This is a genomic window from Pedobacter agri PB92 (assembly GCF_000258495.1).
In the GTDB taxonomy this organism is placed as follows: Bacteria; Bacteroidota; Bacteroidia; order Sphingobacteriales; family Sphingobacteriaceae; genus Pedobacter; species Pedobacter agri.
The window spans coordinates 1-53087 of the sequence record NZ_AJLG01000008.1 but is presented as its reverse complement, the minus strand read 5'-3'; the positions used below and the strand labels follow the sequence as shown (position 1 = coordinate 53087).

The 53087-nt window shown below is 38.3% G+C and carries 47 protein-coding genes and 1 tRNA gene; 26 read left to right on the top strand and 22 right to left on the bottom strand.

Going from position 1 to position 53087, the window contains the following annotated elements; all coding sequences use genetic code 11:
* Window positions 1-14: 14 nt before the first annotated feature.
* The 8 genes from ON09_RS02345 to ON09_RS02310 form a co-directional block, all read right to left on the bottom strand.
* The gene (locus ON09_RS02345) at window positions 15-1025 is read right to left on the bottom strand and encodes a bestrophin family protein (protein ID WP_010599454.1); all 1011 of its coding nucleotides are present in this window, start codon (window positions 1023-1025) and stop codon (window positions 15-17) included.
* A gap of 367 nt (window positions 1026-1392) precedes the next feature.
* On the bottom strand, window positions 1393-2643 hold the full coding sequence (locus ON09_RS02340; protein ID WP_010599453.1) for a sulfate adenylyltransferase subunit 1: 1251 nt from the start codon (window positions 2641-2643) through the stop codon (window positions 1393-1395).
* Between the two features lie 136 nt (window positions 2644-2779).
* Complete coding sequence (gene cysD / locus ON09_RS02335; RefSeq protein WP_010599452.1) at window positions 2780-3685, bottom strand: sulfate adenylyltransferase subunit CysD; 906 nt, start codon at window positions 3683-3685, stop codon at window positions 2780-2782.
* 191 nt (window positions 3686-3876) lie between these two features.
* Window positions 3877-4581 carry a phosphoadenylyl-sulfate reductase gene (locus ON09_RS02330; protein ID WP_010599451.1) on the bottom strand — a complete coding sequence of 235 codons (705 nt, stop codon included), beginning with the start codon at window positions 4579-4581 and terminating at the stop codon, window positions 3877-3879.
* A gap of 2 nt (window positions 4582-4583) precedes the next feature.
* On the bottom strand, window positions 4584-6095 hold the full coding sequence (locus ON09_RS02325; RefSeq protein ID WP_010599450.1) for a TSUP family transporter: 1512 nt from the start codon (window positions 6093-6095) through the stop codon (window positions 4584-4586).
* The gene (gene cobA, locus ON09_RS02320; protein ID WP_010599449.1) at window positions 6079-6849 is read right to left on the bottom strand and encodes a uroporphyrinogen-III C-methyltransferase; all 771 of its coding nucleotides are present in this window, start codon (window positions 6847-6849) and stop codon (window positions 6079-6081) included. Before cobA ends, ON09_RS02325 begins: the two co-directional genes overlap by 17 nt.
* Window positions 6850-6931: 82 nt before the next feature.
* Complete coding sequence (locus tag ON09_RS02315) at window positions 6932-9028, bottom strand: HEPN domain-containing protein (RefSeq protein WP_010599448.1); 2097 nt, start codon at window positions 9026-9028, stop codon at window positions 6932-6934.
* 246 nt (window positions 9029-9274) lie between these two features.
* On the bottom strand, window positions 9275-9721 hold the full coding sequence (locus ON09_RS02310; RefSeq protein ID WP_010599447.1) for an RrF2 family transcriptional regulator: 447 nt from the start codon (window positions 9719-9721) through the stop codon (window positions 9275-9277).
* Window positions 9722-9836: 115 nt separating this feature from the next.
* Here ON09_RS02310 and ON09_RS02305 point away from each other — a divergent pair, with 115 nt between their 5' ends.
* The 5 genes from ON09_RS02305 (at window position 9837) to ON09_RS02285 (ending at window position 17296) form a co-directional block, all read left to right on the top strand.
* Window positions 9837-11603 (top strand): ATP-binding protein, encoded by a 1767-nt coding sequence (locus ON09_RS02305; RefSeq protein WP_010599446.1) that lies wholly within the window; start codon window positions 9837-9839, stop codon window positions 11601-11603.
* A 290-nt stretch (window positions 11604-11893) separates the two neighbouring features.
* Entirely contained in the window at window positions 11894-12928 is a 1035-nt protein-coding gene (locus ON09_RS02300) for a metallophosphoesterase (RefSeq protein WP_010599445.1), read from the top strand.
* A gap of 75 nt (window positions 12929-13003) precedes the next feature.
* Complete coding sequence (locus tag ON09_RS02295) at window positions 13004-13630, top strand: M23 family metallopeptidase (RefSeq protein WP_010599444.1); 627 nt, start codon at window positions 13004-13006, stop codon at window positions 13628-13630.
* Between the two features lie 644 nt (window positions 13631-14274).
* Window positions 14275-15861: a membrane dipeptidase gene (locus ON09_RS02290; protein ID WP_010599443.1), complete on the top strand. Its 1587-nt coding sequence runs from the start codon at window positions 14275-14277 to the stop codon at window positions 15859-15861.
* Window positions 15862-16096: 235 nt separating this feature from the next.
* On the top strand, window positions 16097-17296 hold the full coding sequence (locus ON09_RS02285) for a GAF domain-containing sensor histidine kinase (RefSeq protein ID WP_010599442.1): 1200 nt from the start codon (window positions 16097-16099) through the stop codon (window positions 17294-17296).
* Between the two features lie 45 nt (window positions 17297-17341).
* On the opposite strand, the gene ON09_RS02280 is transcribed toward ON09_RS02285, so the two are convergent.
* The 5 genes from ON09_RS02280 to ON09_RS02265 form a co-directional block, all read right to left on the bottom strand.
* Entirely contained in the window at window positions 17342-20230 is a 2889-nt protein-coding gene (locus ON09_RS02280; RefSeq protein WP_202947105.1) for a TIM-barrel domain-containing protein, read from the bottom strand.
* The gene (locus ON09_RS25580; RefSeq protein ID WP_202947104.1) at window positions 20214-21188 is read right to left on the bottom strand and encodes an alpha-glucosidase domain-containing protein; all 975 of its coding nucleotides are present in this window, start codon (window positions 21186-21188) and stop codon (window positions 20214-20216) included. Before ON09_RS25580 ends, ON09_RS02280 begins: the two co-directional genes overlap by 17 nt.
* A gap of 157 nt (window positions 21189-21345) precedes the next feature.
* Window positions 21346-23217 (bottom strand): RagB/SusD family nutrient uptake outer membrane protein, encoded by a 1872-nt coding sequence (locus ON09_RS02275; protein ID WP_010599441.1) that lies wholly within the window; start codon window positions 23215-23217, stop codon window positions 21346-21348.
* Window positions 23218-23234: 17 nt separating this feature from the next.
* The gene (locus ON09_RS02270; RefSeq protein WP_010599440.1) at window positions 23235-26375 is read right to left on the bottom strand and encodes a SusC/RagA family TonB-linked outer membrane protein; all 3141 of its coding nucleotides are present in this window, start codon (window positions 26373-26375) and stop codon (window positions 23235-23237) included.
* Between the two features lie 250 nt (window positions 26376-26625).
* Window positions 26626-28110, bottom strand: coding sequence for an aminotransferase-like domain-containing protein (locus tag ON09_RS02265; protein WP_010599439.1), 1485 nt, complete (start codon window positions 28108-28110; stop codon window positions 26626-26628).
* Between the two features lie 63 nt (window positions 28111-28173).
* Here ON09_RS02265 and ON09_RS02260 point away from each other — a divergent pair, with 63 nt between their 5' ends.
* The 4 genes from ON09_RS02260 (at window position 28174) to ON09_RS02245 (ending at window position 31960) form a co-directional block, all read left to right on the top strand.
* Window positions 28174-30039: a TonB-dependent receptor plug domain-containing protein gene (locus ON09_RS02260; RefSeq protein ID WP_010599438.1), complete on the top strand. Its 1866-nt coding sequence runs from the start codon at window positions 28174-28176 to the stop codon at window positions 30037-30039.
* A 42-nt stretch (window positions 30040-30081) separates the two neighbouring features.
* A complete protein-coding gene (map, locus tag ON09_RS02255) occupies window positions 30082-30879 on the top strand; it encodes a type I methionyl aminopeptidase (protein WP_010599437.1) in 798 nt (265 codons plus the stop codon).
* 228 nt (window positions 30880-31107) lie between these two features.
* Entirely contained in the window at window positions 31108-31485 is a 378-nt protein-coding gene (locus tag ON09_RS02250) for a VOC family protein (RefSeq protein ID WP_010599436.1), read from the top strand.
* Between the two features lie 34 nt (window positions 31486-31519).
* Window positions 31520-31960 carry a VOC family protein gene (locus ON09_RS02245; protein ID WP_010599435.1) on the top strand — a complete coding sequence of 147 codons (441 nt, stop codon included), beginning with the start codon at window positions 31520-31522 and terminating at the stop codon, window positions 31958-31960.
* 353 nt (window positions 31961-32313) lie between these two features.
* Here the strand turns inward: ON09_RS02245 and ON09_RS02240 are convergent, their stop codons facing one another.
* The gene (locus tag ON09_RS02240; RefSeq protein ID WP_238533587.1) at window positions 32314-33414 is read right to left on the bottom strand and encodes an NAD(P)/FAD-dependent oxidoreductase; all 1101 of its coding nucleotides are present in this window, start codon (window positions 33412-33414) and stop codon (window positions 32314-32316) included.
* 303 nt (window positions 33415-33717) lie between these two features.
* Here ON09_RS02240 and ON09_RS02235 point away from each other — a divergent pair, with 303 nt between their 5' ends.
* From ON09_RS02235 to ON09_RS02225, 4 genes are all read left to right on the top strand, one after another.
* On the top strand, window positions 33718-33900 hold the full coding sequence (locus ON09_RS02235; RefSeq protein ID WP_010599434.1) for a hypothetical protein: 183 nt from the start codon (window positions 33718-33720) through the stop codon (window positions 33898-33900).
* 82 nt (window positions 33901-33982) lie between these two features.
* Entirely contained in the window at window positions 33983-34228 is a 246-nt protein-coding gene (locus tag ON09_RS02230) for a DUF3253 domain-containing protein (protein ID WP_010599433.1), read from the top strand.
* Window positions 34229-34339: 111 nt separating this feature from the next.
* On the top strand, window positions 34340-34504 hold the full coding sequence (locus ON09_RS25060) for a hypothetical protein (RefSeq protein ID WP_157258809.1): 165 nt from the start codon (window positions 34340-34342) through the stop codon (window positions 34502-34504).
* 1 nt (window position 34505) lies between these two features.
* Window positions 34506-35195, top strand: a complete 690-nt coding sequence (locus ON09_RS02225; RefSeq protein ID WP_010599432.1) for a type 1 glutamine amidotransferase domain-containing protein — start codon at window positions 34506-34508, stop codon at window positions 35193-35195.
* A 270-nt stretch (window positions 35196-35465) separates the two neighbouring features.
* Here the strand turns inward: ON09_RS02225 and ON09_RS02220 are convergent, their stop codons facing one another.
* Entirely contained in the window at window positions 35466-36359 is an 894-nt protein-coding gene (locus ON09_RS02220) for a helix-turn-helix domain-containing protein (protein ID WP_010599431.1), read from the bottom strand.
* A 158-nt stretch (window positions 36360-36517) separates the two neighbouring features.
* Here ON09_RS02220 and ON09_RS02215 point away from each other — a divergent pair, with 158 nt between their 5' ends.
* Genes ON09_RS02215 through ON09_RS02195 form a run of 5 tightly spaced genes read left to right on the top strand, consistent with a single transcriptional unit; the run spans window position 36518 to window position 39761 of the window.
* Window positions 36518-36973, top strand: a complete 456-nt coding sequence (locus tag ON09_RS02215) for a cupin domain-containing protein (protein WP_010599430.1) — start codon at window positions 36518-36520, stop codon at window positions 36971-36973.
* 19 nt (window positions 36974-36992) lie between these two features.
* Window positions 36993-37457, top strand: coding sequence for a nuclear transport factor 2 family protein (locus ON09_RS02210; protein WP_010599429.1), 465 nt, complete (start codon window positions 36993-36995; stop codon window positions 37455-37457).
* 10 nt (window positions 37458-37467) lie between these two features.
* A complete protein-coding gene (locus tag ON09_RS02205) occupies window positions 37468-38541 on the top strand; it encodes an alpha/beta hydrolase (protein WP_010599428.1) in 1074 nt (357 codons plus the stop codon).
* Window positions 38538-39272: a carboxymuconolactone decarboxylase family protein gene (locus ON09_RS02200; RefSeq protein ID WP_010599427.1), complete on the top strand. Its 735-nt coding sequence runs from the start codon at window positions 38538-38540 to the stop codon at window positions 39270-39272. Before ON09_RS02205 ends, ON09_RS02200 begins: the two co-directional genes overlap by 4 nt.
* 18 nt (window positions 39273-39290) lie before the next feature.
* Window positions 39291-39761, top strand: coding sequence for a cupin domain-containing protein (locus ON09_RS02195; RefSeq protein WP_010599426.1), 471 nt, complete (start codon window positions 39291-39293; stop codon window positions 39759-39761).
* A gap of 56 nt (window positions 39762-39817) precedes the next feature.
* Here the strand turns inward: ON09_RS02195 and ON09_RS02190 are convergent, their stop codons facing one another.
* From ON09_RS02190 to ON09_RS02180, 3 genes are read right to left on the bottom strand one after another with little or no spacing between them, the layout of a single operon-like run.
* Window positions 39818-40654, bottom strand: a complete 837-nt coding sequence (locus ON09_RS02190; protein ID WP_238533586.1) for a phosphatase PAP2 family protein — start codon at window positions 40652-40654, stop codon at window positions 39818-39820.
* 59 nt (window positions 40655-40713) lie between these two features.
* Window positions 40714-41961, bottom strand: a complete 1248-nt coding sequence (locus ON09_RS02185) for a sensor histidine kinase (protein WP_010599424.1) — start codon at window positions 41959-41961, stop codon at window positions 40714-40716.
* Window positions 41958-42635 (bottom strand): response regulator transcription factor, encoded by a 678-nt coding sequence (locus ON09_RS02180; RefSeq protein ID WP_010599423.1) that lies wholly within the window; start codon window positions 42633-42635, stop codon window positions 41958-41960. The genes ON09_RS02185 and ON09_RS02180 overlap by 4 nt, the downstream gene beginning before the upstream one ends.
* A 162-nt stretch (window positions 42636-42797) precedes the next feature.
* Here ON09_RS02180 and ON09_RS26445 point away from each other — a divergent pair, with 162 nt between their 5' ends.
* The 8 genes from ON09_RS26445 (at window position 42798) to ON09_RS02160 (ending at window position 48425) form a co-directional block, all read left to right on the top strand.
* Complete coding sequence (locus tag ON09_RS26445; protein ID WP_051010154.1) at window positions 42798-43973, top strand: LTA synthase family protein; 1176 nt, start codon at window positions 42798-42800, stop codon at window positions 43971-43973.
* The gene (locus tag ON09_RS25570; RefSeq protein ID WP_051010153.1) at window positions 43924-44721 is read left to right on the top strand and encodes an LTA synthase family protein; all 798 of its coding nucleotides are present in this window, start codon (window positions 43924-43926) and stop codon (window positions 44719-44721) included. Before ON09_RS26445 ends, ON09_RS25570 begins: the two co-directional genes overlap by 50 nt.
* A gap of 175 nt (window positions 44722-44896) precedes the next feature.
* Entirely contained in the window at window positions 44897-45475 is a 579-nt protein-coding gene (locus tag ON09_RS25820; RefSeq protein WP_238533585.1) for a carboxypeptidase-like regulatory domain-containing protein, read from the top strand.
* 282 nt (window positions 45476-45757) lie between these two features.
* A complete protein-coding gene (locus ON09_RS25815; RefSeq protein ID WP_238533584.1) occupies window positions 45758-47194 on the top strand; it encodes an outer membrane beta-barrel family protein in 1437 nt (478 codons plus the stop codon).
* A 206-nt stretch (window positions 47195-47400) separates the two neighbouring features.
* On the top strand, window positions 47401-47709 hold the full coding sequence (locus ON09_RS26745) for an amidohydrolase family protein (RefSeq protein ID WP_083837934.1): 309 nt from the start codon (window positions 47401-47403) through the stop codon (window positions 47707-47709).
* Window positions 47688-47846, top strand: a complete 159-nt coding sequence (locus ON09_RS25565) for a hypothetical protein (protein ID WP_010599422.1) — start codon at window positions 47688-47690, stop codon at window positions 47844-47846. The genes ON09_RS26745 and ON09_RS25565 overlap by 22 nt, the downstream gene beginning before the upstream one ends.
* A gap of 113 nt (window positions 47847-47959) precedes the next feature.
* Window positions 47960-48265 carry a DUF3817 domain-containing protein gene (locus tag ON09_RS02165; RefSeq protein ID WP_010599421.1) on the top strand — a complete coding sequence of 102 codons (306 nt, stop codon included), beginning with the start codon at window positions 47960-47962 and terminating at the stop codon, window positions 48263-48265.
* A gap of 80 nt (window positions 48266-48345) precedes the next feature.
* Window positions 48346-48425: transfer RNA gene (locus ON09_RS02160), tRNA-Leu, on the top strand.
* 211 nt (window positions 48426-48636) lie between these two features.
* Here ON09_RS02160 and hscB read toward each other — a convergent pair.
* The 4 genes from hscB to ON09_RS02140 all read right to left on the bottom strand — a co-directional run.
* Window positions 48637-49173, bottom strand: coding sequence for a Fe-S protein assembly co-chaperone HscB (hscB, locus tag ON09_RS02155; protein ID WP_010599420.1), 537 nt, complete (start codon window positions 49171-49173; stop codon window positions 48637-48639).
* Window positions 49174-49255: 82 nt separating this feature from the next.
* Window positions 49256-50644: an RIP metalloprotease RseP gene (gene rseP, locus ON09_RS02150; RefSeq protein ID WP_010599419.1), complete on the bottom strand. Its 1389-nt coding sequence runs from the start codon at window positions 50642-50644 to the stop codon at window positions 49256-49258.
* Between the two features lie 29 nt (window positions 50645-50673).
* On the bottom strand, window positions 50674-51861 hold the full coding sequence (locus tag ON09_RS02145; RefSeq protein WP_238533583.1) for a 1-deoxy-D-xylulose-5-phosphate reductoisomerase: 1188 nt from the start codon (window positions 51859-51861) through the stop codon (window positions 50674-50676).
* A 197-nt stretch (window positions 51862-52058) separates the two neighbouring features.
* On the bottom strand, window positions 52059-53087 hold a 1029-nt coding region (locus tag ON09_RS02140), incomplete at its 5' end, for a GH3 family domain-containing protein (protein WP_029204055.1).

Here is a 53087-nt window from a genome sequence, read left to right as displayed (position 1 = left end):
ATAATAGAAATAGATTACATTAAAATATTATTTTCTGGCGTAAGGGCTGGTGGTAAATTAGTTTCATCTAACATATCCCTCATATCAATTTCCATTGTTCTGGAAATATTGGTAATCGGAACGTCGTTTGCGCTGCCTTCGAATGGATTGGTAGAACTCTCCCCTACTACATCTAAGGTGTTGAAAACCCAGGTTAATAAGATAGCGAAAGGAATATTTAGCCAAATCGAATAGCCCTCTATTAAAGTTCCGCTACCCAATTTATTAAAATCGTTTAATAAACCATAAGGCACCAGAAAAACAAAAAGATTAAGCATAATACTCGCTATTGATGAAAAATGGCGAGGATAGGGAAAGTTTTTGATTCGTTCGGCTTTGCCCTGATTATCGTAGAAAGCAGCAATGCCGGCCTGCAAAGATTGTAGCTGCAAATCAGAAAAGCTTCCTGCAGTTGCCAGTTTATTAATATGATTAGATTGCAAAGCCATGATTTGCGTTGCTTTATTTTTCTTCGTTAAAATGTAGGCCAATTCTTCTGCTGAAAGGTATTGAGCCAAAACATCTTCCAGCTTATTTGTTTTTTCTGCAGTGTGATAATTTTGGGCATATTCAATATTTCTTAGATCATTCATATTTTCCCAAACGCGATTTTCCCTCAATTGAAAACGGAGTGCAGTTAACCAGGCAAAGTGACGGTAAAATATGATCTGCACATCTTGCTGTTTGTTTTTTGACCGTAAGAGATCTCTTACCATTACACCGAAAGAACGACTTACATTGATGATTCCACCATAAATTTGGCGGGCTTCCCATAACCTGGCGTAGCTGGCGTTATTTTTAAAACCAATAATAAATGAAACCGCAGTACCCAATAATGCCACCGGAACCCATGAAATGGAGAGAAACGTAAATCCACAAAAGTGATAAAGTACAGTAGGGATTACAGCAAGTATTGTTAAGCGATAAATATCGCGACGAGTCCAAAGGATAAACTCTTTTAAAGAATATTTCTTTCCGGCATGCATAAAAGTAGGTTTTAGTTTGGGATATTATCTGAGGGATGGGCGAAGATAGAGAAATTTGTAAAATTCGATTGGGAGTTTCTGGAGAAACTTTAATCGCACCGTTAACCTGCGTAAAATAAACCCGGTTGAAGTGGAAATACTTTTTGTTGCAGCAACATCAATCAAAGCTATATTGCTGAGGCACAAAGTAGATGCGTTGTTTCTTAGGACGACAAAAGTTTACAAAAAGATTGAAACGAAAAACGGGGCTGTCGTAACCGATGCCCCGCTGAAATTGCTTTCCTCTAAATTTAAAATCTAGAGTTTCCATATAATATTTGGTTATGGTTCTATTGGATAATAAAAATCTCCATCACGAATCTTAATGCTATTCTACCGCTGCTCTAAACATTAAAGCACCCACCGTTAAATTTGTACGACTATCAATCAAAATAGCTGAACCATTTGCCCGGTTATCATCGTATAAATCGAAAGCCAAAGCATCAGCTGTTTTCACAATGACACGGCCAATATCATTCAGTTTGAACTCATCAGCAGCATGTTTCTCTAAAGTATTGATATCAACTTTATGCAGAATCTCGCTGATTTTACATTTCGTTACTTTGCTATTATGCTGAATTAAATACATTATCGAAGTATCCAAAGCTCGGCCGTCCATCCAGCACAAATCGGCCTCAATTAATTTAGATTCTTGCGGCAAAGCTGTTGCATTAACAATCGTATCGCCCCGGCTAATGTCCACATCATCTTTTAAATGAATAGTTACTGACTGACCTGCATGTGCTGCATCAGGCGCTTGGTCGAAAAATTCGATTCTCTCAATGGTAGAACTTGCGCCTGAGGGTAAAATCGTAACCTTATCATTCAGGTTAAAAGTGCCGCTTAACACGCGACCAGCATAACCACGGTAGTCATGTAATTCATCTGTTTGCGGACGAATAACCCACTGAACCGGCATACGGGCCAATTGAGATTTATCAAGATTATCGGTATCAACTTTCTCCAAAAAGTGCAATAAGCTTTCTCCATCGTACCACTCCATACGGTCAGAATTTTGAACGATATTATCGCCTTTTAATGCACTTACCGGAATATAATTTACATCCTTAAGCTTAAGCTGTTGCGCCAAAACTTTGTATTTATCGATAATTGACTGGTAAACAGCTTCGCTATAATCAACCATATCCATTTTATTGATACAAACCACAATATGTTTGATGCCCAATAAAGAAACCAGATATGAATGGCGAATGGTTTGTTCTACCACACCGTTTCTAGCGTCGATTAAAATGATGGCTAAATTAGCCGTTGAAGCGCCTGTAACCATGTTTCTGGTGTACTGTATATGTCCTGGTGTATCAGCGATAATGAATTTTCGTTTATCGGTTTGGAAATATTTGTAAGCCACATCAATGGTAATTCCCTGCTCACGCTCTGCTCTTAAACCATCTGTTAAAATGGCTAAATCTATTGTTCCATCATCGTTTTTGCGGTTTGAGCTCTGTAAAGCTTCTAACTGGTCGGCTAAAATGGAATCTGTATCGTATAACAAACGGCCGATTAAGGTGCTTTTACCATCATCTACGCTGCCTGCTGTGAAAAATTTTAATATGTTCATGTTTTTAGTATTAAGCTATTAGTATCAAGAATAATAGCAGTCTACAATTTCGATACTCGTACTTAGTTATTTAAAGGTTAAGTTTTTTTTATTTTGTATCCAATGATGATTCTTGATACATACTACTTGCTCTCCCTTAAAAATATCCACCCTTTTTCCTGTCTTCCATGGCTGCTTCGGAAACTTTATCGTCCATACGGGCGCCACGTTCTGAAATTTTTGAGGAACTGATTTCGGAAATAATATCATCAATTAAAACCGCTTCTGATTCTACCGCAGCTGTGCAAGACATATCGCCCACTGTACGGAAACGTACTTGTTTGCGAAAAACGATATCTTCATCATCCATATTTAAAAATGGTGAGGCAGCCATTAACTGGCCATTTCTGGTAATAACTTCACGTTCGTGAGCGAAATAAATACTCGGCAATTCAATATTTTCTCTGCGGATGTAATTCCAAACGTCTAACTCCGTCCAGTTACTGATGGGGAAAACACGGACGTTTTCTCCTTTGTGGATTTTACCGTTATAAATGTTCCAAAGCTCCGGGCGTTGGCGTTTTGGGTCCCATTGTCCAAACTCATCGCGAACAGAAAAAATACGTTCTTTTGCTCTGGCTTTTTCTTCATCTCTACGGGCTCCGCCAATACACGCATCAAACTGGTATTTAGCAATGGTATCTAACAAGGTAACGGTTTGTAAAGCATTTCTACTGGCATTTTTACCAGTTTGTTCTACCACCTTACCCTGGTCGATAGATTCCTGAACTGAGCCAACGATTAATCTTTCACCAATCCTTTCAATCATTTTATCGCGATAATCTATCGTTTCCTGAAAGTTATGCCCCGTATCAATATGCACTAAAGGAAATGGAAATTTTCCCGGACGAAAAGCTTTTTCTGCCAAACGAACTAAAGTAATGGAATCTTTTCCGCCAGAAAATAATAAGGCAGGTTTCTCAAATTGCCCTGCAACTTCACGTAAAATGTGAATCGCCTCGGCCTCCAGTTCATCTAAGTAATCGAAATTATATGTACTCATTTGTTAATGTTGTAAAGTTTGGTTGCTGAATGTTGGAATGTTCCTTATTCAAATTATTTGTTGTTGATGTCGTTAATGTGAATAATTAAATCCTCCCCCTGCCCCCTCCAAAGGGGGAACCCCTCATAGCTTGCTATTCACGTTGCAAAGCTTAGTCTCACGGCTTTAATCTTTTCACTTTAATCTTAGCTCTAAGCTTTCTCTGTTGCATGCAAACCACATTCCTTTTTACTTTGGTCTTCCCACCACCATCTTCCGGCTCTAAAATCTTCGCCGGGTTGTACTGCTCGTGTACATGGTGCGCAGCCGATGCTTGGAAAACCTTTATCGTGTAAGGTATTGTAGACGATGTTATTTTCCTTGATGTAGCTTTTCACATTCTCTAAAGTCCAATCGAAAATAGGGTGAAATTTTATCAATTGATTGCCCTCATCCCACTCTAAATCATGCATATCTTCACGGTTAGCGCTCTGCTCAGCCCTGATTCCCGTAACCCAAATTTCATTGCCTGTTAATGCTCTTTTTAAGGGTTCAATTTTACGGATATAGCAACACTCTTTTCTGTTTTCAACCGATTCATAAAAGCTGTTTGGGCCTTTAGTGTTTACCATATCCTGCAAAAGTTCATTCTTTGGATAATAAGCGTAAATTGGCTTGTTGTAAACTTCTAACGTACGGTTCCAAACGTAATAGGTTTCAGGAAATAATCGTCCGGTTTCTAAAGTGAAAACTTTTATTGGAATATTATTCGCGAAAATTAAATGCGTTATGGCTTGGTCTTCCCAACCAAAACTGGTGGAAAAAATAATTCTATCTGCATACTTTTTTGCCAGATAGTTTAATTTATCTATTGTATTTAATCCCTGAAGTTCTGTTTTTAACTCCTCTACGCTCATCACTAAATTAATTTTAAAAAAAATAGTATCACGCTACGCAAGCTTACCAGCATGACAATAATTCCTACAGCCACCATGATGGTTTTTGCTGAAATCTTGTTTGATACTCTTGCTGCTATTGGAGATGCAATGGCGCTACCAATAATTAAACCAACCACAGCTTCCCAGTATTTACCGCCTAACATCGTAAAAAAAGTTAGGGAACTCAAAGTAGCGATGAAAAATCTGCTGATTTTTACCGTTCCAAGAGAAAATAAAGGATGACGACCGCCTGCAATTAAACTTGAAAGCACAATTGAACCCCAGCCGCCACCAAAGGCCGCATCGATAAACCCGCCAACGAAACCTAAAAACCCGATTTTCTTAATCTTTTTGTCGCCTCTTTTTCTTTTGATATTAAAGGCTTTCATTAAAATTATCCCGCCCAAAATTAAAGTATAAACACCAACTACAGGCTTAACATAAGCACTATAATGCTCTAGCGATGATAAAATGTATGCACCCAAAACGGCACCAATCACAGCTGGAATAATGAGTATTTTAAACAGTTTCCAGTTAACGTTTCCCATCCTATAGTGCATCCAGCCGGCAATGCCGTTACTTAACACTTCAGAAATGTGGATGGCCATACTGGCTGAGGCTGGTGGCAAACCCATAGCCAACGAGAATGAGGCTGTAGTGACGCCATACGACATTCCGATGGCGCCATCAATTAAGGCGAAAACAAATCCTGCCCCCAAAAACCAATAAAATAAAGGGTCGATATTAATTAAGAAAGTTTGAAATTCTGGCTCCGTATTCCAAAGGGTAAAACCAATTGAACCGATTAACAAAATTGCAGCAGCCCAAATTAGCCACTTTATATTTCTTTCTGCGAAGCTTTTGCGTGGGTTAATTAAACTCTGTGTAACCTTATTTAGCTTTTTAACTTTTGCAGAAAAATCGCCATTTAAGGTTTGGCGCAAGGCACTCATATTTTGTAAAGTTTCATCCAGCTCTGCTGGAATCCCCTCATTTAAAATCTGTTTTAATCGCTTTGCGATAGTTGGCGATTTGCCGTTTGTAGAGATGGCAATTTTTAAATCACCTTTTTGAACAATAGAACCTAAGTAGAAATCGCATAAATCGGGTTTATCGGCTACATTGATGAGCAAACCTTTTTCATGCGTTACGGCTCTAATTTCTTCGTTTAAAATATTATTATTTGTGGCCGCGAAAACGATATCAATGTTTTCCAAATCAGAAACATCGAAACTTTTCTGTTTCACTTTTATTTGCGGATAATCTGCAATAAGTGCGTAAACCTCGGGTGAGACCATTTCTGCTACAATCGTAATCTTGGCATGATGACTATTGTTTACAATTGCTGTTAATTTTTCAAGACCAATATTTCCTGCACCAATTAATAATGTACGCAGTTTGTTCAGCTTAATAAAAACCGGGAAAAGCTGATTTCCTTTCTCTTCTTCAGAGAAAACCGCTGCATTATCGGGTTGATTAGGCAATACTTGCATATTGTTTTACTAAGGTTTTGAACGATGGATGTAGCGAAACCACTTCGCCGAAAATTAATAGTGCAGGCGCTTTAACATTTTCTTGTTTGGCCAAATTTTCGATGGTTTCTACCACACCAACAACTAACTTTTCATCTGCTGCTGAACCATTTTGTACTACAGCTGCCGGCAAGTTATGTCTTCCTGCGGCTTTGAAAATTTCGACAATTTTAGCTAGTTTTTTTAGTCCCATTAAAACCAAAACAGTGGCATTTGATTCCGCAGCCTGATAAATATCATTAGAAACCTCACCTGAAGTGGTAGTTCCCGTAATTACCCAAAAGCTTTCGCTTAATCCGCGGTGCGTAACTGGAATTTGTTGCAAACCCGGAACACCAATAGAACTCGAAATACCTGGAATTACATCAACCGGAATGCTGTAAGATGCAGCGTAATCCAACTCCTCATATCCTCTGCCAAAAACAAACGGGTCGCCGCCTTTTAAGCGTACCACATGACCATAATTTAAGGCATAATCAATCATTAATTTATTGATGGTTTCTTGCGGATATGAATGTTCTCCAGAACGTTTACCCACATAAACTTTTATGGCTTCAGCTGGAGCGTGTTCTAGTAATGCCTCATTTGTTAAAGCATCATATAATACCACATCAGCAGTTTGTAAAGCTTTTACCCCTTTTAAAGTTAATAAATCCGGGTCACCCGGACCAGCACCTAAAAGCGTAATTTTTGATTCTTTATATTGATTAACCATATCCTTTTAATTATTGAATGGGAGAATTTTGAATGAGTGATTGTTTATACTAGCGATTTCACAACTCGCAGATTCAATCAGTCTACACTTCAATAATTCTCTCATTTCTTTTCACCTTAATTTGATTTAAAAATGCTTCAGCTTCGCTAAAATACTTCGCTGCGAATTCAGCTGTTGGTTCATTTTTGTTGATTTGTAAAACTAAATCTGAAAAATTGGTCGATAAATTAAATTCGCCTGTTTCCACATAGTGATTATCAAACTCTCTGATGACGCCAACCTGAGTACTGCTGTTGATGCCCTTATCTAAAAGCAATGATTTTGCAGCGCTAACGAAAGTGCTGTAGGTATGATAAATCGCATCAGCGTAAGCGCCTTTATCTAAATTTTGTTTAGCCCAGCCAAATTTCTCATCAGCCTCTAAAAGTAAAGTGGCGACCAAATCGATAACAACGCCAGCACATTCTCCAACCCCAATAGCGGTCACAAACTGCTCTACATTCCCCCAGTCTACAAATTCTTCCTGCTGAAGATTGGTTAAATCGGCCAGTGGTTTCAATAACTGATAAAAATGGTCTTTGCCTCTTCTATCATAATATTGATGGAAATTTTCTTCTGCTTCGTTATTGGCCTTAAAATCATTTAAAATGAAATGTAAAACACTGGTTGCTCTTTTAGATGGCACCTTAATTACGCGTTCAGCCACCCGGCCAACGCCGTTGCCAACCGTTCCTCCACCCAACATGACCTGAACAGCCGGAACAACTTTTCCTTCTGCCTTAACCGAACTGCCATGGAAACCAATTTCGGCCAAACCATGCTGCCCGCAAGAATTCATGCAGCCACTGATTTTAATTTTGATGTTCTTCTCATAAATAAATTCAGGGAAATCAGTGTAAATTACTTCTTCCAGCACTTCTGCCAATGTCATGGAGTTTGAAATCCCCAGGTTGCAAGTATCTGTACCCGGACAAGTCGTGATATCAGCCAAACTATCAAAACCAGCAGTGGTAAAACCAATTTTATTTAAGGCAGTGTATAATGATGGCAATGCCTCTTTACGAACAAATTTCAATAACAAGCCCTGATTTTGGGTTACTCTGATTTCATCTGCCACATAAGGCTTAATGGCATCAACGAAAGCACGGGCTTTATCCGTTTTGATATCTCCAACCTGAACTTTCACATAAACAGCATAAAAACCATCCTGCTTTTGCTCCACTACATTTGTTGCCGACCAATGTTTATAATGTGCCTCATTCAGAATTTCGACTGCGGCGTATTCTTGTTCCAGTGGCAAAGCCGGTTGAGGAACAGCATCTCGATCAATTGCGAAAGTTTTTACTTTGTTTGCAATTCGTTCTTCAGCAACCAAGCGTAAAACTTCTTCCAAACCTAACTTTTGAACTAAATATTTCAAACGGGCTTTATTTCTATTGCTGCGCTCTCCGTAGCGGTCGAAAACACGAAGAACCGATTCTGTGAAAGGAATTAATTGGTCTTCAGGTAAAAACTCATGAACAGCACTTGCCAAAAACGGCTGTGCACCTAAACCACCAGCAAATAAAACCTTGAAGCCACGTTCGCCATCTTTGTTAATTTTTGGAATAAAACCTAAATCGTGGATATAGCTGAAAGCTGTATCCTTATCGCTCGATGAGAAAGAGATTTTAATCTTCCTACCCATTTCCTGGCAAATCGGATTACGTAAAAAATATTTGAAAACCGCATGTGCATATGGAGAAACATCAAACGGTTCATCTTTATCAATCCCGGAATTTGGCGATGCGGTAACATTTCTAACCGTATTTCCGCAAGCCTCACGAAGCGTGATATCATTTTGTTCGAGTTTCGCCCAAAGCTCTGGTGTTTTATCCAAACTCACGTAGTGCAATTGAATATCCTGACGCGTGGTTAAGTGTAAATTTCCACTGCCATACTCATCAGCGATATCAGCAATACGCAATAACTGCTTAAAAGTTACTTTCCCAAACGGCAGTTTAATGCGAATCATCTGTACGCCTGGCTGCCTTTGTCCGTAAACACCGCGGGCTAAGCGTAAACTTCTAAACTTTTCATCATGGATGGTTCCATCGCGAAAAGCCTTGATTTTATTCTCTAAATCTATGATGTCCTGCTCGACGATAGGATTTTCGAGTTCTGTTCTGAAACTTTGCATAGTGTGTTGTTAGCTTTATTCAAAAAATGCCTCTCTTGTACTGAGAAGCATCTTCATATTTTATACTTAATAAATTATTCGTATAGCCTCTGTTACAATGCTTTACAACAACAGCGCATCATTTTGAATGATATCGAATTCAGTATAAAATTAATGTTCATCTGTCAAATATATAAAGTATATAGGAATAGTCGTAATTTTTCTTAAAAAAATTGCTTATCCTTTGAGAAATAAGCAAATAAATCTTTAAATATTGTCTATACCAAGCTTTAAGGTATCTTCTCTTCCGATAACGTCAGCAATGCTGGTTTCACTTAAAACCTTAAGTGTAGCATCTCTAACATCGATAAATGCACTTCTAATACCGCAGGTTTTTTCATCTACGCATTCATCGCATTTATGATAGAAATTCAAACTGGCACACGGAACCATCGCAATCGGACCATCGGTTACCCTCATCACCTGAACTAACAGAATTTCTTCAGGTTTCTTGTTTAAACTGTAACCGCCGCCAGCACCCTTCTTACTATACAAAAAGCCGGCGTTGCGTAAATCTAACAGGATTTGTTCTAAAAACTTTTTAGGGATATGCTCCTCCTCAGCAATCTTTGAGATTTGCATAGGTGGTTTTTCTACATTTTTGCCAAGTGCAACTAGTGCTTTTATGGCGTATTTAGTCTTTTTTGATAGCATATTTGTACAAAGCTAATAAAAGAAAGTAAAATATGAAACATCGGGTATTGATCCAATAAACCATTTATCATCATTTACCAAAAAAGTTTATCTTTGCGCACATACATTATAGTTAATGCTGAAAAACATTGATTTTTTAAACATCAGAGATCGCAAAATAAGCATTGAATCTAAATTGTTTGCTGTATTGTGTTTATGTCTTATTATCGTTTCGATAATCAGTATCATCTCAAATTTTATTATTGGATTATCCTGGACAGTAAATCTTTCCATCACGTTTAATCTCATTATCCATTTTTCATTTTACTACTACGCGTTAAAAGATAGGGTTTCAGAAAGCGGCCGCTTCTGGTATTTTATGTTTAACTGTGCTACCATGTTCCCCGCCTGGTTCTTAAACGGTGGATCGCTGGGTTCTACACCGGTATTCTTAATATTTTACCTCAGCGTGGGCATTCTTTCATTGTCGAAAAGATATACAGGTTGGTTTATTTTGATATTTTCTGCGACAGCAATGCTTTGTCTGGTTTTCGAAAATATTTTTCCTTCGCTCATTACACCCTACCCTAATGAAGCAACAAGAAGTTTCGATTTAATCTGTGCGTTTTTCAATATCTCATTTATGATGATTCTGATGCTTGTTTTTTATAGAAAAGTGGCAGAGTTTGATCAGTTTTTGCTTCTAAAAAACAAAGAACGATTAGAAGCTTCCCAACAAAACTTAATTCTTGCCAAAGAAGCGGCTGAGTCAGCAACAATTGCCAAGTCAACTTTTTTGACCAACATGAGCCATGAAATCAGAACACCACTTAACGGAATCATCGGGGCTTCCGAACTTTTAAAATTAACCAAGCTGGATGACGAACAATCAGAGCTGCTTAATACATTGCAGGCCAGTAATAGCATCATGATTGATATTGTGAATGATTTGCTTGACATTTCGAAAATTGAAGCCAATAAAATGGAAATCCATAACCATCCCTTTAACTTTCGAAATTGTATAAAGGACGCAGAAAATATCATCAGGCCATTATTCAATAGCAAAAACGTACAATTATTAATCGAAGTAGCTAAAGATGTACCTGATATTGTTATCGCTGATGAAATTCGATACAAACAAATCATCATCAACCTGCTTAGCAATGCGATAAAGTTCACAGAGGTTGGCTACGTGAGGTTGAACGTCATATTTTCTTCAGAAAGTAATACGCTGATTTCATCTATTAAAGATACAGGAATAGGAATTGATCAGGAAGACATGGAAAAGCTTTTTCGACCATTTTCTCAGATTAATCCATCGCTTACCAGAAAATTTGGTGGAGCTGGCTTAGGCCTGGCCATTTGCAGAAAACTTGCAGAAATGATGGGTGGCAATATTTCAGCGGTCAGCGAACCTGGCATGGGTTCAGAATTTACATTCAAAGCCTTGATTGAGCAGCATTACAACAATAAAATATCAAAACCGCATCATCCAAAAACGAATAACAATTCGTTACCGATTGCTGGCATACACATCCTCATCGCGGAAGACAACATTTTTAACCAGATGATTACCTCAAAAATGCTCGAAAAAGCTGGCTATAAATTTAGTATTGCCAGTGATGGTGTTCAGGCCTTAGAGATGGCGAAAGATGTTCACTACAACATTGTTTTGATGGATATGCAAATGCCACACATGGATGGCGTAGCCGCAACAATTGAAATTCTAGAACTTTACAAAAACAAAGATATTACCCCACCGGTAATAATTGGGTGCAGCGCCAATGCCATGCAGGAAGATAAATACAAATGCCTGAATGCTGGAATGAAAGATTTCCTACCTAAACCATTTACTTTAGATGATATTCGTTCCGTAATGATTAAATGGACAAAAGTTGATTAGTAACTTAATCAAACTATCGTAAAAATATTTTAACGGATTAGTTTTGATCGAATTAATCGTAGTTTAAAATCTATTTTTACGGCCATTTAGCTTATTATTTATGAAAAGAAAGATTAACATCTTCCCTATACTCGTCATTATTTTAGTTTTTTTTTGCCCTGAATGCCTACGTGCTTTCGGGTTTTGGCACCTTTAGCCCGTCTGCTTCTTTCGCTCCGTTTTTTTGGGTATTTGTGATATCATTAACAGTAGCGCTGTTTTTTGCAATTAGCCAGATGCGGGCGCACGGCATGAGTAAATTTTTTCAAATCATTACACATGTATTTTTAATTATGCTCACTGCCGAGGTGGTTTTCGCATTTTTTCTGCTCGTTGGCGATGTATTTGGCTTTTTATTATCGATACCTTCCAGCTTCGAACCGCAAGGTTATCAGGCTTTAGGCAGAAATGTTTACTGGGTAGATTTTGCCTTCACCATGTTCTGCTTAACAGTGGTGTTATTTATCTTCGGAATAATAAGAGGTAAATACGCCTACAGAGTTATCAAACACACTTTATATTTCGATGACTTGCCTAAAAGTTTTGACGGTTTTACCATCACTCAAATTTCTGATGTGCATGCAGGAAGCTTTACCAAGCCCAAACAAGTTCAGAAGGGAATAGATCTTATTAATGCACAAAAAAGCGATTTATTTGTATTTACCGGAGATCTTGTTAATAATGCCGCATCTGAAATTGTTCCCTACATTGGCCACTTTTCTCAAATTGAAGCACCTTTCGGTCAGTTTTCAGTTTTAGGAAATCACGATTATGGCGACTACGTGAAATGGCCATCAGAAACTGATAAAACAAATAATTTGCAGCAGTTAAAAGCTCACCATGCAGCACTTGGATTTAGACTTTTACTTGATGAACATGTTGAATTGACCAAAGATGGAGAGAAAATAATCCTGGCTGGAATTGAAAACTGGGGACTTGGGTTTGGGGAACGTGGTGATTTGCAAAGGGCATTGGCAGGCACTTCGGCAACAGATTTTAAAGTATTACTGTCTCACGATCCTTCTCACTGGGAAGCACAGGTAAAGAATAATCCTTCTAAAATTCAACTGGCTTTGGCTGGGCATACCCATGGCATGCAATTTGGCATTGAAGCTTTTGGCATAAAATGGAGTCCGGTTAAATACCGCTATAAGCATTGGGCGGGAATTAAATCTGAAAATGGTCGATATCTAAATGTAAACAGGGGTTTTGGTTTCATTGGCTTTTCGGGCAGAGTTGGTATCTGGCCAGAAATTACGGTGATAGAATTGAAAAGAAAAGTTTAATTACCACAGCTGTAACTAAAAGTATAGTAGATAATTTGATTGATAAATGGTATCTTGCTCTGAAATTATGACCATATGAAATTTGTTTTACTTCTTCTATGCTCACTATCAGTTTCAGAGGCACCAAGCATTGAAAAGGACCGGGATCGTTGGAAACCTTATTATTCGGATGTTGCGCCACAGAAAACTGCCGATAAATGGTTTCTTCCATTTGATATAGCTGACCGCAGCAACATACGAAATATCAGCATCATTAGTATTTTTGGCGATCATAGAGATAGCTACTACAAGGGTCATATCCATACCGCTATAGATATTAACCCTGTAAAACCAAAGGCTAAATTAATACCAGTTTATGCGATGGCGAATGGAGTGGTTTGTTCGGTTCACCTGGGCGAAAACCAAAAAACGGTCGTTGTTCGTCATACTATGAAAGACGCCAAAACTATGTTTACCAGCTACAAACACTTAAAAGAAGTTTATGTAAGTAATGGAAAACAAGTTGACAAGAACACTAAACTAGCCCGTTTATTTACCAAAGAAGAAAGCAAGAAATATGGGGGCGATTATCATCATCTCCATCTGGAAATCAGGAAAAAATTTGATGATTATGGCTGTGCCAGTTGGTTAACCTTTAACAATGCTCAGCTCAATGAACGATTTTATAATCCTCAGGATTTTCTAAAACAAAATATCAAATGAATTAATGAGTTGGTAACATTTACATCAACTTAAAACCTTTTACACACAAAAAATTTATAATGGAAATTGCTACAGGCATAAACCTAATCAACCAATTTCCATGTTTTACTCAGAATTTGCGGGTAAATGAAATAGATATATATTCGTTTAAGAAGCGTTAATTTAGAATCGGGGAATAACCTAAGGGTTAGTCCCTGTTCTTGTTTTGGCCCTTTTTTGTCCTCCGTTTGCTTATCACCTTGCCAGCTGGGGATAATCATTTACCGTAACAGCTATAAATATTTTTGTTTCATAAGATTGGCCGAGGTTCACATTTTATTGGTACAATTTATACAGTTGTGGCGCATAAATCGCTGATTAAAGTAAAATGTAAAAACTATTTAAATAATCTCGAGACATCAAAACCAGATAGATTCGATTTCGCACAAAGGGAACACGCATAAACATCAGGAGCGTTATTATTTAGACAGACAAATAAAATCAGACATAAATACTTAAAAACCAGTATTGTAATAAAATTTATTTGTAGATAAATTAGTGCGTTTTTTTAAAATCCTTGAGGGGAAAATAACATTTTCGGAACGAACTAATGAAATGGAATAAGGATTAACCGATGGTTTAATTATTGACGGATTGATTTAATTATGGCCTTTTTTGATCTACACAGCCACCCAGGATTGAAAACATTGTTTCTTCCTCAAAATGGAAATCAGCTTTCAGCATGGCGAACACTTTCTCCAAAAGATGGAATTCTCGGCAATATTTTAGAATCTCAGGCATCACTTAAATTATTGTTTGAGAAAGGGAATATCAATTTGATTTGTTTAACGCTCCATCCGCCCGAAATTGGAATGATAGATCAGGTACTCCTAAAAATTGCTGCAAAATTTTTGTTTCCAACGCTAATTAACGCTGATCGTCTGAGAGAGATGTACACATTAACTGCTTCCTATCAGGAAACTTTTCATCAGGAATTTTTGAATATTACTGCTGCCCCACGAGCGGAGGATGATATCAGCCCAGCTAAAAAATTAAAATTGCTAACAAGCATACACGATTATAACCCAGAAGATTTCGATACCCTTCACATTGTTTTAAACATAGAAGGCGGACATACGTTTTATGATTTAAATAACCGCGTAAAGGATATTGAAAAAGTAATAGATAATTTCAATGCGTTTGTTGCAAAAGGATATAAAATCTTATACTTTACTCCTACTCATTTAACACCAAATGAATTTATCACCCATGCTTATGGCAATAAAATTTTAACCAAGGGGCCGCTTCTGCCAAAAGGAATTGGGTTTAGCCCTTATGGAAAAAGAATAGTTGAAAACGCCTACCAGAATGGTGTACTTATTGATATTAAACACATGAGTTTGGTATCAAGAAGGATTTTCTATCAACTCCGAAAAAGAGGTTACCTTCTCCGGAAACCTATTATTGCAAGTCACGTTGGTTTAGTTGGTAACTCATGGAATTTCTTTAACCAGGATGTCATCAACCCAATAAAAAAAAGCTATGGATATAAAGTTCACTGGCTAAAAAATGCCGGTATTTTTGATGATACATATTTTTACCCTCTTTCTATTAATTTATACAATGAAGATGTGAGAGAGATTTTGGAAAGCGATGGATTGATCGGCCTATCACTTGATGTTAGGATTTTAGGTGGGAAAGATAAACCCGGCAGCATACAGAAAGATTTCTACAGCCACGAAGAATTTGAGCTGTTAATGTCGGAAAATGCTGATCAGCAAATTGAACTGCTCTGCAAAAATTTGCAAGAAGGCACAATTAACAATGGAGATACTAAAATCAATGCCAATAATCCCGAGCCAGAAGACCTTGAAGATTTGAAAGAAGGGGAAGATGAATTAAATGATATCATTTCGCAAAGAACAACTGATGGTCCCTTTAGAAAAAACTATAATTACCATTTGCGCTTAATTGTCAACCACTTGCTCAGAATATATCAAATTACCGAATGGGAAGACATGCCGATGCCATGGAATAATTTATGTATTGGTTCTGACTTCGATGGACTGGTCGAAGCCATTGACTGCTGTAGAAATGTTACAGAGTTTGATAGTTTCGCACTGGCATTGACTAAAGCGCTGGATATTGGTGCCAAACAAAAACAAATTGATTTAGGCTTAAGCGCTGAGAAAATTGTAGCCAAGCTGATGTACGAAAACGCCGTAAACTTTATGCAGAAAAACCTGACCTAACAACCTTGAGAAATTCTTACTTTGTCAATAGCTTCAAACTGATAGGCAGCAACTAATTTCCTTTTCGATAGGTATTTATAAACCCGCTTCATAAAAAGCTGTGATTCATCTACCGTCTCTGTTAGATGCATTTTTAAAACTTTAAGGGGTTCTTTTGTGAATTTAAGAAAGTCTGGCTAAAACAAATCTTCGGTTATTTAGTTTACCTTTAAGCGCAATAATTTTAAAGCACTCTATGATCATCTATCCCTTGCCACCAAACGAAAATGAACGACTTTCTGCATTGGGGGCTTACAATATTTTAGGCAGTGGAAAAGATTGTGATTTTGATGATCTAACGCGTTTGGCAGCTGAAATTTGCCAAACACCTATTGCTTTAGTCACAATTTTAGGGGAAGATACGCAATGGTTCAAATCTGGCTTCGGTACTGATATTAAACAGACGGCGAGAGAAGTTGCCTTTTGTTCGCATTCAATTGCCGGCAATGGCGATATTATGATTGTAAATAATGCAACGCAAGATCATCGCTTTGTAGAAAACCCATTGGTTACCGGCCACCCGGATATTGTTTTTTATGCCGGCGTTCCGTTAATAAACCCCGAAGGCTATGCCCTGGGCACCTTATGTGTAATTGATCATGAAGAAAAAGGATTAAGTGAAAGCCAGATCAATGCACTTAAAATTTTGGCCCGACAAGCACAGCATCAGCTGGAGTTGCGAAGAAAAGTCAGCGAATTGGAAAAAGTTAATACAGCCCTAAGTGAATCAAATCTGTTTATTGAAAAGTTTGCACAACGGGTAGCACACGATATTAAAAATCCGCTGGCGAGCATTATTCTTTCTGCTGAATCATTACGTAAGCGCTTTGATGCCGAAGGAGATGAAAAAGCTGTGAGATTGATCCAGATTGCTTTACGCTCTGCCAAAAACCTTGTTAATTATGTGGATGATATGCTTGATTATTCAAAAGCACCATCAACATTACTCGAAAAACAGGAAACAATTGATTTCAGGTTATTGCTCGAAAATTTAATCCCGATGCTGAACGTACCAAGAGATTTTAACATCAGCATGCCTGAACGGATCAACATTCATACATCGAAAATTGCGATTGAACAAATTATGTTGAATTTGCTCACCAACGCCATTCGCTACAATGATAAAGATAAACCGGAAATTCAGGTTTCCTGTACTTTAGCTGAAGACCAATATGTACTTCAGGTAAAAGATAATGGCAGAGGCATCTCTGAAGAGAATCTTGAAAAGATATTTTTCGAAGGTTTTACAGTGCAGGAGCACGATCGGTTTAACCGCAAAGGAAACGGATTGGGTTTAGATGCGGTAAGCAGCTTAGTTGGTAAAATGAGGGGAAGCATTAAGGTAGATTCTGTACTCAAGCAAGGTACAACCGTTTCCATTTCCCTTCCTAAGTAAGTGATATAAAAGCACCTTCACTTGCTAATGAAGGCTCTTTCTTTACTACATCTTCTTTGATGAAAGCGATTGATCTACCAATATTCCGTTATTCATTTTTAAACTGAAGGTAACCCTCCGTTTGGCCTTAAATTTAACTACAAATAAATCTTCATTACCTTTTAACGTGGCTTTGTTTCCAATATTTACAAACGTTGGATAAAGTACTTTACTGCCATCTGCATGCAAACGATCATAAGTTAAGTTTTCCATTGATTTTGTACCAATAGTATCAACACCCACATATTCATAATCTTTGCTATCGTATGGCAAAGCAAAGCTCAAAGCATTTACATCTTTTAGGCCAATGCCCTTTACTTTAATTTCTACGATCTCATCTTTTTGAAAAACTGATTTCGACACATTTAAAACGATTTTTCCATCTAATTCAGCTTTCGCAGATGTCCTTACGCCACCATCGAGCTGCGTCGCAACATTCGAAATATCAAAGGCATCAATTAATCCATTTTTATTAATATCACCCTTGCTGATGTAACCTTCGAAATCAGCATCACCTTTTCTCAATCCTGTATAATTGCTGTATGATGTAAAGTCATTACGATCGATGATTTTATCATTATTAATATCGCCGGCGATTGAAGCCTCACTTCCAGGAACCCTGAAAATGTACAATTCCCGTCCGGAGCCAAAACCTCCCGCTCCTTTTTCCACTGCGATTTTCAAATAACGGGCTGCCGGATTTCCGTTGAAGGAGATAATTTTCGGGTCACCATTGTTTTTCCAGTCAAAGTCGTTAACCTTTGTCCAGGCGGTTTTATCTTCGCTATAAAATACGCTGCCTTTCATTAATGTTCCGTTTCCTCCACCCTGACGTGGCAAGTAGCTTAAATGATCCAACTTGTTCACGCCTTTTAAATCTATAATCATTTCGAAAGGATCTGATTTTACACCCCATTTCGTATGCCAGATATTTGATTCATCGAAATCAAAAAGTTTTGAAATCCCCTCTCCACCCTGATTTTCAGCAGTGGTTTTTGCATTGATACCTTTGATTGCGTATTGCAAGGGATTGGCAGCAGTTGTAACATCCAATTCCGTCCATTTAGAAACCCCATCTTTATTCACAGACCTTAATTTGAGTGAGTATTTTGTTTCCGGAATCAAACCATCGAACAAAAGCGTAGTATCTTTTATCGTAGAGTAGAGCATTTCCTGGAAAAGAATTTCATAATAATCAGCATTCTGAACTTTATCCCATACTGGTTTAAAACTAAATGCTGTCCGATAACCCTCGTTAACTTTGAAATTTTGTGGAGCATGAAGCGATCCTTTTGAAACCAGAAGCTGATCACTCGGCTCAGATTTAAATCCTTTAATCTCCAAAACAATATCATTCTTTAGAATATTTGTGGCAGCAAGTTTCACTAATACCAGTGGATTTTTTATGATTTGAACTTTTTCAAAAGCTGATCCTTTACTACTAAACTGATTTAGATTTGGCTTCTCTTCATAAAAAAATACATTTTCGTTTTTAAGAAATTCTTCTTTGGATAATACCTCGGTTAATTTTATTTTGCTTTTCCCAACTTTTATAGCTATACGGCTTGGCTTTGCCGTTACATTAACATGCACTTCAGTCGTTTTTTCGGCAACAAAACCATCGAAATTACCCTTTGTGGCATTGATATGGATCAGGCTTACCGATTTGTTTACATCAGATTCAATTAGGGTAGTTGCCGCTTTTCCTGATTGATAAGCCTCGGTTGTTCCATCATCATCATACTCTAAAAAGGAGCTTTTTTCAAACGGATAAACTTCGTAGATACGGGAATTGCTTTTGATTTGCTTGACATTGTTGTTCGCCGCAGTTACGGGAATAATGGAACCTGCCTTCACAAAAACGGGCAATTTCCACAATGGTGCATCGAAATTGTTAATCACACGGTCTCCCAAATATTGATTGCCGGAAAAATAGTCAATCCAGATTCCTTTTGGCAGATAAATCCCATTTCTGATGTCATTACCATCTTTATCCATTTTAGTTTCCTGATAAATCGGCGCAACTAAAAAGCTCGGACCATACATAAACTGATACTGGGAAGCAGTACCATGCGTATAGGCATTAGGATCGGCCAAAAACATTGCCCTGATGATTGGGAGTCCATCCACTGCTTCTCTGGCAATACTATAACTGTAAGGCAAAAGTGATGATTTCAGCTTCAGATAATTTCGGTTGATGGAGGTAACTGGTTCGCCTAAAGCCTGCGGATACTTCTCATTCGAACCCCATCCATCCATGTTTAGCTGCATGGGTGTGAATGTTTTCCATTGAAAATCGCGGGTATTTACTGGTAGATTTTTGCCTCCGAAGATTCCATCCATATCTGAGGTGATATTTGGCTGACCAGAAAGGCCCGACCCAATATAAGTTGGAATGTGAAAACGAATATATTCCCATAAGCCACCGGTTTGGTCGCCCGACCAGATGGTGGCATAACGCTGTGTTCCTGCCCAGCCATCAAGCGAAATAATAAATGGCCGATCATTGTTCCCGTAGTAAGGCATTGTTTTCGCTACATCGGCTACGCCATTTAAGCCAAAAGAATAGCCTGCGCCTACCCAGGCGACATCAGTTTTCAAAACCCTAACACCTGCATCTCTTACCTCACGAACAATATCGCGTTGCAGCAATGAACTAATCCCTTCTTTCGGGTGTAAATCAGACTGTGTCCAGAGACCAATTTCTACGCCCTTGTTTCGGGCATAATCGCCTAAATCTTTTAAATTCTGGACATTCCCCTCCAAACTTTGTGTTTGTCCGTAACCTGCACCATAGCCATCGTTAGGTAAAATCCAACCGAAAGGCATATCATGTTTCTCATATCGATCAATAACTGCCCGGGCAGAAAACTGGTAATTATTTTTTTTCGCCATTTAGCGATTCGCGAATACCGCCATTAGCTTTCTGACTTTCTTTATATCTTTTACCATCTTCAAAAAGAATTCCTTTTTCATCTTCTTTCCAGAAATCACGGTTATAAGCGTTAAGATGTCCTTCGTAGAAACCAAACTTTGGAATCAATACCGGATTTCCGGTAAGTTGATAATAATCATTCAAAAGTTCCTTTGCTCCAGCATCAACCATGATAAATAGATCTAAATAGCTCGTTTCGTGAGCAAGATGCACCACGCCTTTTTCTTTTAAACCAAAATCATACCTCCCTTTTGAAAAGGTATACCACATGATTCCGTAACCTTTTGTAGACCAATAAAATGGCGTTGGAGAAGCTACGCCGCCATCTGTCCAGCTGTTCTGATTTTCAATTGAAATCGCTTTTCCTTTATGGGAGAACCGACCATTTTGAGCACCTCCACCATAGAAAAATTCGCCGGTATCTTCTTTCAAAGCAATGCTTGCTGAATTTTTATCGAGTATAATTGGTGAGCTTTGTTCAAGCACCACGGCTTTATTTTCTAAGTTCAAAATCTTAATCAAACTGCTTTTTTTATCAATTTGAACTTCAATTTTTGAGGTTTTGATATTAATTGTGCCATTCTCGTCTTGAAGCGAAAGTTTAGCAATACGCTTCCTTGGATTTTCGACCAGTATCTCAGCGGCAGGCTTTGCTTCAGGACTGCGGATAAAACCACCATCTTCATCCTGGAATACCCTGAAAATATTTTCACCGTAGAAATCAATGGTTAATCGTTGTTTGTTAGATAGCTGCAGTTCAATAGTGGTTCCGTTAATTTGTTTAACAGTAAGCACCTCGCTGGCCAAATGATCCTTCATTAGCGTCTGAAGCGTTACACTTGCAGCGGTCTCATTTAATTGGAAAACGAAAAATAAGATTGCCGCAATTACAATGGCCTTAAAAAATTTTAGTTTCATAAACAGAATAAACTTATCATAAAAGTAATGCTCTGGATGATAAAAGCAGACACCTATTATTGCGCAAACGGTTGACTATGGAAATTTGTTACAAAATAAAAGCCGTAGCAATCTCAATCGCTACGGCTTAAACTGGCACTTAACCTAAATAAATTAACTAATAACCATTATTCCCAAATTCATCAGCATTGGTAATGGCATCCAAAAAGTATTGTGGAATTGGCCTAACGGTATGTTTTTTTGGATCAAAGTTTGGCGCAATGATCGGATTAGTTTGCTGAAAATAAGCAGTTGATAAATTTCCTGTTCTTTTCAAATCAATCCAACGGGTATGCTCACCAGCCAGTTCGCGACCTCGCTCCTTTAAAATATAAGCAACGTTCATTTCAGCTGGTGTAGCCAACATTTCGTTCTCACGGCTGGTGATGGCAGCACGTTTACGGATTACGTTGACATAGTTTGATGCTTTCAGAAGATCGTTGTTCGCCAGGATGGCTGCTTCAGCTGCAATTAAATAAACCTCGCCTAAGCGGATAATTGGAATATCACCTAACCAGTTCTGATTAGATTGCGCATACATCTTACCTGAGAATTTTTTAAACGCCGGGAATATATTTATTAAACTCGGCTCATTCGGAAACGATGCTGGCAACTTATAGTTATTTGTTGCCGGATCGAAAAGATCATTAGGATCGGCAACCAGCGCCGGAATTTTTCTCTTATCAGCAGTGGGAATAGTCCAGTTCGGTGTGAAAACTGAAAGACCTACATCGTTGGTCATGTTTTTCTCCTCCTCAAAAGTACCGCCTGAAGCCAGAAAATAATCTGGTCCGGTGTAAGCTTGTCTGGTACTCAAAATGGTTTTACCAACAATAGATGGATCTTTTTGATAAGCCGTGGCCAGTGCAGCAGTAATTAATTTATCGGCACTTGCATAAAACTTGTATGTGAACGTATTTGCAAACCTGGTATCCGGTGTATTTTCCCTAGGATCGAAAATATTTGTTAACAGGTATTTTGTCGGCTTATATTGTTTTGAATTTGATCGGCCGTAAAGCACAGTAGTTTCAATCGTTCCCCATTCTGCACCCCTACCGCCTAAATCAGGTAAATAGTATTGGCGGGTACGACCTCTATTGAATCCTTCAGGATTTAAACCAGAAACATCAATCGCCTGAAGGAAGAGGAATTCGGTGTTACTTTTATTGTTTTTCAAATCAAACGCTTTCGCAAAGCCAGAACGCGTAGCATCGCTAAGGTACAATGCTGCATTATATTTTGCAGGGTTGTTAATCAATTCTTCAGCTGTTGTTAAGGCTAATTGCGCATATTGCTCCTTTTCGCCCAAACGTGTGCGCTGCAAATATACTTTTGCCAGCATCGCATAGGCAGCCTTTCTGGCAATACGCCCTCTTAAAGCACCCTGGGTAATTGGCAATTTCTCGCAGGCAAACTTCAAATCAGAGATGATTACATCGTAAATCTCTTTTTCATTACTTCTTTTTGGCTGGATGTTATTTCCTTCAGTAGCAGCTGATTTTGTAGTGAGGTAAACTGGACCAAACTGCTCTACCAGATTGAAATAAGCCCAGGCTCTCCAGAAATAAGCTTCAGCAACCTTTGCATCAATATCGGCTTGTGAGCTGTAACCTTTAACTTTTGAACTAAATTCAATGGCTGTATTTGCCAGGCCGATGGCCGAGTAACAACCACCCCAAACAGTTTTAAGCGTGCCTAAATTTGTATTTAAGGTATTATCATAAGTGGTGATACCGATATCAGAACCAGCATAGTTGATCCATAAATCTGTACCCATTTCTGATGGACCAATAAAATCTACCTTCCCGTAGAAGAAATAATTATCAACGTAAATGGTATTGATTAATCCTTCCCATCCAGATTTGTTGGTATAGGCAGTTTCTAAAGTAGTCGCTCCAGGATTTACTTCATCAAGGTATTTTTTGCATGAAGTGGTGCTAAGCGAAAATACAACGATTAAGCCTAACGAATATTTATGTAATGTTTTCATTTCCTTTTTCTTTAAAATTAAAATGAGGCGTTTAATCCAAAAACCATTTGTCTGTATAATGGAAAACTGTCGTTTCCAGCTGTTTCAGGATCAATATTTTTAAGCAAATCGCTTTTAGCAAATACGAAGCTATTATAAGCGGTGCCATAGAATCTAATGCGGCTAAATCCAGCTTTGTTGCTAATTTTTCCAGGCAAGGTGTATCCCAGGGTAATGTTTTTTACCTTGAAATACGATCCATCTACAATTGATAAAGCACTGATGAAGGTGTTACTTAAACTCGTTCCGGTAGTTGGTCTTGGAAAATCGTTCGTAGGGTTTGATGGTGTCCAGTAATTGTAAGTTTCAGGTTGTGCAACTGTATTCCAATAACCCAATAATTGCGCATTAATGGTTTGTCCGTAACGCATGGTCATAAATAGGGTTAAGTCAAATCCTTTGTATGCAAAAGTATTTTGTAAGCCCAAACTAAAATCTGGGGTGTTATGCCCAAGAATCATTCGATCAGAAGCTGAGTAAGGGTGTACACCATTATCGCTAACACCTGAAGCATCTGTTCTAGGTACTGTCGCTAATTTAATATCACCAGGTTTGGCACCATATTTAGCCGCTTCAGTTTCTTCTCCTAGCTGCCAGATCCCTAATTTTTTATATCCATAAATTACCGTTTGAGGCAGTTGACTTCCGACAAAAAGGTTATTGGTAATTAACGCTGTAGTGGCAACTGAATTACCTAAATCAAGTTTGGTTAGTTCTTCTGTGGCTCTGGTAAACGTGAATGCTGAATTCCACCTGAAATCTTTGGTATCAATATTTCGGCTATTGATGGTTAACTCAATACCTTGATTTTTTGTTTCCCCGATATTGGCATAGATAAAATATTGATTTTTCGCATCATAACCGCCATCTGTTGGTGGAAGATTTCTGGGATATAAAACCCCTTTTGATTTGGTGTGGAAGTATTCTCCGGCAAAATCAACCCTTCCGTTAAACAAAGTAAAATCTAAGCCCAGGTTGAAATTGTAAGAACGTTCCCAGGTTAAAGCTTCGTTGCCTAAAGCACGATTGGTTGAATATAGCGGCAATGCTGTTGAACCGCCTAAGGTAAGTGGAAAATCTCCTGATCTGGAAGCCACCAAAGTACTGTTATTGTAAGCAGGGATGTTTGGATTTCCGGCCACACCATAACCTGCTCTCAACTTAAGATTGGTTACGTAAGTTTTGCTAAACTCCATAAATTTCTCATCACTGATGCGCCATGCAGCAGAAACAGATGGAAAAGTTGACCATTTATCGATCAGCTGAGAAACACCATCCCAACGGTTTGAAGCCTGAAAGAGGTATTTACCTTTGTAGCTGTAGTTAATTCTTCCGGCAAACGACATTCTATTTTGTTGCGTGTAACCTGTTGCCTTAGTAGTAGATAGTGTGGCGGCAGCCAAATTATAGAATTCGTAATCATCAAATTCAAGTCCGGTACCAAAAATGAAAGAACGTTCTCCTCTTCTATCTTCGAATGAGGTAATCCCGGTAACAGTAAATTGATGGTCGTTGGCAAGCGTTAAGTTATAGTTGATGATGTTTTCCCACAAATAGTTGTAAGCGATATTGTTTTCGTAACTGGCCTCTTTTGCTGTCCTGCCTTCTGAAAGAATGTTATATGATCGCTCGTTTGCGAAAGTACCCTGACGGTTAGCAGAAAGTGTTAAACCCAGGTTCGAACGAATGGAAAGATTTTTAACAGGCGTAAATTCTACGTAAGGGTTTACGGCCAGGAAAAGGCTTTTTGTGTTGTTGATGAACACACCATCAGCATAATTGGCTATCGGACTTACTGCTGAAACACCTGTAAGTGGCAATGCATTTACTGACCCATCCGCATTGTAAGCAGCACCTAAGGGATAAACTCCGAATGCTTTATTGATACGGCTATTGGTTTGATCACCATTTCTCAGGTTTACAGTAGTTTGCAATCCGGCTTTAAAATATTTGTTAAAATTAACGTCAACACCACCACGAACATTATAGAATTTGGATTCATCACCCTGATAAATACCTTTTTCCTGAATATAACCCAAAGACATGTAGCCCTGAACTTTTTCCGAACCTCCACGAATTGAAACGTGATGGTTTTGTTGCGACCCATTGCGTAAGGTTTCATCTACCCAGTCGATCCACTGATTATTATTGATGGCAGTAATTCCGGCAGCGGGTACGCCTGCATCAGTTAAGCTGGCAGGGTAACGGTTGTTGGCGGTAAAATAACGCTCATTAACATAGGTTAACCAGGCATCACCCATCAACGCTTTTGGAAACTCTGCCCGGCCGTTAGTACCATAATAAGTATCCACATCAACCTGAACCTTCCCGGCTTTTGCCTTTTTGGTGGTGATCATGATTACCCCATTGGCACCTGCCACACCATAAATTGCTGTAGATGAAGCATCTTTCAATACATCAATGGTTTCAATATCATTGGGATTTAAACTGTTGATGTTTCCAATAATTCCATCAATCACATATAATGGATTTTGTGAAGCGCCAGGAATTGAACCGACGGTAATTGAGCGGTTACCCCTTAGTAAAACGTTCGGCGATTGACCAGATTGGCCGCTTGTACGCTGAATATCCAAACCGGCAACCCTTCCCTGCAAAGCCTCCATTGGGCTACTTACCGGATTTAAAGTGATGTCTTCGCTTTTCACACTCGAAACAGCACCAGTTAGATCCTTCTTCTTCACGGTGCCATAACCTACTACCACGACATCATCAAGGTTGGCAATGTCTTCATTCATTACTATTTTAACCTCGCTTTTTCCACTTACAGGAAATTCGGCTGATTTAAAACCAACCAAACTCAAAACCAACGTTTCATTACCGGTTTCAAGATTAAGGGTAAAATTTCCGTTTGCATCTGTAGCTACTGCTGCACCACCACCTTTAACTTTAACAACCACACCAGGAAGTGGACCACCTTTCGAATCTACTACGGTTCCTTTTACCGGAAATACCTTTGTTCGTTTAATTTTCGACAAGGAAGTGGTTGGTTTTGGCGATTCCACAGCAAGAGATAGGAACGGTAGCAATGCTATCCCTCCTGCTAAGCCGAGAACTCCAAATGTCTTGAACAGACGATTGTCATGTAAATTTTTGCTCATGATTTATAATATTGGTTAGGTTTGGTTAAAAAACTTTAAAAAAACTATAACCGTTGAAAGTACAGTTATAATTTCAATCCAAAAAAAACGCATCACTTTTTTTACAAATGAAAATCGTATTCTCTGGTAAAGTTATTGACCAAACAAATCTAACTTCGGAAGGAATGTAAAGACTATATAATCTTTACAATAAGATATAGGATATTATCATAATAATAACATCCAAAATACTGATAATAAAACAATTGACTTAAGTTAGCCGCAATAAGTCATCTAATGAATCCGACAAAACGGATAGAGCTTTTTCCATTTCTTTTAAATCCATACTCCCAAAACCTAAACGACTGGCAGTTAAATTTTTATCTTGATATAATATCGTTTTCGGTAGGAACAATCCATTCTCCATGCATTTCTTACGCAGTTTGATTAAGTTAAATTGCCCAAGCCAATGCACCCAAACGGCTAATCCGCGGTGCGGAGTGTGAAAGTTTATCTTACCCCTAAATTTTTCGTCCAGTAGTTTTACAAAGTAATCCCGGCGTTCTTTATAATTTTTCTTATTTTTTTTAGATAGGCGGTGCACCTCTCCTTCCTGAATCCAATCGGCAAGCACTTGTTCCTTAATTACATCTACTCCCGAAGATAAAATACGCTGATGTTTTTCCAGTTCTTCAATAAAATTTGCTGGTGCTGAAACAAAACCATAACCAAAACCTGATGGCAGGGATTTTGCAAACGAACCAATATAAACCACTACATCGTTCGAATCAATTGCTGCTAATGGAAGTATCGTATTGTTATCAAAATGAAAATCAAAATCATAGTCATCTTCAACAATGATAAATCCGAAATGGCGGGCCATTTCCAGTAGCTCAATTCGTCGTTTCGCACTTAGCGCAATTGTGGTAGGATAATGAAAAACAGATGTAAGGTAAAGTAGCCTGATGGTGTTTGATTCGCATATTTTTCTGAGCCGGACAGTATCAATACCATCCTGATCAACAGGAACTGAGATAATTTCAGCACCGCTATCCAAAATACTCATATTGGATTGGTAGTAACCTGGCGAGGCAATCACCACTTTATCGCCAGTAGAAATCAATAACTTTAGCACCAGATATAAACCAATTTCATGATTGGTTGTGGTTAGTAGATTTGCTTCGGCAATCTTCAGTCCCCTGGTTACATTTAAATAGTTGGAAAATTGCTTTTTAAAATTCTGACGGGTTTGTTGCTGCACCTGCCCCCATACCTTCTTGCTTTTGTTCCGCTTAAGTTTAGATACATATAAACTGGCCAGCACGTCGGTATGTACCAGTCTTGCATCTGGTAAGCCATCGTTAAATTGAAGCGGCAGTTCGCTTACTTCAATCGGATCCTCAAGAATTGTAGATCGTTTGAAATTAAAATGGCTAGCAGTTGCAGCTCGAGATGCAGCTCCTATTTCTTTTTGATGCGCTTGCTTTTGACTAGACAAAATAAAAGTGCCTTTACTCGGCGAAATAGCAATAAAGCCTTGTGATTCTAAATCTTGAAAAGCTTTAATCAGCGTATTCCGGTTCACCACCAAAAGTTTGCAGAGAATTCGGGTACCTGGTAGCTTTGTGCCTTCGGGTAACAAACCGAGTTGTATGGCTTTAATAAATTCAAATACAATTTGTAGATATATTGGTGTTGAGGCACTTGCATCAAGTTGAATAAAACTTTTGAAGGGAATTTGAACCGGACTATCCATTATATTAAAACTGGTATACTTTAGTGGTACGGCAAGATACTACTTTTGCAAAAAAATTAACAAGTGAGAAAATTTTATTTTGCCATGATGATGTTTTTGAGCGCTAATTTATATGCGCAGCAGAAACAAGATACAGTAATTAAGATCAACGATGTGGTGATCACCGAAAACGGTTTCAAAACACCAATCTCCAAACAAAACAGAAATGTTTACATCATTGATAAGGAAATGATTGCCAAATTGCCTGCCCGCAGCATTCAGGAATTATTGCAATATGCAAACGGGGTTGATTTAAGGCAAAGAGGCCCGTTTGGCGCACAGGCCGACATTAGTATTGATGGGGGAAGTTTTGAGCAAACCGTGGTATTGTTAAACGGAACAAAAATAATCGATAGCCAGACAGCACACAATATGTTAAATCTCCCGATTCCGATTGAAGCGATTGAAAGAATCGAAGTGGTACGCGGGCCGGCAGCAAGAATATATGGCATTAATAGTTTAACAGGCGCCATCAATATCATCACTAAAAAACCAGCTAAATCAGGTGTACTGGTTGATGCTCATACAGGCTCCAACTTTGAAAAAGATACAGAAGGAACAGGAAAAACCTTTTATAATGGTGGTGTTCACTTAGGCGGAGTGCTTGCCAAAGAAAAACAGCAACATTCGCTTTTTGGTTCGCATGATCAGAGCAATGGTTATCGCTTCAACACACAGTTTGAAAACACCAAATTGCTTTATCAGGGAAATTTTCAGTTTGATGATTCGAACGAGTTCAACGCTTCTTTCGGTTATACCAAAAACGAATTCGGAGCCAATGGATTTTACGCCGCTCCGGGAGACAAAAATTCGATTGAAACTGTACAAACTACCTTGGCTGCTATTCAATCCAAACATATTTTATCAAATCGCTGGACATTGTTGCCACGTTTAAGTTACCGATATAATTTTGATAACTACCGTTACTTTGGCAACGTAAATCCGAATGCAGGTGTAAGCAAACATAGTACGAATTCATTAGCGGCCGAAGTAACCAGCACCTATAAAACCAACGATGGTGAATTAGGCTTTGGTGCCGAAATTAGAAGTGAAGACATCAATTCATCAAATATTGGCAATCATCGCCGTGAAAACGCTGGTTTCTATGCTCAATACCGCACAAGTTTTTTTGAGAAATTAAATGTAAATGCTGGCGCCTACCTCAATTACAACTCTTCATATAAATGGCAAATTTATCCGGGTATCGATGCCAGTTATGCGCTTACAGATGAATTTAAGTTCATCGGAAGCCTCGGAACCAGCCAGCGTATTCCTTCATTTACCGATTTGTACCTCAACCAACGCCCTGGGAATATTGGCAACCCCGATGTGAAGCCAGAAAATGCTTTCCAAGGTGAAATTGGCTTAAGGTTTATGCAACGACAACTGACATTCAACACCAGCTTTTTTTATAGAAGCATTGACAACTTTATTGACTGGACCAGACTGGTGGCCACCGAACCTTTCCAGGCAAACAACGTAGGTTCGATGATTACCCGGGGAATAAATTTCCGTTCAAATTATGGCGTTGACATCAATGATTACGCGAAGTTCAATATTAATTTAGCTTACTCTTACCTCGATTCGAGATTTAAAAACATGACGCAGGTATTGGCGTCAAAGTATCAGCTTTCTGCCTTGAAACACCAGGTGACCAATACCCTTGATTTTAAATATCACAATTTTTCTGTGTTACTGGCAACCCGGTTTAACCAGCGTATGACCAGTAAATCTTACTGGATCAATGATTTCAGATTAAGCCAGGCTATCGATAAATTCACTATTTATTTAGATGCACAAAATATTTTCGATACGCAATATTTCGAAATCGGTGCCATTCCGCTTCCTTCGCGTTGGTTTAGTTTGGGTGTAAAATTTGTAACGCTTTAAATGCACTAAGCAATTAAAAAACTAATTCGTAATTTTGCGGCAATGATTTTCTACAAAACTGACGAACAAGTGGAACTGATGCGAATCAGTGCACTTTTGGTAAGCGAAACCCTATCTGAAATCGCTAAAATATTACGCCCAGGTTTGGCCACCATTGAAATTGACAAACTTGCCAATGAATTTATTTTAGATCATGGCGCCGTGCCATCTTTCTACAATTATAGTGGTTTCCCTCATCATATCATTACCTCAGTAAATGACGTAGTAGTTCACGGTTTTCCTGGTAAAGAAATATTGAAAGATGGCGATATCATTTCTGTGGATGTGGGTGTGATTAAAAATGAATACCATGGCGACCATGCTTATACATTTATCATCGGCGAAGCAAGCAAAGAAATTGTTGATTTGGTTAGAACTACTAAAGAATCGCTTTTTGTGGGCATAAACGAAGCAGTGGTTGGAAAAAGACTAGGCGATATCGGTTTTGCCATTCAAAATCATAATGAAAAGCAAGGTTATGGCGTGGTACGTGATTTTGTTGGTCATGGCTTGGGTAAAAGCATGCACGAAGATCCGCAGGTACCTAACTATGGAAAAAGGGGTTCTGGTTTGATGCTTAAAGAAAATTTGGTTTTAGCCATCGAACCGATGATTAATATGGGTAAAAAAGATGTTTATATTGAAAAAGATGGGTGGACGGTAAGAACTAAGGATGGCAAACCTTCTGTTCATTTTGAACATGATGTTTGTGTGAAGAAGGGCAAAGCATTAATTTTATCTGATTATGCACCCATTGAGGCCGCAGAAAAAAGCAATCCAAATCTGAAATCAGATTACTAGAATTATAGAAGATAACTAGTAAATCGAAGCGCTAACCCAGATAGGTTGGCGCTTTTGTTTTTGATTCATTTGCGATTATTCACATTGTAGTTTTAGCATTAATAATTTCTAAACCTGGAATCTGCTGGCGCTTACTTGTGCTAAACCATGCTTCTCATTCAAACAAAAATTGGAATACAAACACTAATTTGTTAATTTGGCTTTGAAACCAAATCCTAAAAACTATTTATGAGTAATTTAAATTTAGGCGCATTTTGCATGAGCCTTACAGTGAAAGATATTCACGCTTCCAAAGCATTTTACGAAAAACTGGGCTTTGTTGAAACTGGTGGCAACATCAATCAGAACTGGATTGTGTTGAGAAATGAGGATAAGGTAATCGGCCTTTTTCAGGGTATGTTTGATAAAAATATGCTCACGTTTAATCCTGGCTGGGATCAGCAGGCACAGCCCACAGCAGAATTTACAGATGTTTGTGAGATCGCCAAACAACTCAAGGCTAGTGGTCTGGAACTAAATGAAACCCCTAAAGGTGAAAGTGGGCCGGCTTATATTACCTTAACTGATCCGGATGGAAACCCAGTATTGATCGATCAACACCGTTAGACTTAACTAAAGCCTAAATTAACAACAAACAATAATGGCAACAACAAACACTTATTTAAATTTCAATGGAAATTGTGAGGAAGCATTCAATTTCTATAAATCGGTATTCGGAGGGGAATTTACTTACATTGGTCGCTTTGGCGATGTACCTGAAAGTGATGAATATAAAGTTCCGGAAGGCGACAAAAATAAAGTAATGCATGTTTCACTACCTACTGGCGCTTCAGTGTTAATGGGCAGCGACAATAGCGAACAATATGAATCATCATTTGTAAAAGGAAATAATTTTTCGGTTTCTATTGATGCTGAAAGTAAAGAAGAAGCAGATAAACTGTTTAGTGGCCTTTCAGCCGGAGGACAGGTAACCATGCCTTTGGCCGATACCTTCTGGGGTGCATACTTTGGCATGTTCACAGATAAATTCGGTATCAATTGGATGGTAAATTACGATGATCCCGCTAAAATGCAACACTAGAATTTGACACGTAGAGAGGCTGTGAATTCATTGGCAGCCTCTCTACTCAAAATAAAAACGTTTTCTGGATTAATGGAAACCATCATTGTAATTATTTCAACGCAAACGTTTGATCTCGTGATAGATTTGCCTTTTATGATCAGTTGAATAGCTAACCTTAAGGCGTAGTTGTTACAAGTAGCACATTCATTAAAAAAAATTATTCTTTCTTATCCGGCCGGATGATCAATCTCAATGTTGGATCATTTGTGATAAAACTCCAAAGCCAGTTAAAAGCTAATTTTGCCTTATTTCTGAAGCCCGCAATCGGGATAATGTGAATAAATAACCAAACCAGCCAGGCAAAAAATCCTTTAAAAAAAGCCTTTCGGCAAATCGACAACAGCTTTAAATTTTGCAATAATAGCCATAGAACCTTTGTCGTTATATTTAAAGGGTTCCATCGTTTTGCCTTGAGCTATATTAATTAGGTTTTCGCCCAACAAATCACCTTGTTGAATTGCAACCTGTGCCAGTTGAGGATGTCCATTTGCAAACTTTACATCGCTAAGCTGCAAACACTGATCGCCAATGGCATACACATCGTCTAGTCCGTTCACTTTATTATGAGCATCTACTAAAATCCTTCGCCCCTTTCCAACAGCATCTTTTGGAACCCCTTCTACTGCCCTTGCCATTACACCCGAAGCCCATATTAAAGTTGCTGCTTCAATTTTTGATCCGTCAGACAGTGAAACTTCTTTTCCATCATAACCCTGAACCAGCCGATCCAGCAATATCTCTACACCTAAATTTTTTAATACTTTAATCGCTTCATTCTGGCTTTTTTGGCTCATCGGTGCAAGCAGCGTTTTCAAACCATCTACCAGGTAAATTTTACCCAATCTGAAATTAGCTTCCGGATAATCTTTTGTTAAAATATTTCTACCCATTTCGGCCATCATGCCGGCAAGCTCTACGCCTGTTGGTCCACCACCAGCGATTACAATATTTGAAAGTCTTGTTTTCTCTGCCGCACTTTCAGCACGAACAGCTTTTTCCAGTTGAAGCAGGATGTGGTTACGCATTTCTACAGCATCCTCTATGCTCTTCATCGGCAAGGCATTTTTACTAATCTCCTCATTACCAAAGTAATTGGTTTCAGCACCCATAGCCAATACCAATACATCATAATCCAGCGAACCACTGCTCGTCACAATTTTTTTCTGCTCCGGAAGAAGTTCCTGAAATTCTCCCATAAAAAAACGTATCCCTTTTTCCTGAAATAACTTTCGAAAAGGATAGCTGATATTGGATGGTTCGATAAATGCAGTAGCCACCTGATAAAGTAATGGCGGAAAAAAATGGTAATTATGCTGATCAACCAGGGTAACCTGATGGGATGATGATTTGGAAAGTTTTTTAGCAATGTTGAGGCCTGCAAATCCGCCTCCTATAATCACAACTTTTTTCATTTTATCTACTATTGATGAGTCTGGAAGATCTAAAATTCTTCTTACTGTTTGTTCAGTACATTATCAACCCCTTCCACAAGAGAATGTTTTATCGGTCGACTTATTAATTACAATTCAGACATCGAAATTACTTTTCAAGCAAAAAAATGTTTGAATGATTAAAGTTTAGTACGAAGAACAGTGATTATCACCCTAACGTACAGAAATAGTAACAGGTTTATAAATTTTTGATAGACGTCTTCAACTTCTATCTCAATCAGTTTTATTACAATAAACTGGCTTATCTTTTGCTAAACGTTTGCTATGAAAGTATTAATTGAAGCAACCATCGAAAATTTTAACGATTTGATCACCGCAATCGAATCCAATTCAAACCTGGCCGACGTGAAAAATCAGCTGGAAACTGCAATAGCCATGCAGGATCATGATCCTTCAAAAGAAGTCCCGAAGGAAGGTGACCATCCAATCATTGATCGTTTCGAATAATTGAACAACTGTTTTTGCATTAATCAACAAAAGCTGAATCGTTTCCTGTACGATACAAACATTGAATTACCTGTTCAACTATATGCAGAACAATGCCGCCATATCCGCAAAAATCCTTTCAGTCGCTACCCAACGTGGTACTGAAAAGACGACTTGTCCTTCTGAAATTGCCAGGATGCTGTTCCCTGAAAACTGGCGTGCTCACATGGGAGAAGTTGTGGAGGCATCTATTGGCTTGCATCATCAGGGAAAGGTGCTGATCACTCAAAAAGGACTACCCATCGACGTCAATCACATCAAGGGGCCCATTCGCATTAAAATCGTTTGAGATAAAACCAATAGCTGTTATTGGTTTACTTTAATATCTGATCCAAATCTCAGACGTAATTACATCGAACCTTTATCATTATCTGATGTTGTGTGTTAAATGATATACACCATGAAAGATCCAAAAGACAAAGAACAAAAAGATCAGGCAGATTCTAAAGAACAGGAGAAAACTTCGACCCAGGAGAATAATGCTGATGAAAATGCTAATCAATGGGATCCGCATCAATCGGTAGATGAGGAAGGCAATGAACTAAGTGCTGATGATATAAAATAATATGGCGGATAAAAATATTTTAATGGTACTAACTTCTCATAGTGAGATGGAAAATACCGATAGCAAAACCGGAGTATGGCTAGGTGAGTTTACCGACCCCTATTATGAGTTTATTGATGCAGGTTATACCGTTACCCTTAGTAGCCCTAAAGGTGGCAGGCCACCTGTCGACCCCATGAGTGAACTTACGGAACATATTACAGGTGCCAACCGCAGGTTTGGCGATGACACCATAGCTAAACATGCATTTTCACACACTATTCCGCTCAACCAGCTTGCAGCTGAGGTTTATGATGCCGTTTTTTATCCGGGTGGACATGGCCCAATCTGGGATCTCGCAAAAGATAACAACAGCGGACTTTTGATTTTGGAGTTTCTGGATTCAGGCAAACCTGTTGCTTTGGTTTGTCATGGACCTGCTGCCTTAATTAGTGTAGAAAATCAACGTCAGGGGTGGTTACAGAACAAACGTATTGCTGCTTTTAGCAATACTGAAGAAACTTTGGTGGGCCGTAGCGGAAATGTACCTTATTTATTGCAAACCAAATTAGAGGAACTGGGCGCTGAGGTAAAAACAGCATTGGTTCCTTTTCTTTCTCATATTGAAGTTGATGGTTTGCTGGTTACCGGACAAAATCCTCTATCAGCTGGCCCGGCAGCCAAGGCACTAATACAATTGTTACAAGCTTAAGCTTTCAGTTAAGTTAAATGATGAGCAAAGCCGTCTGCTGTTTGTGCGGGGCTCAACAACTATACTGACCATTCACTATGAAGCATATGCTGAATAGAACTTGTCAGCTATTCAAAACCCTCACCGCATCATTGTTGTGAGGGTTTTGAATGACGACGCTGCTACTAAAGTTGGGAAATAATGGTCTATCGCTCAAATTAAGGGGCAGGCAAACAGATTTTACTGACGAATCCCATAAAATAGTAATGGGAATCAGATGCACTTAAGTTACTAGTTTATACTTCTATATTCTTTTGGGGTATGCCCTACCCTTTTTTTAAAAAGCCTTATGAAATGTTGTGGATATTTAAATCCGAGTTCATAGGCAATCTCGCTAACGGTTTTGCTATGATCGAAGATTTTCTTTTTCGCTACATCGATAATTTTGTTTTGGATATACTCTTGTGCAGATTTACCGGTTTCCTTTTTAATTAGGTCTCCAAAGTAATTCGCTGAAAGATGCATTTCATCAGCGCAATAGGCAACTGATGGCAATCCAATGGTATAAGGCTTCTCTGAGGTAAAATAGCCATTTAAAAAATTCTCAAAGCGTTCTAAAATCCCCTTATTAATATCATCTCTGGTGATAAACTGCCTGTCGTAGAAGCGATCGCAATAGTTCAGGAATAGTTCAACGTTTGATGTAATCAGCTTTTTACTGTGCTTATCAATCGGTCGTTTTAGCTCATATTCTATTTTATCAAAACAATCCATGATAATTTTTCGCTCCTGATCTGATAAATGCAAGGCTTCGTTTACGGCATAAGAAAAGAAATTATAATCGTCTATATTTCTCGCCAGCGACGTACCATTTAGTAAATCGGGATGAAAAACAAGCGCCGTTCCCTGAGGCTGATAATACTCATCTTTATGGTCGCCAATTACCTGCCCAGATGCTAAAAATATCAATGTACCTTGTTCATAATCATAGTTATTTAAACCATATCTTAGATCACCACATTTAATTTGCTTTAAAAAAATTGTGTAAAAATCATATTGCAACCGCCTGAATTGACGGGGGGCTGCATTTTCAAGATGTACAACACTAATTAGAGGATGTAAAGTCTCCTGATTATTAAAATCATTGTACTCACTTATTTTCTTGAAGTTTACAATTTGTTCCATGTGCTCGTTTCTTACTCAAAAATAAACAATCGGACTCCACTTTTTTCATATCTATCATCCAATCAGTAATATTGGTTATAAATACAGGAATCCGTCTACCCTCATCATGGTTAGGTATGCTGAAATTTGGAACATCACTAACATTATATAATAAATTTATGAAAAATGTATTTTATCTGTTTCTTTTAATGATGTTGGCCAAAAGTGGCCTGGCTCAGGAAACTCCGATATTCCCACGAGGAGAAATTTCAAAAACGAACAATCATACCGGCGATGTATGGCTTACCGAACTGAATAAAGCGGATAGTGTAATTGATTGTGCTTTGGCAACTGCAACCTTTGCGCCGGGAGCAAAACTGGATTGGCACATCCACCCGGCCGGACAGATTTTAATAATTACCGAAGGAACAGGATACTACCAGGAAAAAGGAAAAGCTATTCAGGTGGTGCACAAAGGAGATATAATCAAATGTGTTCCAGGCGTACCGCATTGGCATGGAGCTTCACCTAAAAGCATCTTTAGTTACATTGCTGCAAGTACAAACGGCGCAAAAAATAAAACCGTTTGGCTACAAAGGGTAAGCGATGCAGAATACAACAATTTAAAACAATAATAACCTAACACCTAAACTCATGAAAACTTTAATTTTTGGATTACTACTCATCGGCTTAACCCAAATATCAATAGCGCAAACGCAAAGCCAACCGATTAAAACGCCTACAACGACAGAACAGGAAATCTTAAATCTTTCAAAAGAGAAATGGGTTTGGATGGCTGACAAAAACGTAACTGCTTTAGAAAAACTATTTGACGAACAATCGGTATTTGTGCACATGGGTGGAAGCTGGGGAAAAGACCGCGAAATAAGTGTAATTAAAGGTGGAGGCATCTGGTACAAAAAAGCAGAAGTACATGAGGCTTCTGTAAAAATAATCGAAAACACCGCGATACTTTTGAATAGAATTACCTTACTTGCGGTGGTTGGCCGCAATGAGGTTACCAATCCGTTTATTGTAACCGAGGTTTATGTTAAAAAAGATGGTAGCTGGAAAATGGGTTCACTTTCCTTCAACAAGATTAACCAGCCTGCAAAATAGCTGATCAATTATGAAAAAACCACTTAAAATTTATTTTAGCTCAATTTGCTTGCTGATCATGGGTTATACCTCATCGTATGCCCAGAAGAAATTTAATCAAAAACCACTGGTTATTGTTGATCAGGGTGCGTTTTCTGCCGGTGGTTCGGTTATAAAAAGTGATGGCGTATTTGATGCACTTAAACCGTGGAACGTACCGCAAGGCGGACAAACCCGACACGGTGATCATGCTGACGTGTTCTACCAGATTCCTCAAAAGGCAAAAAAACATGCCTTGGTTTTTCTTCATGGTTATGGTCAAAGCAGGCGAAGCTGGCAAACCACTGCCGATGGAAGAGAAGGATTTTCTGATTTATTTTTAAGAAAGGGCTATAGTACCTACCTTGTTGATCAGCCTGGACGCGGTGCCGCGGGCCAGACCACAAAACCAGCACAAGTTACGGCCGTTCCTGACGATCAAACCTGGTACACGCAGTTTCGCATTGGTCTTTATCCGGCATTTAATGCTGGAATTCAATTCCCTAAAGATAGTTTATCAATGGATAAATTTTTTCGTATGATGACTCCGAATACTGGCAGTGTAGATGAATCAATGGTGGTAAATGCAATGTCATCAGTTTTTGATCGGTCGGGAGATGGGATTTTGTTCACGCATTCTGCAGGTGGTGCTCCCGGCTGGAAAACGGCAATCAAAAATGAACATGTAAAGGCGATTGTTGCAATTGAGCCGGGTGGATTTGACTTTCCTGAAGGTGAAGTACCCGAAGGAAATAGAGGTGGCAAAGGATTGCCGCTAAACGAGTTTAACAAGTTAACCAAAATCCCTATTGTAGTTTATTTTGGTGATTTCATCCCCAAAGAGAATACCAATGCAGCGTCATTAAATTTTTGGCGAGGAGTTCTGGCTACCGGACGACAATGGGCTAAAGTTGTCAACGCACACGGCGGCGATGTAACTATTGTCCATTTACCCGAAATCGGAATTAAAGGCAATACCCACTTTATTATGTCTGATTTAAACAACAAGGAAATAGCGGAGGTAGTTGCAAAATGGTTGCACGACAAAAAACTTGATCAAAAATGAAAAAATTAATCATCGTAATATTTTTTTTAATGGGTTTTATGGGATTTAGCCCTGCAAAGGAGAAACCGTTAAGCAAAACATTAACCATCAAGCAACAAAAACTTATTATCATCTCAGCGTTGACAGCAAAGGGAGATTTGATACCCCTTAAAAAACAACTTGCCGCCGGGCTTCAGGCCGGATTAACTGTAAATGAAATTAAGGAAACACTTGTTCACCTTTATGCCTATTGTGGATTTCCGAGAAGCATCCGCGGATTGCAAACTTTTATGGTGGTGCTTGACGAGCGCAAAAAACAAGGCATCAAAGAGAACCTGGGCAAACAGGCTACTCCTATTCATGATGATAGGAGTAAATTTGAAAGAGGTAAATCAGTATTGGAAACACTTACCGGTGCGTCGCAAGATGGGCCAAAGGCCGGATACGCTGCTTTTTCCCCTGAAATTGAAATCTTTCTTAAAGAACATCTCTTCGCTGATATTTTTGAAAGAGATATACTGAGTTTTGCAGACCGGGAACTGATCACCGTATCCGTTTTAAGCAGCATTGGAGGTGTGGAACCTATGCTAAACTCGCATTTCGGAATCTGTTTAAATCTGGGCATCACGCCCGAGCAGTTGCGTCAGTTTATTACCATCATTGGGAATGAGATAGGCAGAAAAGACGCAGAGAAAGCTAATGTTGTTTTAACGGCAATCGTGAACAGCAAAAAGCAAATACCTAACAAATAACAATGGCTTCATATTATCATGATGAAAAATAATCTTAAAAACCTGGCAGTTTTACTATTCATGTTTACAGCAGCCTGTAAAGAGGGTGAACAAACAAAATATACGAGTAATTTACTTTTCCCTCAGGGAGATAAAAATACCAATAGCAATTTTAAAGGCGATGTTTGGGTGAAATCTCTGGTAGATCCGGATAGTTTAAATGAGAACGCAGTAGGCAATGTAACTTTTTCCGCCGGAGCGAGGAGCAACTGGCATACGCATCCTGCGGGGCAAATTTTACTTGTAACTGAGGGTGTTGGCTATTACCAGGAAAAGGGAAAAGCTAAAATAGTATTGCGCAAAGGAGATAGTATAAAGTGCCCGCCAAATCTGGCGCATTGGCACGGAGCCAGTCTGGATACAGCATTTGTCCAAATTGCCATCACTGGTAGACAGCATGGGCCAACAAAATGGCTGGAGCCGGTATCGGATGCGGATTACAGGAAGTAATACTGTTCATCCTGCTCAAAAAAGATTCCAACAATGTGTTATCCAATTTCTATAATTTAAAAACGGCCCGTTAGCATTAAACTTGATGCTGCTGGTTGGTAAAAAGGCATAAGGGTAAACTGGCTTTCTTTCTTCTTACTGAAAACTTGTTTCATGTAAGGATAAACTAGATAGGCGATCTTGGTGGAGGCAATTCCGAAGCCGGCACCGGCAACAACATCACTAAACCAATGTTTGTTATTATACATCCTCAGCGTTCCAGTAGCTGAGGCCACAAAATAACCTGCGTACCCTATCCATGGATTAACATCTTTATATTCCTGGTGCAGAAATTCCGCAGCCATAAAAGCAGATGCTGTATGGCCAGATGGAAAAGAGTTTTCACCATTTCCGTTCGGTCGCATTCTGCCTACACCTTGTTTTACAAAATGTGTTGATAAACCCATAATTGCCGCTGAGGTTAAATATAACATGGAAGCATCAAACAGATTATGCTTACCTTTTATACCCGAAAGATTCAAAGCATAAACTGCAGCAGCAGGTGCAAACTGGATATAATCATCAACATGTGCTGCAAATAGCGGATGATCTTCCTGAAGTTCATCCTTTGTACTGAGATCCAGTTGTTTTAACGCTCCATGATCATAAACGGCTGTGAAACCATAACCTATGAGTGCAGTAGGAATAATGATCGGCACCACGTTAAATTTCCTTTTTGGTACAAGATAACCGCTGTACCACCGCCTGGATGAATCAGCAACCTTGGTGTTATTTGATGAATCGGTATGTTGAGCAAATGAGGAAAATGCGATCATGACAAAAAGCAGCAATGAAAAACAAGTATTGTACACCCCCGCTCTAACTCGATTTAACTGTAAAATCTTTTTCATCATTTTAATTTTCATCAAAACTAAAATGCAATTATGTAGGAATTCTGTAGTTGATAACGGGATTAGAAAAGGATTGAAAATGTATGCATTTCATCGTGATCGTATGAAATTTCATATCCGTAAAGATTACAGATTTGTTTTGTTATGGCGAGACCCAATCCCATTCCTTCTGATTCACTTGATTTTGAAAAGCGGTCGAAAAGATGATCTCTCAATTCAAAACCCTTTCCGCTATTAGAGATAACCAAAGCTGCTTCCGAAAGTTTAATTACTATTTTGCCTCCCTTAATATTATGCCTTACCGCGTTGCTAAAAAGATTATTTAATGAAATATCTGCTAAATAACGGCTCATGTGAACAGTTTTATTTTCCAAATCCAATTCTAAACTTAATCCTCCTTGCTCAAAAAGTTCTTGAAATTGCCTTAATTTCAATTCTACGAGTAGTTTAAAATCAACATCTTGCGTGTCAGCAATTAAGTTGTTTTCGATTTTAGCCAGCAACAGCAGCGATTGATGCAATCGCGAAAGCTTGCCTGTGGCCTGATAAATATCCTCCAAAATTGCACCTTGCTGAGCGGTAAAAGCTTCCGTTTGTAATAGCGAATCGAGTTTTGAATTGATCACCGCTAGCGGCGTCATCATTTCATGCGAAGCATTATCTGTAAAGGTTTTTAACTCCTTATAATCTTGCCTAACCCGGCTGGCCATGGCATTTACCGAACTATTTAGCTCAATAAATTCATCTATTTTAGTGGGTTCTGCGGTGATGGTTTCCATCTTGCTCACCTCAAATGATTTCATTTTTTTTAGGATATTATAAAACGGTTGCCAAAGTCTGTTCAGCAAAAAGCGGTTAATTACGAAAAGCGAAATCAGCAAAATCAGGGTTACCGCCAGGGTGATCAAAAAAATTACCCGAACCAAATCTTCTGATTCGACCCTTGATTTTGTAATGGTAATCAAAATGGTTTTACCCTTTAAATTAACTGTTGTGACGAGTCTTCTTCCTGGTTCTTCTTCATTATCTTTCGGGTTCAGGTAGCCGACATAACTAAATTCGCGAAATCCGGCTAAGCTATCGGGTGCTTGCGTGAAAGAGAGCTGCTGGTCGATGTAACTTGCCGGCAGCGGCAATTTTTGGTAAGTATGGGTATATTGTCTAATCTCTTCTTCTTCAACGGCTAAATCTTTATCCAGTTTATTTGTCAATATCAAATGGATAAACAGATAATAGATAAACCCGGTGATCACCAGGATAATGAGCGAAGTGAAGATGTTAACCTGGTTATAGCGACTGGATAATTTCATATCGCGGTAAATTTATAGCCAATACCATACACGGATTTGATATAATCTTTACAGGTCGCCTCAGCAAGTTTCTTTTTCAGGTTTTTAACATGCGTATAAATAAAATCAAAATCATCGGATAGATCCATTTCATCACCCCAAAGATGTTCTGCCATGGCGTTTTTGGTAACTACTTTATTTTTGTTGGAAAGAAAATAAACCAGCAAATCAAATTCTTTCTTGGTTAAACTCAAGGGCTTATTATTTACGGTTATGGTCATGGCAAATACATCAACATTAATTTCATTAAACCTGATCACATTATCTCCGTCAAAATTTTTGCGGCGTACAATGGCACTCACCCTGGCTTTTAATTCTGAAAGATGGAAAGGTTTGACCAGATAATCATCAGCACCAAGATCGAGGCCTGCAAGCCTGTCATCTAATGAATGGCGGGCTGAAATGATCAACACGCCATCTTTCTTATTTAATTTTTTAAGTCTGGATAACAACTCTAAACCTTCACCGTCAGGAAGCCCTAAATCCAGCAGTATGCAGTCATAGTGGTATAGTTCTATTTTTTGGATGGCCGAATTAAAATCAGGAGCATGTTCGCACACATTTCCCTCACCGGTAAAATAGGTTAAAATGCTTTCATACAAAGCCTGTTCATCCTCAATGACCAAAATTTTCATCATGTAAAATAGCGATTTGTGCCTGATTTTATACAACGTTAAAAAGCAATTCTGTAGGAATTCTGTAGCAAGAAGCAACGCTCAAAGCAAAACTTCAGAATTTCTACAGAATTGAAATCTAACTTCGTACTCTTATTTAACTATCCCTATCCAAAATTGTAAATGGCCAAGTTTAACCAACTCTTTAAGTATAGATTTTCGCCTGTATTACTTGCTGCTTTGCTCCTTTGTGTAGTTTCATTACTTACCAGGATAGTATTGTTGCTGTTTTCAAATCATGATATCGATTGGACCGTAGCCAATATTTTGAAAATATTTTTAGTTGGTTTTTTATACGATCTGGCAGCGGCATCGTTTGCCTGCATCCCACTGATCATCTATTTATGGGTCTTACCTTCAAAATGGTATCGTCGAAAAACCAATGGGATTTTAATTTTTATTTACTTTTTTATTATTGTTCTTACGCTCATATTCAACGCAATATCAGAATGGTTTTTTTGGGAAGAGTTTTCGGTAAGGTATAATTTTATAGCCGTTGATTATCTGGTTTACACCACGGAGGTAATCGGTAATATTCGTCAGTCTTATCCAATCAACACCATATTAATTATAATTATTGCTTTAACTTCCGTTGCAGTTTTTATGCTTAGAAAACTGATATGGCCAGTAAATTATGTTGATTCAAAATTCAAAAACAGAAGCTTAACTGCACTAGTTTTACTCATTATACCGATAGTTGTTTATTTCGGCTTAAGCCATAAGTGGAAATATCAAAGCAGTAACCAATATGTAAATGAACTTTCTGGTAATGGCATGTACGATTTTGGTTTTGCCTTTTGGAATAACCAGCTGGATTACAACACTTTTTACAAAACGCTACCACTCCCGAAAGTAGAATCCATCATTAAAAAAATCTACAACCAGGAAACAGGCAGTAACAATAATCATTACCGATACACCACAAGAATGGTAAATGAAAGTAAACCCGAAAATAGGATGAATGTGGTGCTTATTAGTGTTGAAAGTTTAAGTGCAGAATTTTTAGGGAGCTTTGGTAATACACAGCACATTACGCCAGAACTGGACACACTTGCAAAATCAGGAATATTGTTCACGAATTTATATGCTTCAGGAACCCGAACAGTTAGAGGTTTGGAGGCATTATCGCTTTGCATTCCACCAACACCCGGCCAATCTATCGTAAAACGGCCAGACAATAAAAACCTCTTTACCCTGGGCAGTATCTTCCGGAGTAAAGGTTACAATTCACATTTTATTTATGGTGGTTATGGCTATTTCGACAACATGTCTGAATTTTTTTTCTCAAAATGGTTATAAGGTAACCGACAGAAATGCTTTGAAAGATTCGGAAGTACATTATTCAAATATTTGGGGCGTTGCCGATGAAGATCTTTTTACGCTTTCGATAAGAGAACTCGATGAGGATTTTAAACATAAAAAACCGTTTTTCGCACAAATCATGACGGTTTCCAATCATCGTCCGTATACCTATCCTGAAGGTAGAATAGATATTCCGTCAAAAATCAGTAGAGAAGGCGCTGTAAAATACACCGATTATGCCATCGGAAAATTTATTAAAGATGCCCGAAAAAAGCCATGGTTTTCGAATACCTTATTTGTTATCGTAGCAGATCATTGCGCATCGAGTGCAGGTAAAGTACAATTACCGGTTGATAAGTACCATATTCCGATGATTTTTTATGCCCCTGCACACATCGCACCATCTAAATTTGAAAAACTTACCGCACAACTGGATATCGGTCCAACCATTTTAGGTTATCTCAATTTCAGCTATAAAAGTAAGTTCTTTGGCCATAATGTTTTTAAGATGAAAGACGATGAGCAACGAGCTTTTATTAGTACCTACCAAAGCCTAGGTTATTTGCATAACGGAAAACTGATGGTTTTAAACCCCAATAGAAAACTCGGCACTTTTAAGCCTGACTTTAAAACAGGTACAGCAATAAAAACAGCTGATGATGAAAAATTAACAAATGAGGCAATCTCTTATTATCAGATGGCGGCATATCTTTATCAAAAAGGCCTTTATCAACAAGAAAAATAAATGGCGTATTCTTAATACCTTTTTGATAATTATAGCTCTAGATTTTTCAAAGCAATTAAAATTGTAAAATTCACTTCTTCAGATTCCGTACAGATTTCAAATATAAATTGCGATTAAAAACATAATCCTTCAGATTTTATGAATCTGATTTTATGAATCTAAGAAGATTTTAACGATGAAAAATTACCAGTGTATTCTTACACTTTTATGCCTTTTTACTTTTTTAACGATCAGCAATGCATACCCGCAAGACAAAAAAATAAGTCTTTCCGGGCAGGTTAAGGATGCTAGAAATAAACTTACACTCCCCTACGCAAATATTATTATTAAAAAAGCCAGCGACGCTAAATTTTCAGACGGCACCATTTCTGATGAACAAGGTCGTTTTGTAATGAAAGATGTTAATCCAGGAAATTATCAGTTACAAATCAGTTTAGTGGGCTATCTACCCTTCCAAAAAGATATTACAATCGGTACGCTAAGCCCCTTTATTGATTTGGGTATTGTAGAACTTATAGAGGCTGCACAAACGTTGCAAACCGTAAATATAGAAGGTTCAAACAAAGACGGACTTTCAACAAAACTGGATAAAAAAACATTTGATCTCAGTAAAAACACCAGTCAGTTGGGTGGCTCCGTTTTACAAGCCATGCAAAACCTGCCAGGTATTAGTATCCAAGATGGCAAAGTTCAACTTCGGGGTAATAATAAGATTGCGGTACTAATAGACGGAAAACAAAATGCGATTACCTGATTTGGCAGTCAAACGGGCCTGGATAACATTCCGGCATCGGCCATTGAAAAAATTGAGATTATTAATAATCCATCATCAAAATACGATGCCAATGGTAATGCCGGAATCATCAATATCATTTACAAAAGAAATAAACAAGAGGGTTTTAATGTAAAAATTGGCCTGACTAGTGGTTTAGGAGCAATTTGGCTACGAAAACAAAATTTACCAGGGATCAGTCCACAATATCAGGCTACGCCAAAAATCAACCCATCTTTATCCATAAATTATAGAAAAAACAAATTGAACACTTTTGCACAGGCAGATTACTTATACACTCAAACTTTAAACAAAAACGAATTTTCACAACGCATTTACACTGATGGTACAATACTTAATCAACAGGTAAAGCGTAACAGAACCACCACATTCACCACTATAAAATCGGATGTTGACTATAACCCGAATGAGCGGAACAGCTTTTTAATTTCAGGATTTTTTAACCGAGAAAAAATTGGCGACCTGGGCGATATTCCATACTTCAACAGTGATTTTTCGGTAAGAAACCGCTTCTGGCAATTTATTGAAGATGAAGTAAAATATACAGCAACGGGCACAGCAAGCTATCAGCATAAATTTGCACAACCTGGCCATACCCTAAGTGCTGGCTTTAAATATACCTGGCACAGGGAAGATGAAAAATATTTTTTCAAGAATATAATGCCCACTTTTACAGGCGAAGATGCTTTCAAAATTTTATCTGATGAACACGTAGCCGATTTAAATATCGATTATGTTCGTCCAATGAAACATGGCCGTATCGAAGCTGGTTTAAAATATCGTAACCGCTTTATTCCTACAGATATGCAATTTTTTCCGGGTTTAAATTCACCAATTGATGCCAACGCAGGCGGATGGGCAGATTATAGCGAACAAATTCCTGCCGTATATGGAAACTATATTTATGAAGATAAAAGCATTGAACTCGAGGCGGGTTTAAGATTGGAATATGTTAAGCTAGATTACCAGGTTAATCCCGACCATAATACTTATAACAGTGATGGTTATGAATATTTCAGACCTTTCCCAAATTTGAGGTTTGTTTATAAGATAAACGATAAAAACAGGTTATCTGCATTTTACAGTCAAAGGGTAGATCGGCCAAATGAAGTGGATATCAGGATATTTCCGAAATATGATGAGCCTGAATTGCTGAAAGTAGGGAATCCAACTTTAAAGCCTCAATTTACACATCTATTAGATTTGGGCTATAAAAACAACTGGAAAAGTGGTTACTTCTATCTCTCCGGATTTCACAAAATTGTGAACGGAACAATAACAAGAATTGCGACCATAGTACCTGGGAACAACATTATTTACAACATTTTCCAGAATGCAGGAAGAAGTTACAATACCGGTGGCGAAGTTTTGATTCAACAGCAAATTGCCCCTTGGGTTTCCATGAATGTAAGTGGAATCATTTATCAGAATACCCTAAATGCCTTTTCGATTCAAAACCAATATCCTGTACCTACAATTTACAATATGCCGAAAGAATCAATTCTTTCAGGAAATTTGAAGTGGAACGCTCAATTAAAACTGGTTAAAAAAACGGACCTTCAGCTTTCTGCAACTTATTTAGCACCTGATTTGATCCCGCAAGGTAGAATAGGATCAAGATTCTCTACTGATTTAGGCATAAAAAGGCAAATCCAAACGGAAAAGGCGAATTTTTCTTAAACGGAAATGATATTTTCAATACTTTAAAAATTAAAAAGGATATTACCGGAAATGGCTTTCGCTTAATCAGCACCGATTATAATGAAACCCAGGTTTTCAGGATTGGATATAGTTATAAGTTTTAATTTCCGCAATCATCTACCATTGTTAACGCAGATTCAGACCAGAAAGAAACAAACTAATGGATAATGCACCGTGTAAAGTGAATTAAGAAATATCGCATCAACACCCTTTTAAATTTAAGTGAAAAACTCGATAAAGAATTAGGTAAAAAAGACCGCCGATTAAAGATTGAGCATGCTCAGCATATACTCCCTTCAGATATTCCAAGATTTAAAACACAGAACATTATTGCCAGTGTTCAGCCATACCATGCTATTGATGATGGGAAATGGGCAGGAAAAGTAATCGGTCATGAACGTGCTAAAACAACTTATGCTTTTAGATCGCTATTAAATACAGGTACCAAACTTGCATTCGGAGTGATGGGTTTGTGGCTCCCGCCGATCCACTAATTGGTATTTACGCAGCCGTTTATGTAATCCTCGAAAAAGACATTACCAAATTAGATCCCATACTTATCGAATCAGTAAAGATTTTAAGTACTGTTGTTGGCGGAAAGCAGGTTTTTAAACTGGAGAAAAAGAAATAATTTGATGCTTGCCAAACATTGACATTTACTGATGCAACACCCAATTGTAAAATCATTTTTTAGTTTTTGAAGGCCATTCGTTTTCTATTACTTTCGGAAAAAAAATCAGATACATGAGTTCACTAGCTATATTCCGCAAGGTTGCAGTTGCAGAAGGGATTTCTTATTTGCTGCTTCTCTTTGTAGCCATGCCTTTAAAATATTTTGCCGATATGCCATTATATGTGAAATATACGGGTTGGGCGCATGGTTTACTATTTGTGCTATATGCTGCAACTCTGGTATTGGCATGGCAGGAACAAAAATGGAAATTTGGCAAAGCGGTATTGATTTTCTTAGCCTCACTTTTACCTTTTGCACCCTTTATTGTCGATAAAAAATTGAAGGATGAACGTCCTGAAAACGCAAAATCCATATAATAAATGGGTTACGAATTATTTTAAAATAATTTTGTGATTTTGCCAAGTGTTACATACATTTGCAACCCCGTCCAACAGATGCCCGGATGGCGGAATTGGTAGACGCGCTGGTCTCAAACACCTGTGGGAAACCGTGCCGGTTCGACTCCGGCTCCGGGTACGAAGCCTCATTACGTAAGTAGTGAGGCTTTTTTTATTCCTTTCTCCATTACTTTCGTACTTATACCCGATGAAGATGGTATCACAATAGTTCGCCTAATTCTTATGGCATCCCTATCCGAGTTCTATTGCATAACCAAGGCATGATGATTGCATTTTAAGGCATTTTTTAAAACGCGATCATGCAACTGCGACTACACTGTGAATTTTAGCTAAGCTTTTGGCAAACGTTCTCTGATTCGGGCAATATATTTTTGGCGATAGAACAGATCTTTGATAACAGGAAATAACTTTTCTGAAGCATCTGGATGTTGATCATGTTGCAATTGTAAATCCCTTAGTTCATTTTCGTGCTGTTTTTCAATCGCATCAACCTCATTTTTTACCTGAGCTAATTTTTGCGCATCTGGTTCAAATTCCAAATCCATCAAAGCCTCGTTTACATCCATCATCTCCATTAAAAATGATTGCGGCAATTGGTAACCTTCATCTGTCGCAACAATACCCTTTAGCTCCAGTACATATTTTAAGCGCTTGTTCGCGTTGCTCAAGGTTTGGTAAGCCTTATTGTTAAGTGTAGACAAGTGTAAAACCTCCTCCTGCTTCTCTTCACTTTCATTGGCATAAAAATCAGGATGAAACTTTTTGCTCAAGGCATAAAATTTTGCTTTAATAGCATTTTGATCTGGATTGAACTGAACCGGTAATTCGTAAAACTCGAAATAGTTTGCTTGTTTATCTTCACTCATGAGGGATATCAATTAAAAAGCCGCAGCTGCAAAGATTGAAATAGTTAATCTATGCAGCTGCGGCAATATTATAAATTTGGTTTTACTTACCGAAAGATTTTAAAATATCATTACCAAAAGCAAACACCATCAGGCAAATCAAGATCACAAAACCTACAATTTGCGCCTTCTCCAGCACTTTTTCGCTTACCGGCTTCCGTTGTACCATTTCGATTAATAGAAACACTACGTGGCCTCCATCTAAGCCTGGAATTGGCAACAAATTCATAAAAGCCAGTGCCATTGAGATTAATCCGGTCAAAGTCCAGAATTTAACCCAGTCGAATGTCGATCCATAAACTTTTGCAATACCTATCGGGCTACTGATGTTACGGGCACTTAGCTTTCCTGTTATCATTTTACCGATGCCCTTGGCATTATCTAAAAACGTGCTCCAGGCCATCGTTGCACCAATTGGCAACGATTCTGCAAAACCAAATTCAACATGGGCGGTCTCCGGCATTTTGAAATTAGGGGCAATTCCAATCGTTCCTTCCTTGCCTACCAGCACATCAAAATTAATTTCCTTTCCTTTACGCAATGCATTAATGGTAATTTGCTTGTTTTTATTCTGCGATACTTCTTCTTTAAACTGATCGAAGAAAGTAACCGGTTTTCCATTTACTGCCAAAATGCTATCCCCTGGTTTTATTCCTGCAGCATAAGCTGGATAAACAGGTTTAACATACGGTCTTCCAAATATTTTATCAAAGAATGATTGCTGATCAGCCTTTTCATCGGGCGCCAAAACAGTGGCTACACTGGCCATCCGGTAACGCGGAGCAATGAAATTTTCCTTATCATTTTTTGATAGTTTGTTTAAGATCGTATCCGGAACCGAAATATAAAGCGTTTGGTTTCCTCTTAAAATGGTCAGTTGGGCACCATCAAACAAAACCTTACTTGAAATGGCATCCTCAAATTTGATTAACTTACTTCCATTAATGGCTAAAATACGATCTCCGTTTTTAAGTCCAATCTCTTTACCAATATTACCTACCGAGATTCCATCAGTTAATTTTCCATTTACAGTATAATTCTGACCATATTTAAATGTAAGCATCCAGAAAATAATGATACCTACAATTACGTTGACGATAATACCGCCAAGCATAACAATTAAACGTTGCCAGGCTGGTTTTGAACGAAATTCCCAGGGTTGTGCCGGTTGGGCCATTTGCTCGGTATCCATACTTTCATCGATCATTCCGGCAATTTTAACGTAACCACCCAGCGGTAGCCATCCCACACCATATTCAACATCTCCTTTTTTAAAACTAAATAGTTTAAATCCCCAGGCATCAAAGAATAAATAAAACTTCTCTACTTTAATCCCAAATGCCCTGGCTGCCAAGAAATGCCCTAATTCGTGTAATATTACCAATAAAGACAATCCGAGCAACAGCTGCCCCGCCATAATCAATCCATTCATATGCTATTCTAAAATTTTTATGTTAGATGTTAAACTTTACTTTTTGTTACTAATTCGCCGGCTAAGATACGGCTATGTTTGTCAGTTTCTAAATAATCGGTCAATTGTGGTTTTTCAATGAAACTGATATCTTCCATGCACTGCTCGATCACGTCGCTCATTTGCAGGAAACCAATCTTATCTTTCAGGAAAGCCTCCACTACTACTTCATTCGCTGCATTTAAAATGCAAGGCATATTTCCACCTTTCCTCAATGATTGAAAAGCAAGGTCCAAATTTTTAAAGGTATCCAGATCAGCTTGTTGAAAGCTGAAAGTTGGATAGTCCAGGAAATTAAAACGTTTGAAATCGTTTTTTAGCCTATCGGGATAATTTAAGGCATATTGAATAGGCAATTTCATATCCGGAACGCCCATTTGTGCTTTCATCGATCCATCGGTAAACTGAACAATGGAATGAATAATTGATTGTGGATGGACAATGACATCAATTTGGTCTACATTGAGATCAAACAGCCACTTTGCTTCAATCACCTCTAAACCTTTATTCATCAGCGAGGCTGAATCAATCGTGATTTTAGCGCCCATCACCCAGTTGGGATGCTTCAAAGCCTGCTCTTTTTTTACAGAAGCAAGAAAACTTTTATCCTTTGATAAAAAAGGCCCACCAGAAGCCGTAAGGTAAATTTTTTCAATCTCATTCTGTTCCTCTCCTACCAAACATTGAAATATGGCTGAATGCTCAGAATCTACCGGAAGAATTTTAACCTGATGTTGCCTGGCCAGTTCGGTAATATATTCTCCGGCAACTACCAAAGTTTCTTTATTGGCTAAAGCGATGTTCTTGCCCGCTTTGATGGCGGCAATAGTTGGCTTTAATCCAACTGAACCCATTAACGCAGTAAGCACAATATCACTTTGCGGATAAGCGGCGACCTCTGTTAAGGCGGCTTCTCCCGCCAACACCTGGATATCTAAAGATGACAAAGCATCTTTCACATATCGATATTGGGTTTCATCACAAATTACTACTGTTTCAGGTTTAAATTCCTTTGCCTGTTGAATAAGCAACTCTGAATTTTTTAGCGCAGATAAAACAGAAACCTTAAAAATTGCAGGATTATCCCGAACCACTTCAAGGGCTTGCGTACCAATGCTTCCTGTAGAACCTAATATGGTAATGTTTTTAGGCAATTGTTGTATTGTTGTATTGTTCAATTGTTTTCTTTCATTTGTTTAAGACTATCGTCTATACTAGATTGCTGTCGTATTCATCAACGATGCATCCCGGCCTATCACGGGCTGATTTTTAGCGACTGCAGATACTTTGTTTCTCAACATGATATCGACAGCTGAAGTCGCTGCAAATCGCAAATCCTTAATTGATGCGCCTATATTAATTTCAAATTCATAATCTACGCAACAATAAAGCGCTCTAGCCCTTCTGCCAATTTCCTGTCGTTACTCAACCTCGGCACTTTATTTTGTCCACCCAATTTTCCTTCACTCTTCATGTAATTCACAAAGGCATCTTTCTGCAAGGTACGAATAACTAAAGGCTGTAAGATATTTCCCTCAATCAGGTCAAAGTAGTAAATATTTTTCTTTTGCAAAGCCTGATCTACCTTTCTACTAAAAGCGGCTAGATCTTTTGGTGCTGAAGAAAATTCTACAAACCACTCATGATAAGGAAGTTCCCCATCTTGAGGATTGACCTGTGGCGCAACGGTAAACTCCGTAATTTCTACTTTTTCTTCATTCGCTACCGATAATAAAGCATGCTCTACTTCCTCACCAATAACGTGTTCGCCGAAAGCCGAAATGAAATGTTTAATTCGGCCTGTCACTACGATTTTATACGGGCTTTTAGAGACAAATTTAATGGTATCGCCAATGCTATAACCCCATAAACCTGCATTGGTATTTAAAATTAGTGCATAATTCGTATCTAATTCAATCTCGCCAAGCGATAGTCGTGTTGCATTTTCATTGTAATACTCATCTGCTGGAATAAATTCGTAAAAAATACCGGCGTCAGCCAAAAGCAATAGACCTTTGTCGTTTTGACTATCCTGATAAGCGATAAATCCTTCTGATGCCGGATAGGTTTCGATAGCGTCGATTCTCTTACCAATGCTTTGTTCAATTTTTGCCCTGTACGGCTCAAAATTTACGCCTCCGTAAATAAAAAGGCTAAAATTTCTGAATATTTCAGAGATCTTCTTTCCGCCGGTCTTTTCAGAAAGTTTATCAAAATACATTTGCACCCATGGTGGAATACCCGATATCAAGGTCATATCCTCATTGATGGTTTCCTCCACAATGGCATCAACTTTCTGCTCCCAATCTTCAATAATATTTGTCTCATAAGACGGCAGCCTGTTTTTCTGTAGATAAGCCGGAACATGATGTGCAACTATACCCGATAAACGGCCAACGTTAAT

What these genes read in the sequence shown, in the direction of transcription:
- ON09_RS02300 (WP_010599445.1), top strand. Translation starts at nt 11,894, where the DNA reads ATGAGTAAATTTTTTCAAATCATTACACATGTATTTTTAATTATGCTC.
- ON09_RS02330 (WP_010599451.1), bottom strand. Translation starts at nt 4,581, where the DNA reads ATGAGCGTAGAGGAGTTAAAAACAGAACTTCAGGGATTAAATACAATA.
- ON09_RS02210 (WP_010599429.1), top strand. Translation starts at nt 36,993, where the DNA reads ATGAAAACTTTAATTTTTGGATTACTACTCATCGGCTTAACCCAAATA.
- ON09_RS02290 (WP_010599443.1), top strand. Translation starts at nt 14,275, where the DNA reads ATGGCCTTTTTTGATCTACACAGCCACCCAGGATTGAAAACATTGTTT.
- ON09_RS02285 (WP_010599442.1), top strand. Translation starts at nt 16,097, where the DNA reads ATGATCATCTATCCCTTGCCACCAAACGAAAATGAACGACTTTCTGCA.
- ON09_RS25570 (WP_051010153.1), top strand. Translation starts at nt 43,924, where the DNA reads ATGGCTATTTCGACAACATGTCTGAATTTTTTTTCTCAAAATGGTTAT.
- ON09_RS02220 (WP_010599431.1), bottom strand. Translation starts at nt 36,359, where the DNA reads ATGGAACAAATTGTAAACTTCAAGAAAATAAGTGAGTACAATGATTTT.
- ON09_RS25060 (WP_157258809.1), top strand. Translation starts at nt 34,340, where the DNA reads ATGAAAGATCCAAAAGACAAAGAACAAAAAGATCAGGCAGATTCTAAA.
- cobA (WP_010599449.1), bottom strand. Translation starts at nt 6,849, where the DNA reads ATGGTTAATCAATATAAAGAATCAAAAATTACGCTTTTAGGTGCTGGT.
- ON09_RS02275 (WP_010599441.1), bottom strand. Translation starts at nt 23,217, where the DNA reads ATGAAAACATTACATAAATATTCGTTAGGCTTAATCGTTGTATTTTCG.
- ON09_RS02265 (WP_010599439.1), bottom strand. Translation starts at nt 28,110, where the DNA reads ATGGATAGTCCGGTTCAAATTCCCTTCAAAAGTTTTATTCAACTTGAT.
- rseP (WP_010599419.1), bottom strand. Translation starts at nt 50,644, where the DNA reads ATGAATGGATTGATTATGGCGGGGCAGCTGTTGCTCGGATTGTCTTTA.
- ON09_RS02295 (WP_010599444.1), top strand. Translation starts at nt 13,004, where the DNA reads ATGAAATTTGTTTTACTTCTTCTATGCTCACTATCAGTTTCAGAGGCA.
- ON09_RS25580 (WP_202947104.1), bottom strand. Translation starts at nt 21,188, where the DNA reads ATGAAACTAAAATTTTTTAAGGCCATTGTAATTGCGGCAATCTTATTT.
- ON09_RS02240 (WP_238533587.1), bottom strand. Translation starts at nt 33,414, where the DNA reads ATGAAAAAAGTTGTGATTATAGGAGGCGGATTTGCAGGCCTCAACATT.
- ON09_RS02190 (WP_238533586.1), bottom strand. Translation starts at nt 40,654, where the DNA reads ATGATGAAAAAGATTTTACAGTTAAATCGAGTTAGAGCGGGGGTGTAC.
- ON09_RS02225 (WP_010599432.1), top strand. Translation starts at nt 34,506, where the DNA reads ATGGCGGATAAAAATATTTTAATGGTACTAACTTCTCATAGTGAGATG.
- ON09_RS02345 (WP_010599454.1), bottom strand. Translation starts at nt 1,025, where the DNA reads ATGCATGCCGGAAAGAAATATTCTTTAAAAGAGTTTATCCTTTGGACT.
- ON09_RS02315 (WP_010599448.1), bottom strand. Translation starts at nt 9,028, where the DNA reads ATGCAAAGTTTCAGAACAGAACTCGAAAATCCTATCGTCGAGCAGGAC.
- cysD (WP_010599452.1), bottom strand. Translation starts at nt 3,685, where the DNA reads ATGAGTACATATAATTTCGATTACTTAGATGAACTGGAGGCCGAGGCG.
- ON09_RS02215 (WP_010599430.1), top strand. Translation starts at nt 36,518, where the DNA reads ATGAAAAATGTATTTTATCTGTTTCTTTTAATGATGTTGGCCAAAAGT.
- ON09_RS02310 (WP_010599447.1), bottom strand. Translation starts at nt 9,721, where the DNA reads ATGCTATCAAAAAAGACTAAATACGCCATAAAAGCACTAGTTGCACTT.
- ON09_RS02245 (WP_010599435.1), top strand. Translation starts at nt 31,520, where the DNA reads ATGGCAACAACAAACACTTATTTAAATTTCAATGGAAATTGTGAGGAA.
- ON09_RS26445 (WP_051010154.1), top strand. Translation starts at nt 42,798, where the DNA reads ATGGCCAAGTTTAACCAACTCTTTAAGTATAGATTTTCGCCTGTATTA.
- ON09_RS02250 (WP_010599436.1), top strand. Translation starts at nt 31,108, where the DNA reads ATGAGTAATTTAAATTTAGGCGCATTTTGCATGAGCCTTACAGTGAAA.
- ON09_RS02195 (WP_010599426.1), top strand. Translation starts at nt 39,291, where the DNA reads ATGATGAAAAATAATCTTAAAAACCTGGCAGTTTTACTATTCATGTTT.
- ON09_RS02200 (WP_010599427.1), top strand. Translation starts at nt 38,538, where the DNA reads ATGAAAAAATTAATCATCGTAATATTTTTTTTAATGGGTTTTATGGGA.
- ON09_RS02305 (WP_010599446.1), top strand. Translation starts at nt 9,837, where the DNA reads ATGCTGAAAAACATTGATTTTTTAAACATCAGAGATCGCAAAATAAGC.
- ON09_RS02270 (WP_010599440.1), bottom strand. Translation starts at nt 26,375, where the DNA reads ATGAGCAAAAATTTACATGACAATCGTCTGTTCAAGACATTTGGAGTT.
- hscB (WP_010599420.1), bottom strand. Translation starts at nt 49,173, where the DNA reads ATGAGTGAAGATAAACAAGCAAACTATTTCGAGTTTTACGAATTACCG.
- ON09_RS02165 (WP_010599421.1), top strand. Translation starts at nt 47,960, where the DNA reads ATGAGTTCACTAGCTATATTCCGCAAGGTTGCAGTTGCAGAAGGGATT.
- ON09_RS02280 (WP_202947105.1), bottom strand. Translation starts at nt 20,230, where the DNA reads ATGGCGAAAAAAAATAATTACCAGTTTTCTGCCCGGGCAGTTATTGAT.
- ON09_RS02185 (WP_010599424.1), bottom strand. Translation starts at nt 41,961, where the DNA reads ATGAAATTATCCAGTCGCTATAACCAGGTTAACATCTTCACTTCGCTC.
- ON09_RS02180 (WP_010599423.1), bottom strand. Translation starts at nt 42,635, where the DNA reads ATGAAAATTTTGGTCATTGAGGATGAACAGGCTTTGTATGAAAGCATT.
- ON09_RS02325 (WP_010599450.1), bottom strand. Translation starts at nt 6,095, where the DNA reads ATGCAAGTATTGCCTAATCAACCCGATAATGCAGCGGTTTTCTCTGAA.
- ON09_RS25820 (WP_238533585.1), top strand. Translation starts at nt 44,897, where the DNA reads ATGAAAAATTACCAGTGTATTCTTACACTTTTATGCCTTTTTACTTTT.
- map (WP_010599437.1), top strand. Translation starts at nt 30,082, where the DNA reads ATGATTTTCTACAAAACTGACGAACAAGTGGAACTGATGCGAATCAGT.
- ON09_RS02340 (WP_010599453.1), bottom strand. Translation starts at nt 2,643, where the DNA reads ATGAACATATTAAAATTTTTCACAGCAGGCAGCGTAGATGATGGTAAA.
- ON09_RS02230 (WP_010599433.1), top strand. Translation starts at nt 33,983, where the DNA reads ATGCAGAACAATGCCGCCATATCCGCAAAAATCCTTTCAGTCGCTACC.
- ON09_RS02205 (WP_010599428.1), top strand. Translation starts at nt 37,468, where the DNA reads ATGAAAAAACCACTTAAAATTTATTTTAGCTCAATTTGCTTGCTGATC.
- ON09_RS02235 (WP_010599434.1), top strand. Translation starts at nt 33,718, where the DNA reads ATGAAAGTATTAATTGAAGCAACCATCGAAAATTTTAACGATTTGATC.